The following is a 56,634-nucleotide window of genomic DNA, read 5'->3' as shown; positions in this document are numbered from 1 at the left end:
GCGCGTCTTCGGGCGCGCATTCTCATTTTGTTCCGAGGGAGGACTTTCGTCATGCGTAACCTGCTTGCCGTTCTGGCACTCATCGCCGCCCAACCCGCCTTCGCGCAGTCGGAAATCTCTGCCCAGATTAGCGCCGAGGGGCTCGAGGCAGTGCGGACGCGGCTTGCGGAAATGGCAGAGCCGTCGGATGCGGAACGCTTCGCCCTGGGAGGCGTGACCTTCCTGAGGGCGATCGAGGTCAGCCTGCAGGAACGCTGGCGCGTGGGGCTCAATACCCGCTACACGGAGATCCCGGTTCTGCGGCTGCCGGTGCCGGACAACCCCGCGCCCGATCCATTCGAACCCGCCTTCGTCCGCGACCTCTTCGCCGACGTCGCCGAGGATATGGCCGCCGCGCGCGACGCGCTGGCCGAAGTGCCAGAGGAATCGGACTTCGGGCTCGAGATCGCGCTGTCGGACCTGTGGTTCGACATCGACATGGATGGCGTGCGGGGCGAGCGCGAGGGTCTGATGGAGGTCGCGGGCCTTGCCCTGATGGGCGCGCGCGCCCTTGGCCGCGTAGAGATGCAGGACGTCGTTGTCCGGTTCGACGCCGCGGACGTGCCCTGGCTCGTGGCCTACACCCACTTCATCTCGGGCGTGTCGGAGGCCGTTCTCGCCTACGATCCGACGGACGCCGTCGCCGATGTGATTGCGGTGAAGGATGGCCTCGCCGCGCTCGACACGGAGCTTCCGCCCAGCAACGCGATGGACATGGAATTCGGCTTCTTCGTGGACCGGCTGGCGATGGTCTGGCACGCGCTGCGGAGCGAACCCGATCAGGACCACGCGGCTGCGGCGCACGCGCATTTCCTTGAAATGATCGACGAAAACCGGCGCTTCTGGCGGCTTGTCGCGGCCGAGACCGACGACGACCGCGAATGGCTTCCGAACGACATGCAGAAGGCGGCGCTCGGCTTCGAAGTGCCGGAGGGCACCGGCGCGGTCTGGCAGGGCGTTCTGGACGACGCCGAAGCCCTGCTGAATGGCGAGAAGCTCATCCCCTATTGGCGGCTCGACCGCGGCGCGGGGCTGAACCTGAAGCGGATGTTCCTGGAACCGCGGCCCGTGGACCTCGTCGACTGGATCCAGGGGGCGGGCGCCCTGCCCTACGCGGAAAAGGGCGTCCGGGTCACCGGCGACAACTGGTTCCGCTTCGAACAGATGTTCCGGGGTGACGCCCTGTTGTTCGTCGTGTTCCTGAACTGAATCGCCTGACTGCTGCCATCCACCTGGACCGCGCAGCAATCCCGGGGCTTGTGATCACACTTTTTCCCGCCGTGATCACAAATGTCGGATTTTCTGCGACCGGCTTGCGCTAACAGCGATTTACCGTTTCGCCACCCTGCATCCCTGTGAGATTAGGCGCCAAACCGTACCAGATCAGGGACAGGCCCATGAACATCCACGAATACCAGGCGAAGGCGCTGCTGCGGAGCTACGGGGCCCCGGTTTCCGATGGCCGCGTGGTGCTTCGTGCGGAAGAGGCCAAGACCGCTGCCGGGGAACTCGACGGGCCCCTTTGGGTCGTGAAGGCGCAGATCCATGCGGGCGGACGCGGCAAGGGCAAATTCAAGGAGCCGGAGGCCGGCGAAAAGGGCGGCGTCCGGATCGCGAAATCGGTTGAGGAAGCCGCGACGCTGGCCCGCCAGATGCTGGGTCGGACGCTGGTGACGCACCAGACCGGACCGGCTGGCAAGCAGGTGAACCGGATCTACATCGAAGACGGTTCCGACATCGCGCGCGAACTTTACCTCGCGCTGCTGGTGGACCGCACGACCTCGCGCGTGGCCTTCGTCTGCTCGACCGAGGGCGGCATGGACATCGAGGAAGTCGCGGCGAAGACGCCGGAAAAGATCCTGACGTTCAGCGTCGATCCGGCTTCGGGGCTTTCGGATTTCCATGGCCGTCGCGTGGCCTACGCGCTGGGTCTTCAGGGCGGGCAGGTGAAGCAGTGCGTCGCGCTGATCCGCACGCTCTACAAGCTCTTCGTTGAAAAAGACATGGAGATGCTTGAGATCAACCCGCTGATCGTCACCGCCGACGGCAACCTAAAGTGCCTCGACGCGAAGATGGGCTTCGACAACAACGCTCTCTACCGCCAGGCCGACATCCTCGCGCTGCGTGACGAGACCGAGGAGGACCCGAAGGAACTCGCCGCCTCGAAGTTCGACCTGAACTACATCGCGCTCGACGGCGAGATCGGCTGCATGGTGAACGGCGCGGGCCTCGCGATGGCCACGATGGACATCATCAAGCTCTATGGGGCGGAGCCGGCGAACTTCCTCGACGTGGGCGGAGGCGCGACGAAGGAGAAGGTGACGGAAGCCTTCAAGATCATCACGTCGGACCCGAACGTGAAGGGCATCCTCGTGAACATCTTCGGCGGCATCATGCGCTGCGACATCATCGCGGAGGGCGTGATCGCGGCCGTGAAGGAAGTCGGCCTGCAGGTTCCGCTCGTCGTCCGGCTCGAGGGAACGAACGTGGACCTCGGCAAGAAGATCATCAACGAAAGCGGCCTGAACGTCATCGCGGCGGACGACCTGTCCGACGCCGCGCAGAAGATCGTCAAGGCGGTGAAGGGGTAAGAACATGGCCGTACTCGTCAACGAAAACACCCGCGTCATCTGCCAGGGCCTTACCGGCAGCCAGGGCACGTTCCACACGGAACAGGCCATCGCCTACGGCACCAAGATGGTCGGCGGCGTCACCCCCGGCAAGGGCGGGACGGATCACTTGGGCCTTCCGGTCTTCAACTCGGTCCACGAGGCCGTCGCGCAGACCGGCGCCAATGCCTCGGTGATCTACGTTCCCCCGCCGTTCGCCGCGGACTCGATCCTCGAAGCGGTCGACGCCGAGATTCCGCTGGTCGTCTGCATCACCGAAGGCATCCCGGTCCTCGACATGATGCGCGTCAAGCGGACGCTCGAAGGCTCGAAGACCACGCTGATCGGCCCGAACTGCCCCGGCGTCATCACGCCCGGCGCCTGCAAGATCGGGATCATGCCGGGCCATATCCACAAGCGCGGCTCCGTCGGGGTGGTCAGCCGGTCCGGCACGCTTACATATGAGGCCGTGAAGCAGACGACCGACGTTGGCCTTGGCCAGTCCACCTGCGTGGGCATCGGCGGTGACCCGATCAAGGGAACCGAGCATATCGACGTACTCGAATGGTTCCTTGCGGACGACGAGACCCAGTCGATCATCATGATCGGCGAAATAGGCGGCTCGGCCGAGGAAGAGGCCGCGCAGTTCCTGAAGGACGAAGCGAAGCGCGGCCGCAAGAAGCCGGTCGCGGGCTTCATCGCGGGCCGCACGGCGCCGAAGGGCCGCCGGATGGGCCACGCCGGCGCCATCGTTGCTGGCGGCAAGGGCGGCGCCGAGGACAAGATCGAGGCGATGCGCTCGGCCGGGATCGTCGTGGCGGACAGCCCGGCGACGCTGGGCGAAGCCGTGCTGAAGGCGATCGGATAACAAATTGACGCCCCGGGGCACACGCTCCGGGGCTTCGCTCCTCAGAGGTGCTGAGATGACGGAACAATCCCCCAACAACCAGTTCAAGGCCTCCTCCTTCCTGCAAGGAGGCAATGCCGAATACGTGGAACAACTCTACGCCCGCTACGCAGCCGACCCCGCGTCGGTCGACGCAGCCTGGGCGGAGTTCTTCCGCTCGCTCGGCGACGCCGAGATGGACGTGAAGCGCGAGGCGGCGGGGCCCTCGTGGGAACGCGCCGACTGGCCGCCGACCCCGTCGGACGACCTGACCGCGGCGCTGACGGGCGAATGGCCCGTCGCGGCGAAGGAAGCCAAGGCCGCGGCCGAGAAGATCAAGGCCAAGGCCGCCGAGGCCGGGGTGACGGTTTCCGAGGACCAGGTAAAGCGTGCCGTTCTGGATTCCGTCCGGGCACTGATGATCATCCGCGCCTATCGGATCCGGGGGCACCTCGTCGCCGATCTCGACCCGCTGGGGATGCGCGACCAGACCCCGCATCCGGAGCTCGACCCCAAGTCCTACGGCTTCGCCGACGCCGACATGGACCGGCCGATCTTCCTCGACAAGGTGCTGGGCCTCGACTTCGCCTCGATGCGCGAAATCCTCGACATGATTAAGCGGACCTACTGCGGCACCTTCGCGCTGCAGTACATGCACATCTCGGACCCCGAGCAGGCCGGCTGGCTGAAGGAGCGGATCGAGGGTTACGGCAAGGAAATCACCTTCACCCGCGAAGGCCGCCGCGCGATCCTTAACAAGCTCGTCGAGGCCGAGGGCTTCGAGAAGTTCCTGCACGTCAAGTACATGGGCACCAAGCGCTTCGGCCTTGACGGCGGCGAGGCGCTGATCCCGGCGATGGAGCAGATCATCAAGCGGGGCGGCAACCTCGGCGTGAACGAGATCGTGATCGGCATGCCGCACCGCGGCCGCCTCTCGGTTCTCGCCAACGTCATGGGCAAGCCCTACCGCGCGATCTTCCACGAATTCCAGGGCGGTTCGTACAAGCCCGAGGACGTGGACGGGTCGGGCGACGTGAAATACCACCTCGGCGCCTCCTCGGACCGGACCTTCGACGACAACACCGTCCACCTGTCGCTGACCGCGAACCCCTCGCACCTCGAGGCGGTGAACCCCGTCGTGCTGGGCAAGTCGCGGGCGAAGCAGGAGCAGCGGCACGACCGCAGCCGCCGGTCCGTCCTGCCGGTCCTTCTGCACGGCGACGCGGCCTTCGCGGGCCAGGGCGTCGTCGCGGAATGTTTCGGCCTCTCGGGCCTCGTCGGCCACCGCACGGGCGGCACGATCCACATCGTGGTGAACAACCAGATCGGCTTCACCACCGCGCCGCATTTCAGCCGGTCGAGCCCCTACCCGACCGACATCGCGCTGATGGTCGAAGCGCCGATCTTCCACGTCAACGGCGACGACCCGGAGGCGGTCGTGCATGCCGCCAAGGTCGCCACCGAGTTCCGCCAGATGTTCGGCAAGGACGTGGTGATCGACATGTTCTGCTATCGCCGCTTCGGTCACAACGAAGGCGACGAGCCGATGTTCACCAACCCGGTGATGTACAAGCGGATCAAGCAGCACAAGACGACGCTGCAGCTTTACACCGAACGTCTGGTCGCCGACGGGCTCATCCCCGAGGGCGAGATCGAGGACATGAAGGCGGCCTTCCAGGCGACGCTCAACGAGGAGTTCGAAGCCGGGAAGGTCTACAAGCCGAACAAGGCTGACTGGCTCGATGGCCGCTGGTCGCACCTCGAGCGCGAGAAGGCCGTATACGATCCGGGCAAGACCGACATCTCCGCGGAAACGCTCGAGGAGATCGGCACGGCACTGACGCGCGTGCCCGAAGGATTCGACCTGCACAAGACGCTTCTGCGGCAGATCGATTCCCGCGCGCAGATGTTCGCGACCGGCAAGGGCTTCGACTGGGCCACGGCCGAGGCGCTGGCCTTCGGCTCGCTCATGACCGAGGGCTACCCGGTGCGCCTCGCCGGGCAGGACTGCACGCGCGGCACCTTCTCGCAGCGCCATTCCGGCTTCATCGACCAGACGACCGAGGAACGCTACTACCCGCTCAACCACATCAGGGCGGGCCAGGCGCGCTACGAAGTCATCGACTCGATGCTTTCGGAATACGCCGTGCTCGGCTTCGAGTACGGATACTCGCTGGCCGAACCCAACGCGCTTGTCATGTGGGAGGCGCAGTTCGGCGACTTCGCGAATGGCGCGCAGATCATGTTCGACCAGTTCATCGCCTCGGGCGAGCGGAAGTGGCTCCGCATGTCGGGCCTCGTCATGCTCCTGCCGCACGGGTTCGAGGGCCAGGGTCCGGAACACTCCTCGGCCCGTCTCGAACGCTTCCTGCAACTCAGCGCCGAGGACAACTGGATCGTCGCGAACTGCTCGACGCCCGCGAACTACTTCCACATCCTCCGGCGCCAGCTGCACCGGACGTTCCGCAAGCCTCTCGTCCTGATGACGCCGAAGTCGCTCCTGCGGCATCCGCTCTGCATCTCGGACGCGGAGGATTTCACGGCAGGGTCCAGTTTCCACCGCGTGCTGTGGGACGACGCCGAGAAGGGCAATTCGGACACGAAGCTCGTGGCCGACAAGAAGATCAAGCGGGTCGTGCTCTGCTCGGGCAAGGTCTATTTCGACCTTCTGGCCGAGCGCGACAAGCGCGGGCTCGACGACGTATACCTGCTACGTCTCGAACAGTTCTACCCGTTCCCGGCGCAATCCCTGTCCAAGGAACTCGAGCGCTTCAAGGGCGCCGAGATCGTCTGGTGCCAGGAAGAGCCGAAGAACCAAGGGGCCTGGAGCTTCATCGAGCCGAACCTCGAATGGGTGCTGACGCGGATCAAGTCGAAGCACACCCGGCCGCGTTACGCGGGCCGCGCCGCTTCCGCTTCGCCCGCGACGGGTCTGGCGAGCCGGCACAAGGCAGAGCAGGAAGCGCTGATCGACGACGCGCTCGCAGGGAAAGGATAAGGCATGACTGTTGAAGTCCGGGTCCCGACGCTGGGGGAAAGCGTTTCGGAAGCGACGGTGGCAACCTGGTTCAAGAAGCCGGGCGACAGCGTCGCCGCCGACGAGATGCTGTGCGAGCTTGAAACCGACAAGGTGACGGTGGAGGTGCCTGCCCCGGCGGCGGGCGTCCTCGCCGAGATCGTGGCGGCGGAAGGCGACACGGTGGGAGTCGATGCGCTTCTGGCGCAGATATCGGAGGCCGGTTCAGCCGGCCCGGAAGAAATGCAGATTAGAAAGGCCGCCGAGGTCACGGCAGAGCCGAAAGCGGATGAGGGCAAGATGACGGATGTGATGGTTCCGACGCTTGGGGAAAGCGTGACGGAGGCAACGGTTTCCACCTGGTTCAAGAAGGTCGGCGACACGGTCGCGCAGGACGAGATGCTCTGCGAACTCGAAACCGACAAGGTGTCGGTCGAGGTCCCGGCACCGGCGGCCGGTGTGCTTGCGGAAATCCTGGCCCCCGAGGGCTCTACGGTGGACGCCAAGGCGCGCCTGGCCGTGATCTCCGAAGGCGCCGCGGCCCCCGCACCCAAAACGGAAGCGAAGCCCGAGCCCGCGAAGGCCAAAGCCGCCGCGAAGGATGTCGAGGATGCCCCCGCCGCGAAAAAGGCCATGGCCGAGGCTGGTATCAGCCGCGACCAGGTCACTGGCACCGGCCGGGACGGCCGGATCATGAAAGAGGACGTGGCCCGCGCTGCCGCTGCCCCCGCACCTGCACCTGCCCCCGCTCCGGCTCCGGCTCCGGCGGCAGCCGCGCCCCGCGCACCGGTCCCGGCCGAGGATGCGAGCCGCGAAGAGCGGGTGAAGATGACGCGTCTTCGCGCCACGATCGCGCGCCGCCTGAAGGACGCGCAGAACACCGCCGCGATCCTGACCACCTACAACGAGGTGGACATGTCGGCGATCATGGAACTCAGGAACGCCTTCAAGGACCAGTTCGAGAAGAAGCACGGTGTGAAGATGGGCTTCATGTCCTTCTTCGTGAAAGCCTGCTGCCACGCGCTGAAGGAGGTTCCCGAGGTCAATGCCGAGATCGACGGGCAGGACATCGTCTACAAGAACTACGTCCACATGGGCGTGGCCGTGGGCACGCCGTCGGGCCTCGTCGTCCCAGTGGTGCGCGATGCCGATCAGATGGGCTTCGCCGCGATCGAGAAGAAGATCGCGGAACTCGGCCTGCGCGCCCGCGACGGGAAACTGTCGATGGCAGAGATGCAGGGCGGCAGCTTCACGATCTCGAACGGCGGCGTCTACGGGTCGCTCATGTCCTCGCCGATCCTGAACCCGCCGCAGTCGGGCATCCTCGGCATGCACAAGATTCAGGACCGGCCCGTGGTCGTCAACGGCCAGATCGTCATCCGCCCGATGATGTATCTCGCGCTGTCCTATGACCACCGGATCGTCGACGGAAAGGGTGCGGTGACCTTCCTCGTCCGGGTGAAGGAAGCGCTGGAAGACCCCCGTCGCCTGCTGATGGATCTGTGATAAGCTGAGCCCAACGAAACGGGACAGGGGATATCCGAAATGTCTAGCGAACTGAACATCCTGGCGCTTTACGGGCTTTACACCTGCCTGGTGTTGATCCTGAAGGTGACGGGCGCGCAGAGCCAGCTTGGCATGGCCTATCTCCTGTCCTCCCGCGACGAGCATCGGACGCTGACGGGCATCACCGCCCGCCTCGACCGGGCGCTGACGAACTCGATCACGGCGATGGCTCTTTTCGCCCCGGCGGTCCTGATCCTGCATGCCAAGGGTGCCTTCAGCGCCGGCTCGCTGACGGCCGCGCAGGCCTTTCTCATGGCGCGCGTGCTCTACGTTCCGGCCTACGGCTTCGGGATCACCGGGGTGCGCACGCTCCTGTGGCTCGCCGGCTTCGCCGCAACCGTATTCCTCTATCTCATGGGCCTGATGGCCGCATGACGCCTTAACCAGATCACAAGGCCCCCGCCCCCGGCAACGCGCCGCGGAGAGCCCGGACGGGCTTTGGACCAGACCCAAGGAGCTAAAGATGGCTGAGTTTGACGTGATCATAATCGGCGCCGGCCCGGGCGGCTATGTCTCGGCCATCCGCTGCGCGCAGTTGGGCCTCAAGACCGCCGTGGTGGAGGGCCGCGACACGCTCGGCGGAACCTGCCTCAACGTAGGCTGCATCCCCTCCAAGGCACTTCTGCACGCGTCGCACCTCCTGCACGAGACGCATGAGAACTTCGAGAAGATGGGCCTGATGGGGGCCTCCCCGAAGGTCGACTGGAAGAAGATGCTCTCCTACAAGGACGACGTCATCGGCCAGAACACCAAGGGGATCGAGTTCCTGTTCAAGAAGAACAAGGTGACCTGGATCAAGGGTTGGGCCTCGATCCCGGAACCCGGCAAGGTGAAGGTCGGAGACGAGGTTCACGCCGCCAAGAACATCGTGATCGCCACGGGCTCCGAAGCCTCTTCGCTCCCCCGCGTCGAGATCGACGAGAAGACCGTCGTCACCTCGACCGGCGCGCTCACCCTGCCGAAAATCCCGAAGTCGATGGTCGTCATCGGCGCCGGCGTGATCGGACTGGAAATGGGCTCGGTCTATGCCCGCCTCGGCGCTGACGTGACCGTGGTCGAATATCTCGACGCGATCACGCCCGGCATGGACGCCGAGGTGGCAAAGAACTTCCAGAAGATCCTGACCCGCCAGGGGCTGAAATTCGTCCTCGGCGCCGCAGTGCAGAAAGTCGATGTCGCCAAGGGCAAGGCCAAGGTCAGCTACAAGCTGAGAAAGGACGACAGCGAAGCCACTCTCGACGCAGACGTGGTTCTGGTTGCTACGGGACGGAAGCCCTACACGGCGGGCCTCGGCCTCGAAGCGCTCGGCGTCGAGATGGAGCCGCGCGGCCAGGTCAAGACGGACGGGCATTTCGCTACGAACGTGAAGGGGCTTTACGCGATCGGCGACGCGATCGTTGGCCCGATGCTCGCCCACAAGGCCGAGGACGAGGGCATGGCCCTGGCAGAGATCCTCGCGGGCAAGGCGGGGCACGTGAACTATGGCGTGATACCCGGCGTGGTCTACACGACGCCCGAGGTCGCGAGCGTCGGCAAGACCGAGGAGCAGCTCAAGGAGGAGGGCCGCGCCTACAAGGTCGGCAAGTTCCCCTTCATGGGCAACGCGCGTGCGAAGGCCGTGTTCCAGGGCGAGGGCTTCGTGAAGCTCCTCGCGGACGCGCAGACCGACCGTATCCTCGGTTGCCACATCATCGGCCCTTCGGCCGGCGACCTGATCCACGAGGTCTGCGTGGCGATGGAGTTCGGCGCTTCGGCGCAGGACCTCGCCCTGACCTGCCACGCCCACCCGACCTTCTCGGAAGCGGTCCGCGAGGCGGCGCTCGCCTGCGGCGACGGCGCCATCCACGCCTGAGGCTTCGGTCTCACGTCGCGAGGTGGCGGAGCCCCTGCGTGACGTCCGTTCTGACGGCGAGCCGGAGAGCCGGCTCGTCCCCGGCCTTCAGCGCCGCGATGATCATGCGGTGGTGCTGCGGCGGCTCCGTGCGACGCAGCTTCGTGTAGAGCGCGCGCATCGTCGGACCGAGCTGCAGCCAGACGGTCTCGCAGATCGCGAGCATCGCGGGGGCCTGCGCGCGCAGGTAGAGCGTCCGGTGAAACTCCAGGTTCGTCCGGATATACGCGACCGGATCCTGCTTCACCACGGCCTCGGCATTCGCCATGTTGATCGTCTTCAACCTTTCGATCAGGGCGAAATGGGCGCGCGGCAGGGCGCGGCTTGCGAGTTCCGGTTCGATCAGCGCACGTAGCGCCGCGAGCTCCTCGATCCGCTCGTTCGTGAGCTCGGGCGTCGACACCCGACCCGAAGCCGAAAGCGTGACCGCCCCTTCCGCGGCGAGCCGCCGGAGCGCCTCGCGGGCGGGCGTCATCGACACGCCATAGGCCTTGGCCAGACCGCGCAGGGTCAGCGCCTGACCGGGCAGCATCTCGCCATGAAGGATCTGCTGGCGCAGCGACCGGTAGAGCCGGTCATGTGCGGCTCCTGTGGCTTCCGAAGGGCGGAGCTGAGTCTGCATGCACTGTATGTGATCACGAACAGCGCGCGCGTCAATCTGCCCGCGTGTAGTCAGGCGCCGAAATCGTAACGGTGCAAAGCAGCGCCGTGCTGCTTCAGCCAGCGTCTGTGCTTCTGGTAGTCCGGCATCAGGCGCGACACGATCGCCCAATAGGCCGGTGAGTGGTTCATCTCGGCCAGGTGCGCCACCTCGTGAGCGGCGACATAGGACAGCACATCAGGCGGCGCCAGGATCAGTCGCCACGAATACATCAACCCGCCCTTCGCCGAGCAGGAACCCCAGCGCGAACGCGTGTCGCGCAGCGTGAGGCCCTGGAAACTTCGGCCAAGGACGCCGGCGTAGCGCTCGGATTCGGCCTGCAGCCGCTGCCGCGCGGCAAGCTTGAGATACGCGGCCACCCGTGGGCCGACCGTGTCCGCACCCTCAGGCACAAGGAGAACCGTCTCCTCCCGCCGCACAGCCCGGACGGGCCCTTGGGTCACGATCAGCTCGCGTCCCTCCACCGGCAGGACGGTGCCCGCGACGACCGGCAACTGCGGAGCGGCGCACGCCATCGCCTTGCGGATCCAGTCCGCCTTGTCCCGCGCGAAGTCCAGAGCCGCCGATTCGGACGCCCGCACCGGTAGCGAAAGCGTCACCCGCCCATCGAGCCGCGAGACGCGCAGCGAATAGACCTTGGCCCGCGCCGACCGGCGCAGCGTGATTTCTATGGGCGGATTTCCGGGCAACGTCCGGCGTGTCATGGCCAATTCCTCTCCGGCGCAGAATAGCGCCATGGCGGCGGGGGGAAAGCGGCTTTGCGCCCGCTCGGAACCAACGCCCAAAAGCCTTTGACAGTCGCCGCGCCTTATGGCAGTTGGCCTCGACTCATGCACAGCCCCGCGATGGAGGATTCCATGCCCAAAGACGAATGGGGCGTAAAGCGCCTTTGCCCGCATTGCGCCAGCCGCTTTTACGACCTGCAGCGCGATCCGATGACCTGCCCTGAGTGCGGCCACAGCTTCACCGTCGAAAGCCTGACGGCGACCCGCGGCCGCATGATCACGTCCGAGAAGGCCCCGGCCCGTGACCGCAGCATCGATGTCGATGATCTCGACAGCGAAACCGATCTCGAGGAGGATAGCAGCGACGTCGATCTCGACGACGACCTCCTCGAAGAAGACGAGGAAGACAACGTCTCGCTCGACGAGATCGCGGACGTTGGCGGGTCCGACGAAGAAACCTGAACTATGTGGCGGGCGGCCGCGTTTTTCGCTTGCGGAGCCGCCCGCCCTTACTTATACGCCACGACGCGGACGGTAACGTCCGGACCTCCGGTGGGGCCATAGCTCAGTTGGGAGAGCGCTTGAATGGCATTCAAGAGGTCAGGGGTTCGACTCCCCTTGGCTCCACCAAATTCCTTCCAAGACTTTGAATTCCTGAAGTAAACCGCGTCGTGCGGTTATGCTTTCGGATTGACTGGACGCGCGGGGCCTCGCCTCGGAAACCGGCCGAAGGCTGAATGATTTACGCTGTGTGTCTGCGCGCAACCACGGCATCGATAACGCGCGTCTGCTTTGTTCCCGCAGCTGATTCCCTCTTTTTCGGTTCTGCTGTCAGTAGCTCTCGGAAAGCCGCGCGGAGGCAATGGGAGGGCACCAGGGAGGCGTTGGCCGTGTGGCCGGCGGACACCCGTACCGGGCGCCCTCTGGCGCCTCTGAAGGCGTTCAGGCGAGGCAATCTGCGGGCAGTTCCAGACAGTCGAAGATCACGTCTCACAGGCGCTTATCCCCGCCAGCGGAGCCCCTGGTTCCCGTCAGGCGAGCGTCGTCCGGTGGCTGAGCGGCGAGATGCCGAAGTGGCTTCGGAACACCTTCGAGAAGTGCGAGGTGGAGTTGAAACCGCAGGCCATCGCGATCTGGGCGATGGATTGTTCCGTCTGGACGATCAGGTTGCGCGCGCGGTGGAGCCTCATCTCGACGACGTAACGCTTCGGCGAAGTGTTCAGGTACTTGCCGAACAGGCGTTCCAGCTGCCGCGTGGAAATCCCCAGTTCGCGCGCGATCTCGCACGGGGCGAGCGGGGTCTCGATGTTCTCCTCCATGATCGCGATCGCCCGGACGAGGTGTTCGTTGCGCGCCCCGAGGCGGGATTGCAGTGACACACGCTGCGCTGCAGTGCCCTCGCGGACGGCGTTGTAGACCATCTGGTCGGCCACCGCGGTCGCCAGGTCATGCCCATGATCACGCGCGATCAGGTGCAGCATGAGGTCGGCGGCGGCCGTGCCGCCTGACGCGGTGACGAACTTCTGGTTGGCGACGAAGACGTTGCGGACGAGTCTGACCGCCGGAAACTTCTCGGCGAAGAGATCGTGGAATTCCCAATGGATCGCGGTTTCGACATCGTCAAGAAACCCCGCCATCGCGAGCACGTAGGCACCCGAACAGATCGCGCCGATCGGGGTCCCCCGCGACCTTTCTCGGCGAAGGTAGTTCAGAAGGGCCGGTGTCGTGTGGTTCTGGACGTGGAGGCCGGAAATCAGGAACAGGCGGTCGCCGCGTTCCATGGGCTCCAGCCCGCGGTCGACGAGCGTGACGGATCGGTTCGAGCAGGTGGCGGTCTTGCCATCCTCCGAGGCGAGCGACCAACGGTAAAGAGGCTTGCCCGAGACGAGGTTGGCGATGCGCAGCGGCTCGAGAGCGCAAGAGAAGGCCAGGTGCGAGAAATTCTCGATGAGCAGAAAGACGTAGTGCGTCGTCTGGGTCATGGCCTTGCGCCGGAAAACTGGGGGCGCCACCGTGGCGCCCCCATGAAGGTCGTATCAGTTGGCCGCAGCGCGAGCGGCTTCAAGCCAGCTGTCGTATTCGGCCTGGTGCGCGGCAATCCATTCGGCGACGTGACCGTCGATGGCGTCCGAGCTGTCCTCGCCGTCGGCGATCTTCTTGTTCTGCGCCGAGATGTCGTTGATGTCGATCTTGGCGAGTTCGAACAGCTTGGCCGCCGCGGGGTTCTCCGCGAGGAAGTCGTTGCGGGCGACGACGCCGATGCTGTCGACCGCGAACCCGAGTTCCTTGCCGTCGAAGCTCGTCACGCCGGTGGCGCCATCAGGCAGCGACGAATAGGGAACCGAGAGCCACTCGACGTCCTGGCCGGGAACCATCGCGCCCGAGACCCAGTACGGGGTCCAGGTGTAGTAGAGGATCGGCTCGCCGCCCTGGTGGCGGGCGATCGTGTCGGCGATGATCGCGTTGTAGGCGCCCTGGTTGTGGGTGATCGTGTCGCGCAGGCCGAATTCCGTCAGCTGATGCTCGATCACGCGCTCGCAGCCCCAGCCCGGAGCGCAGCCGGCGAGGTCCGCCTTGCCGTCACCGTCCGCGTCGAACTTCGCGGCATTCGCCGGGTCCTTGAGGTCGCCGAGGTTCTGGATGCCAGCCTCGTAGCTCGCCTTGTCGACGAGGTAGCCCTGAAGGGCGCCGTCGATGAGGCTGCCGACCTTCGTCATCACGGCGTCACCGCCGGACTCTTGGTAGAAGGCGTCGTGGAGCGTGCGCCAGCTTACCGCGGTGAAGTCGCCGTCGCCCGCGCCGACGGCGAGGTGGATGGTCTGGTATTCGACTTCCTGCGGGTCTGCGACCGTGTAGCCGAGATCCTCGAGGGCCCGGAACAGGACGCGGTGCTGGAAGATCTCTTCCAGAGCGGGTGCCATGACGGGGCGTACGGTGACGCCTTCGCCGGGCTTTTCGTTGGCCAGGAGCGGCGTCGCGGCGAGCGACAGCGCCAGGGCCGATGCGATGGTGAAGTGCTTCATTCCCAGTTCTCCAAGTTGGACTGTGAGTTTCGGGCGCTTAAGCGCGCCCTTTGGTCAGGCGCACAACCAGTCCCACCGGACCGGCCTGCCACCAATGGCGATGACCGCGTTCCCGGCCAGAGCGGCCGAGCCCTTGCGTGATGCGGTCCAGAACGATTGCGAGGATGACGATGCCCAGGCCGCCGACGATGGCCTTCCCGGCGTCTAGCCGGCCCATCGCGCGGAGCACCTCGTTACCGAGGCCCTTGACCGAGATCATCGAGGCGATCACGACCATCGACAGCGAGAGCATGATGGTCTGGTTGAGGCCGGCGAGGATCGTCGGGGTCGCGAGCGGCAGTTCGACCTTGAACATGATCTGGTTCGGCGTGGCGCCGAAGGCACGCGCGGCCTCGACCACGCCCGGGTTCACGCCCCGGATGCCGAGCGACGTCAGGCGCACCAGCGGCGGCAGCGCGAAGATGATCGTCACGATCACGCCAGAGACGTTGCCGATCCCCACGAGCATGACGACTGGAACGAGATAGACGAAGGCCGGAATGGTCTGCATCGTATCGAGAACCGGGCGGATCGCAGCCTCGAACCGGTCGCTCTTGCCGGCGATGACGCCGAGCGGCAGGCCGATGACCACGCAGAGAATCACGGACGAGATCACGATGGCGAGCGTCGTCATCGCGAGAGACCAGGCCGCCGGGTCAAGGAAGCCAAGTGCCACGAGACAGCCCGCGACAATGAGCGCGACGCGGCGGCCGGCCGCCTGCCAGGCGATCAGGACGAGAAGGATCAGCATGATGACCGGCGGCACCGCCTGAAGCGCAGATTCGATCGCCGAGATCATGCCGTCGAAGAAGCCCTTGATCGGCTGAATGGTGTCGCGGTTGGCGATTGCCCATTGCTTGACGCCATCGGTGCGGCCATCGATGTCGAGGTCGACCGAGGTGAACGGGTTGAGCCAGTCGAAAGTCTTTTCTTCGGCCATCACGCGGCCCCCATTGCTGCGGAGGCGGTTTCTTCGCGCCCCTGGATGCCGCGCAGAAGCGCCTTCTTGGTTACGACGCCGACGTTCGCCCCATCGGCCTGGACCAGGATCGGATGATCCGTGCCGATCGCGAGGTCGACGAGCGTGTTCAGCTTGTCTTCCGGACGCGCCACCGGCCAATCCGCCGGGTCGGCGCCGCCGTTGGCCTGCTGGTACTGCGCGAAGGGCTGCATGACGCGGGCCGCGGTCACCAGATCGAGCTTCGAGATACCCGCGACGAAGTCGGCGACGTAGTCGTCGGCCGGTTCGGTCACGATCTCTTCGGGTGTGCCGATCTGCACGAGCACGCCGTCCTTCATGATCGCGATGCGGTCGCCGATGCGGATCGCCTCGTCGAGGTCATGCGTGATGAAGACCGTTGTCTTGTGAAGCTCTGCCGAGAGCTTCATGAACGTTTCCTGCAACTGCCGACGGATCAGCGGGTCGAGCGCCGAGAAGGGCTCGTCCATCAGCAGGATGGTCGGATCAGCGGCGATGGCGCGGGCGAGACCCACGCGTTGCTGCATGCCGCCCGAAAGCTCGTCGGGATACTTCTGCTCCCAGCCGGAAAGGTCGACGGCCTCGATGGCGTGCTGGGCGACGGCCCGACGCTTCTCTTCCGGAATCCCGCGGACCTCGAGCGAGAAGACGACGTTGTCGCGCACCGTCCTGTGTGGCATCAGCGCCATGCTCTGGAAGACCATCCCGATCTTCTCGGCCCGGAGCGCGCGCAGTTCCTTCGGGGACATTGCGTTCACGTTCTGGCCTTCGATGAAGACACTGCCCGCGGTCGGCTCGATGAGCCGGTTGATGTGACGGATCAGCGTCGACTTGCCCGAACCGGACAGGCCCATGATGCAGAAGATCTCGCCGCGTCCGACGCTGAAGCTCGCGTCCCTCACACCGACGACACAGTCGAACCGGTCGCGAATCTCGCTCTTGGAAAGTCCCTGGCTGCGCACGGCCTCCATGGCCTGGCGCGATTTCTCCCCAAAGATCTTCCAGATGCCATCACACCTGATGACAGCCTCTGCAGGTGCCTTTGACATACGCCCCCCTATTCTGCGCTCCTCCTGAGAGCGGGTAGGAACCATATATTGTTCTTGTAGACAACATGTATTTTATGGTAGCGCAACCATTGTAGACAATATGTATTTTTTGAGACTACAAATATCGCAGGTTACCTGATTGCGACCGTTCCGGACGGAACGGCGACAGGTTGGAGAAAAATCGTGAGCGAAAACAGCAAGAGCCGGAAGCTGCGGTGCCTTGAGGATCTGCGTCGCCGGATCCTCACGCAGGAGCTTGAGCCGGGCGAGTACCTCGACGAAACCGAGATCTCCGAAGCTTACGAGATCTCGCGCCCGCCGCTCCGCGAATTACTGCGGCAGCTCGCCGGCGAAGGCTATGTCGTGCTTCACGAAAACCGGGGCGCGCAGGTCGCGCCAATGACCCACAAGACCCTGCGGAACTTCTTCGTTGCCGCGCCAATGATTTACGCGGCGGTGACGAAGCTTGCCGCCGAACATGCCACCCCGGCGCAGATCATGCGGCTGAAGGATGCGCAACTCCTGTTCCGCGCTGCGATTCGCGACGGCGACGCGGCCGACCGCGCACTGGCGAACGAACGGTTCCATGCGATCATCGGAGAGATGGCGGACAACGAGTTCCTTTTGCCGAGCCTGCGCCGCCTGCTCATCGACCACACGCGAATCGGCATGACCTTCTACAGCCCGCGCAATCCGCGCACGGCGGAGCAGAGAGATCTGGCCGCCGACCAGCATGACCAGTTCATCGCGCTGATCGAGGCCGGCGACGCGGAAGCGGCCGCCAACCTCGCGATCGCGCATTGGGAACTTTCGCGTGCCGAGATCGAGAGTTTCGTCACGCCCGCCAGCATCGACATACCGCTGGGCCCCGCACCGGCCAGCCAAGCCACTTGAGGAGCTTCATGAAGTTCGAGGGAATCTACACCCCCGTCATCACGCCACACGGGGATGACGGCAACATCGACCACGATGGCTTCGCGGCCATGGTGGACTACCTGGTCACGTCCGGCGTCCACGGCATCATCGTGGGCGGTTCCACGGGCGAATACTACGCCCAGTCGCTTGAGGAGCGCGCGGAACTCGTCCGGGCGGCGAAGGAGGTGATCGGCGGTCGCACATCCCTCATCGTCGGCACCGGAGCGATCCGGCAGGAGGATTCGATCCGCATGGCCGAGACGGCGGCCACGATCGGCGCCGACGCGATCCTCGTGGGCTCGCCCCCCTATTCCGTGCCGACCGAACGGGAAAACGCGCTGAACGCGCTGGCGATCGACCGCGCGGCCGACCTGCCGATCATGCTCTACAACTATCCTGGCCGGATGTGCGTGAACATGGGCGAGGAGTTCCTAGACCGCGTAGGCCGGAGCCGGAATTTCTGCGCGATCAAGGAAAGCTCGGGCGACATCAACCGGGTCCACCTGCTGGCGCGCGACTATCCGCATATCCAGATGTCCTGCGGCATGGACGACCAGGCGCTGGAGTTCTTCGCCTGGGGCGCGCGGAGCTGGGTCTGCGGCGGGTCGAACTTCCTGCCCGCCGAGCACATCGCCCTTTACCGCGCCTGCGCCGTCGAGGGCAATTTCGACAAGGGCCGCCGGATCATGTCGGCCATGATGCCGCTCATGAGGGTCCTGGAACAGGGCGGCAAGTTCATCCAGTGCATCAAGCATGGCTGCGAGATGGCCGGTTTCCACGCCGGTCCGCCGCGCCCGCCGCTGAAGGCACTCAACAAGGACGACAAGAGGCAGCTTGAACAGGTCGTGCGGGTGCTGAAGCGCACCGTGGCCGAGATCGAAGCGGGGGCATGAGCATGAGCGACCTACTGACAACCGAAGAATACAAGGCCATCGCCGCCGGGCTGAACCCGCCGACACAGGCATTCGTCGACGGCAGCTTCCGTCCCGCGAAGTCGGGCAAGACCTTCGACACGATCAACCCCGCGACCGGCGAAGTGCTGGCCAAGGTCGCCGCCTGCGGCGCGGAGGATGTCGACTTCGCGGTCGAGAAGGCCCGCGACGCGTTCGAGGACGGACGCTGGTCGCGGCTCCATCCGGGCGAACGCAAGGCGGTGCTGATCCGTCTCGCGAAGCTCATCAAGCGCAATGCGCGCGAACTCGCCGTGATGGAAAGCCTCGACAGCGGCAAGACCATCTATGACTGCGAGACGGTGGACGTGCCGGAGACGATCCACTGCCTGAAGTGGCACGCCGAGCTCATCGACAAGATCTACGACCAGGTCTCGCCCGCCTCCGACAACCACATCGCGATGATCGTGCGCGAGCCCGTTGGCGTCGTCGGCCTCGTGCTGCCGTGGAACTTCCCGCTCCTCATGCTGGCCTGGAAGATCGGCCCGGCGCTGGCCGCCGGGTGTTCGCTCATCGTCAAGCCGGCGGAAGAGACTTCGCTCACCGCGCTCCGCATCGCGGAACTCGCGATGGAAGCCGGCGTCCCGGCAGGTGTCTTCAACGTTCTCCCCGGTTCTGGTCCGGACGTGGGCGAGCCGCTCGGCCGCCATATGGACGTCGACATGATCTCCTTCACCGGATCGACGGAGACGGGCCGGCGCTTCCTGCGCTACGCCTCGGAATCGAACCTGAAGGAAGTGACGCTGGAGATGGGCGGCAAGAACCCCGCCGTCGTCCTCGACGATGCCGAGAACCTCGACCGTGTCGCGGCGCATGTCGTAAACGGGGCCTTCTGGAACATGGGCGAGAACTGCTCCGCCTCGTCGCGGCTCATCGTGCAGAAGGGCGTGAAGGATGACCTGCTGAAGCGCATCCTGGCCCATGCCCGCGAATGGCCGGTCGGCGACCCGCTCGACCCCGTGAACCGGGTCGGCGCGCTCGTGTCGAAGGCGCATTACGACAAGGTCTGCTCCTACCTGGACAAGGGCCAGAAGGTGCTGATGGGCGGCAGCGCGAAGGACGGCTTCGTGGAACCGACCATACTCGATGTGACCGACCGCGACGCGGCGCAGGCGCGCGAGGAGATCTTCGGCCCGGTCCTGTCGGTCCTGACCGTCGACAGCTTCGACGAGGCCATCGCCGTCGCGAACGACACCGAATACGGGCTGGCCGCGTCGATCTTCACCTCGAACGTCAAGCGCGCCATCCGCGGGGCCCGAGCCATCCGCGCCGGCACGGTGACCGTGAACAGCTTCGGCGAGGGCGACATCTCGACCCCGTTCGGGGGCTTCAAGGCCTCGGGCTTCGGCGGGCGCGACAACGGCATCCACGCGCATGACCAGTACACGCAGATCAAGACGATCTGGGTGGACCTCAGCGACGACGCGGACGAGGCCGTGAATTGACGACCCACAAAGCGCGAAGACTGCCCGTCCATCGCGGCCCCGCCGCATGGAGCGCGATCCTGCCCGGGCAGGACGCGCCTGAGCCGCTGACGGAGAGCGTGACGGCGGACTTCGCCGTCGTGGGCGGCGGTTTCGCCGGCCTGTCCGCCGCGCGGCGGCTCATGGAGCTTCATCCGGGCAGCCGCATCGTGGTGCTCGAGGCCGGCCTGCTCGCGGAAGGTGCCGCGGGCCGGAACTCCGGGTTCATGATCGACCTACCCCACGACCTGTCCTCCGACGACTACGCCGGACAAGGGGCCGACAGCGACCGCGAGATGATCGCGCTCAACCGAAAAGCCATCGCCTTCGCAAGGGAGGCGGTGGCCGACTACGAGATCGACCCCGCCTATTTCGACCCCTGTGGCAAGGTGAACGGCGCGGCGAGCGACGCGGGGCACGCGCATAACGAAAGCTATGCGGCGCACCTGACGAGGCTCGGCGAAACGAACGAGACGCTTGACGGCCAGGCGATGCACGAGCTGACCGGCAGCCGCCACTACATGTCCGGGCTCTACACGCCGGGCACCGTGATGCTGCAACCGGCGGGTTATATCCGCGCGCTCGGTCGCGGCCTCAAGCGCGACGGCATCCGTATCTGCGAGAACTCGCCGGTGTCGGAGATCGCGGGCAGCGGGACCGATTGGGTGCTGACGACCCGGCAGGGCCGCGTCACTGCCGGCAAGGTGATCCTTGCAAACAACGGCCACCTGGAAAGCTTCGGCTTCGCAAAGCGGCGGCTGATGCACATCTTCCTCTACGCGTCGATGACGGTCGATCTGGACGCCGGCGCGCTGAAGAAGCTCGGCGGTGCGCCGCGCTGGGGCATCACGCCGTCCGACCCGATGGGCACCACCATGCGCCGGATCGGCACGGCGCAGGGCGGCAACCGGATCATCACCCGCACCTGCGCGACGTTCCTTCCCGGGATGGAACCCAGCGACTCCATGCTGGACCGGGCCGCGCGCGTCCACCGCCAGAAATTCGCCGACCGCTTCCCGGCTCTGGCCGGCGTCCGGATGGAATACAGCTGGGCCGGGCACCTCTGCCTCAGCCGCAACGGCGTGTCGGTGATGCGTGAACTGGAAAGCGGGCTCTATGCGGCCTGCTGCCAGAACGGCCTCGGCACCGCGCGCGGAACCTTGACCGGGATCGGAGCGGCGGAACTGGCGAGCGGCGTGAGCTCGGCCATCACCGCGCATTTCACCCGCGAGGCGGAGCCGACGAAGCTTCCGCCGAAGCCCTTCGCCGAGATCGGCGCAAACGCCTATCTGCGCTGGAAGGAATGGCGGGCCGGGAAGGAATGAGGAGACGCGCGGACGGCGCTCCTTGTCCCGTCCGCGCGTTTCTCTCGGCCGGGGATCGTCCGGTCTTGGGGTCTTTCCGGGACGCCTTGCGCGACGGACCGGGCATCGGTACGTCATCGGCATGCTTGTTCTCGAGAACATCATCAGTGACCGCGGATCGAAATACGCGGTTTCGGGAGGTCCCTGCGCTTCCGAGGAGGAGGCGAAGGCGTTCCTGGTCAAACTCAAGCGCAAGAAGAAGTTCGCGAAGGCCACCCACAATACCTGGGGACTTCTGACCGATCAGGGACCGTTGAAGGACGACGATGGCGAAAGCGGCGCCGGGATCGTGATCCTGCGCATGCTGGAACGCGAGAACCTGCGGAACCAGATCGTGGTCGTGACCCGCTGGTATGGCGGCAAGCACCTGGGCGGTGACCGGTTCCGCCACGTCCAGAACGCCGTGCGAATGTATATCGACCGGTTGCGGACCGATCAGGGCCAAGCCAACCCCTGACGCTTCCGCGCCGACGCTGCCGCTGCCGCAGGCAGAGGCGGGCCTCGCCGCGGGGTTCCGCAACTCCCGCAGCCGTGGTCAGACCCGTGGCCCGGGCTACGTCAATGCGTTTTTTTCTTCGCGCAGCGATTCCGCCGACCGCTGAACGTCTTCGGCAATCTGCAGGAGCTGTTCTGCCAAGGGGCTCGTCTTCCGCCAGATCATGCCAATCGTTCGCGATGGCTGGGGGTCCCTGAAATGCGCGACCGAGACGGAGGCGGACCGCGTCTCGACCGCCACGGCCATTTCCGGGATCAAGGTGACGCCGATGCCCGCCCCGACCATCTGCACCAGCGTGGACAGAGAGCTTCCGTCCAGCAATTCCCGTGGCTTCGTCGTATGCATGTTGCAGAACGAAAGCGCCTGGTCCCGGAAACAGTGCCCTTCTTCCAGAAGCAGCAACCTCATTTCCCGCAGCATTTCCCGATTGGGCACGGGTTTGCCTTCGTCCTCCCCCGGCCGGACCAGGACGAAGTTCTCCGAGAAAAGCGCGACCTCGGTCAGGGACGGCTCGGAAACCGGCAGGGCGACGATCGCGGTGTCGAGGCGGCCCTCCTCCAACTCCCGGATCAGCTTGGGCGTCACGGTTTCGCGAACGTTCAGGTCGAGACCGTCGTGGATTCGGGTCAGATCGCCGATCAACTTCGGCAAGAGATAAGGCGCGACCGTCGGAATCACACCGATCCTCAGCCGCCCGACCAGCCGATCCCGCGAGGCGCGGGCCAGGTCCTCTAGCTCGTCCACCGCGCGCAGGACATCGCGAACACGGGAGGAAAACTCTTCTCCGAAGCCGGTCAGCCGCACCTGTCTTGCGCTTCGCTCGAACAGCGCCGTGCCGAGCGATTCCTCCAACTCCTTGATCTGCATCGACAGGGCAGGCTGCGAAATCGCACAAGCATCGGCCGCGCGTCCGAAATGGCCTTGCCGGGCCAACGCCTCGAAGTAACGAAGCTGTTTGAGCGTCAGGTTTGTCATAAGAAAAATCTATCACACCGATCAGCAAATCCAACTTAAACTAATTGACCGGCTTTGCTAGACATCTCCCAGAGAAGTCGAGGAGTAACCAGTGTCGCATCCGCCCCGCGTCACGATCACCAACGGCAAACCTGTCATGAGGTTGCGGAAAGCTGGCGCGAACCGCCCGATTCTGCTTAATTGCGGACACCTTCCAGCGTGGCCAGGAAGGGCTGTGGCCATGGGGGCGTTACACTTGTCTGGCAACTCGTCACCGCGCTGGTCATAGGCCGGACCGCCTCTTGGGGCGCTCGTGGTTCTTGTCCACGCAGCAGTTCACTGAACGCATCCACGATCGGAGATAAAAATGGACGGAAACGATATGGACAAAGCCGGCAAGTGCCCGGTGATGCACGGGATTCGCCCGAATGCCATCTTCGGTGGCCGGTCGAACCGCGACTGGTGGCCGAACCAGCTCAACCTCAGGATCCTGCACCAGAACACCGCCCTGTCGAACCCGATGGGCGGGGCATTCAACTATGCCGAGGAGTTCAAGAAGCTCGACCTCAAGGCTCTGAAGAAGGACCTCTATGCGCTGATGACGGATTCGCAGGAGTGGTGGCCGGCCGATTATGGCCACTATGGTCCGCTCTTCATCCGCATGGCCTGGCACAGCGCCGGCACCTACCGCACCGGCGACGGCCGCGGCGGCGCGTCTTCGGGCACGCAGCGCTTCGCGCCGCTGAACAGCTGGCCGGACAACGTGAACCTCGACAAGGCGCGCCGGCTCCTCTGGCCTATCAAGCAGAAGTACGGCAACCAGATCTCCTGGGCCGACCTCATGATCCTCGCGGGCAACTGCGCCATCGAATCGATGGGCGGCAAGACCTTCGGCTTCGCCGGCGGCCGCGAAGACGTGTGGGAACCCGAAGATGACATCTACTGGGGTGCCGAGGACAGCTGGCTGGGTGACAAGCGCTACAGCGGCGAGCGTGACCTGGAGAACCCGCTGGCCGCAGTGCAGATGGGTCTGATCTACGTGAACCCGGAAGGCCCGAACGGCAATCCGGACCCGGTCGCATCGGGCCGCGACGTCCGCGAAACATTCGGGCGCATGGCGATGAACGACGAAGAGACCGTCGCCCTGGTCGCCGGCGGCCACACCTTCGGCAAGTGCCACGGCGCGGGCGACGCCGCGCTCGTCGGCCCGGAACCGGAAGCGGCCCCGCTTCAGGAAATGGGCTTCGGCTGGAACAGCAGCTTTGGCACCGGCAAGGGTGGCGACACGATCAGCAGCGGCATCGAAGGCGCGTGGAAGCCGAACCCGACGACTTGGGACATGGGCTACCTCAAGGTCCTGTTCAAATACGAATGGGAACTGGTGAAGAGCCCGGCGGGCGCGCACCAGTGGCTTGCCAAGGACGTGGACGATGAAGACATGGTCGTCGATGCCCATGACCCGTCCAAGAAGCACCGGCCGATGATGACCACGGCCGACCTGTCTATGCGCTTCGACCCGATCTACGGGCCGATTTCGAAGCGTTACCTCGAGAACCCCGAGGAATTCGCCGACGCCTTCGCGCGGGCCTGGTTCAAGCTGACCCACCGCGACATGGGGCCGAAGTCGCGCTACCTCGGCGCCGAGGTGCCGGCCGAAGACCTGCTCTGGCAGGACCCGATTCCGGAGGTCGATCACGCCCTGATCGACGCCGGGGACATTGCGGACCTCAAGGCGAAGATCCTCGCCTCGGGCCTGTCGATCCCGGAACTCGTCTCGACCGCCTGGGCATCGGCCTCGACCTTCCGCGGCTCGGACAAGCGCGGCGGGGCGAACGGTGCGCGCATCCGTCTCGCGCCGCAGAAGGACTGGGAAGTCAACCAGCCCGAGCAGCTGGCGAAGGTCCTCGAAACGCTCGGGGGCATCCAGACGGCATTCAACGACGCGGCGATCGGCGGCAAGAAGGTTTCGCTCGCCGACCTGATCGTCCTCGGTGGCTGCGCTGCCGTGGAGCAGGCCGCCAGGAACGCCGGCCATGACCTGGAGGTTCCGTTCACGCCCGGCCGCATGGACGCTTCGGCCGAGCAGACCGACGTCGAGGCATTCGATGTTCTCGAACCCATCGCAGACGGCTTCCGCAATTACAGGAAGGGTGACTACTCCATTTCGACGGAGGAGCTCCTCGTCGACAAGGCGCAACTCATGACGCTGACCGCGCCCGAGATGACGGTGCTCATCGGCGGCATGCGCGCGCTGAATGCGAACTTCGGCCAGGCCCAGCACGGCGTCCTCACCAAGCGTCCCGAGGCGCTGACGACCGACTTCTTCGTGAACATCCTGGACATGGGCACGGCCTGGAAGCCGGTCTCGGAAGCCGAGGACGTGTTCGAAGGGCGCGACCGGGCAACCGGCGAAGTGAAGTGGACCGGCACGCGTGTCGACCTCGTCTTCGGCTCGAACTCGCAGCTTCGGGCGCTTTCCGAAGTCTACGCGCAGGACGACTCGCAGAAGAAGTTCGTGAACGACTTCGTGGCCGCCTGGAACAAGGTGATGAACCTCGACCGGTTCGACCTGGGCTGATCGCAACCAGGGCGGACCGCAGTCGGCAACGTCTGCGGCCGCCGGCGACCAGGCAAAGCGCTAGAAAAGAAAACGGGGCCCGTCGGGCCCCGTTTCCTTTTTTGCAGCGCAGGCGACACCCCCTCAGGGCAGGCTGAGTTTCGACATCCGCCCGCCGTCGACCGTCCAGACCTGCCCGGTGACGAAACCCGCTTCGCCGGAGGCGAGCCACGCGACCAGAGCGGCGACCTCCTCCGGCCTGCCGGTGCGGCCGACGGGGTGGATGCGGCCGATCTCGCGGCGGAAAGCCACCGGGTCGGGCATGCTTTCGATGAAGTCGACGTTCAGCTCCGTGTCAATCCAGCCAGGCGCGACCGCGTTGCAGCGGATGCCTTCGGCGCCGTGATCCACGGCAACCGCGCGCGTAAGCCCGTGCAGGCCCGCCTTCGAGGCGCAATAGGCCGCATGGGTCGGGTTGGATCCCAGCCCCTCGATCGAGCCGATGTTGACGATGGAACCGCGCGTCGTGCGCAGGTGCGGCAGCGCGGCCCGGATCAGGAGGAACGGCGAGGTGAGGTTCACCCGCATCGTCTGTTCCCAATCGGCGAGGGACATGTCCTCCACCCGCGCCTCACGCATCATGCCGGCATTGTTCACCAGAACGTCGAGACGGCCGGCCTTGGAGATCACCTCGGCGACGACGCGGTCCGCGCTTTCGGGATCGGCGAAATCCGCCTCGATCCCCTCGAATGCCTCGTCGCTCCCGCGCTGCGCCGTGAAGACGCGCGCGCCCTCGCTACGGAGCCGTTCCGCGATGGCCCGGCCGATGCCGCTGCGCCCCCCGGTGACGAGCGCAACCTTGTCCTGGAACCGGCTCATGCGACGGCCTTCGCGCCGTTCACCTCGACGAGCGCGCCGCACATGTAGCGCGCCTGATCGGAGGCGAGGAAAAGCGCCACGTCGGCGATGTCTTCGGGCCGCGCGATGCGGCCCAGGGGAACGGTCTTGTCGAGGTCGGCGATCGCCGTCGCCGGATCGAAGCCGCGCACGGCGAAGCCGGTGCGAAGCATCGGGGTGTCGACCTCGTTCGGGCAGACCGCGTTGACTCGGATGCCCTGATGGGCGTGATCGCGTCCCATGCACTGCGTGAGCGAGGCGATGGCGGCCTTGGTCATGCAGTAGACCGCGTGGCCCGGGCCCGGATAGACGCCCCAGCACGAGGCGGTATTGACGATCGCGCCACCGCCCGCCGCCGCCATGATCGGGATCGCGGCGCGGGAGAGACGGAAGGGCGCCTCGACGTTGACGGCGAGAGAGATGCGGTAGTCGTCATCGCTCGTCGCGGTCACCGGCCCCCGCCGCATGATGCCCGCGTTGTTGAAGAGCATGTCGAGACCGCCCAGCGCGGCCCGCGCAGCTTCCGGCAGAGCGTCGGCGTAGGCCGCGTCCGTCAGGTCTCCGGGCAGGTGCGCCTCTGCTTCGATGCCGCTCACGTCGCGGTCGGCGGCGGCGACCTTCGCGCCTTCGGCCCGAAGCATTCGCACGATCGCTGCGCCGATGCCGCCGGCGGCGCCGGTCACGAGGGCGGTCTTTCCGGTGAATCTGTTCATGGTCTTTCCTTAAGAATAGGAGGCGAGTGGTGCACCGAGGCGCGTTTCGTCGGGGACGACGCCGAGACCCGGCCCGTCGGGGAGCTTGATGTGACCGCCTTCGATCCGGATTCCGTTCTCCGGATCGAAATGCCCATCGATGTACGGTTGGGCGAGCCAGACCCCTTCGTTGAGCCGGGGTTGGACCGTGGCGCCGATATGGGTGCAGGCCGCGGCGATGATATCGCCACCCCAGGCGTCGTCACAGGTATGGGGCATGGACCGCGCCTCGCAGATGTCGCGGAACGTGGCCATCGCATGCAAGCCGCCGATGCGGGTGACCTTCATCCCGAACCCGTCGCAGAGCCCCGCGCCCACCACGCGCAGCACGGTGGCGATATCCTCGCCATTCTCGTCGATGTATATCGCGTGCTGCAGCTGGCCGCGGATCGCCGCGATTTCCTCGATCGTGTTGCAGGGCTGTTCCATGATGAAGGGAATGTCGGGGCATTCGCGGCTAAGCCGCAATGCGTCACGGGTCGTCAGGCCGCGGTTGCAGTCAACGGCAAGGCGCATCCTGGTCCCGACCCGTTCCCAGACCTTGCGCACCACTTCGATATCGATCTCGACCGGGCGGCGGCCGCCGACCTTGACCTGCATGCGAGGATAACCCTCGGCGGCCTTTTCGGCGGCGATGCGGGCGATGTCGTCCGGCTCGCCAACGCCACTGGCATAGTAGGACGGCACCCGGTCCGTGACCGCCCCGCCGAGAAGATCGGCAACGCGCACGCCGTAATGCTTGCCCATCAGGTCATGCAGCGCGATGTCGATGGCCGCCTTCGCATATCGATGGCCGTTGAGCAGGCTGTCCATACGGCGACGCATGACAAGCGGTTGCAGCGGGTTTTCTCCGATCAGGCCCTGGGCCATCTCGGCCAGCGCCGCACGTGCGCCAGAGGCGTGGTGGGGCTGGTAGGTCGGACCGACGGGGCAAGTCTCTCCCCATCCGACAAGGCCGGTGTCGCTGACGATCTTCACCAAGGTGGTGTCGAGCGACCAGACCTCGGCATTGGCCATCTTGTAGGGGCCGTTCTTGACCGGGAGGTCATGGGAATAAACGTGGACTTCGGCGATCTTCACGGATGCCTCTGGAGAAAGGAATCTCAGTAGTCAGTGTTCAGCGCGTCGACCGCCGGGATCTCTCGCTCGCGTCGGGCGATGTAGTCGCGCAGCGCCTCGTCGATGCCTTCGTCGAGCTTCGGCTCCTCGTATTCCCGCAGGAGCTTCTTCGCGTATTGGAGGGCGCGCTCCGTGATCTCGAGCGCACCTTCGGCCTGCCACTGCTCGATGGAGTTGTTGTCGAAGAGCTTCGGCATGAAGAAGGCGCGTTCGAAGTTGGCCTGGGTGTGCGGGTGGCCCAGGTAGTGCCCCCCCGGGCCGATGTCGCGCACTGCCGCGAGCCCTTCTTCGAAGTCGTCCCAGCGGATGCCCTCGGCCATGCGGTAGCCCATCGCGCACATCTCGGCATCCACCACGAACTTCGCCACCGAGCAGTGCATCCCGGCCTCGTTCCAGCCGGCCGAGTGCCAGATGTAGTTGGCGCCCGCGTGCAGGACCGCGTTCATCGTCATGGCGCTTTCATAACCGGCTTGCGCGTCGAAGGTCTTCGCGCCGCCGAGGTTGTTCGACGTCCGCCACGGCACGCCGTAGAACCGCGCCATCTGGCCGATCATGTAGTTCATCAGGCTGATCTCGGGCGTCCCCGCCATCGGTGCGCCGGACTTCATGCTGACGGTCGAAAGGTAGTGACCGTAGATCGCCGGGCAGCCCTTGCGGATGACCTGCGTGTAGGCGAGCGCCGAAAGCGCCTCGGCGTTGAGCTGCGCGACGGCGGGCGCGACGGAGGCCGGCGTGTTCGCGCCGCCGAGAACGAAGGGCGAGCACAGGACGGGCTGGTTCCTGCGGCAGAACGCACGCATTGCCGAAAGCATCGTCTCGTCCCAGACCAGCGGCGAGTTGCCGTTGCAGTTGCCGGTGACGACCGGGGTCGCTTCCATCACGTCGCGGCCGAAGAGGATCTCGCACATGTCCATCACGTCCTCGGCGTTCTTGCCCGAGGTGGTCATGCCCATGAATGTCTTGTCGGAATATTTCATCGACGAATAGGTGATGTGCAGGTGCCGGTGGCTCACCTTCATGTCCATCGGCTCGACGATGTGGTGCGCCGTCGAGTGCAGCGCCGGCGACATGTGCGAGAGCTTGTGGAACATGTTGAGGTCGGCGACCGTGGGCCAGCGGCGCACGTCATCGAGGTCGCGCAGGAACGGCGCGCCGGTCATCGGCACGAAGATCGAGTGCTTGCCGCCGAACGGAAGGCTGCGTTCAACGTTGCGGGCGCGGTAGGTCCAGCCGGAAGGGATCGACGCGATCAGTTCCCGCACCAGCCCCCGATCCAGATGCACGGTTTCGCCGCGCACGTCGGCGCCTGCCCGCCGCCAGTCCTCAAGCGCGATCTCGTCACGGAAAACGACGCCGACATCCTCGAGGATCGCCATCGAGGCATCGTCGATCCGCGCCACCTGCTCTTCGTCCATCATCTCGCACAGCGGCAGATTCCGTTCCAGCGCGGGCAGCATCCCGAAATCGGGAGCGGCGCGCATTGCCCGCCGCGCGCCACGGCCTCCGGCTCTGACCTTGCGTTCGACGGCGTCCATGATCGCACTCCTAGACTCGGGTTTTCCTGGCACGAGAAATTCCCGTTCCCGGCCAGCCCTACAGTCATTTCTGCGAAGCGATCGCGCCAAAATGCGACCTCGCGCACGGCGCAGGGCTTGATCGGAGACTGCGGCCAGCCGGCAGGTGGCCGTCAGTCCAGCAGCCCGCGGACGCGCGAGACGCACCTGACCAGGAAATCCTCCCGGGCCGCCGGGCCCGTCCCGCGCGCGGGAACCTCGAGCGCGAGGTCGGGCGCGCCCGGCAGGGCGGCCAGCGACTCGGACAGGGGAAGCGCGCCGTCGCCGGGAACCAACCTTCCGCCGCGGGCTTCCGCGATGATGTCGCCCTCCAGCTTCGCGGTCGCGTCGCAGACCTGAACGAGATCGACGAGCCCTTCCGAAAGTGCCGCCACGTCCTCGACAGTGCCGCCAGAGCGGAAGAGGTGCAACAGGTCGATCAGGACCCGGCCATTCGCGCGACCTGCGCCTTCGACCACCTCGCGCGCATCGTGGATCGTCGCGGTGTGGCGCCATTTCATGAATTCGAGGTGCACCTTGAGCCCCCGGGCTTGGGCCATGTCGCAAACCGTCCCGAAGCGGTCCACGAGGAGGTTCCTGTCGGCGATGTCGCCGGTCACGATCATCCCGGTCGCGCCAAGGTCGGCGGCCACGTCGAGAAGCGGATCAAGCGTCGTGACGTCGAGTTCGGCCGCGAGGGGGACGAGTTCCACCTCGCTGACCGCGACACCCGTCGCGGCAATACCCTTCTTGAGGACGAAAAGTTCCGGGCTGTCCGGCGCGATCGGATAGACGGGCGTGCCGGGCGCCGCAGAGTGAAGGCGCAGGGCCACCGATGCGCAGCCGACACGCTTCGCGAGTTCCAGAAGCTTCACCGGCGGCAGGTCCAGCGCGCTCAGATGGGCGAGACCGATATTGGCTGGAATCCGGTCCATTGGGCGGCCTCAATAGGTCGCACGGCCGCCAGAGGCGTCGAAAGTGAAACCCGTGGTGAAGGAGCAGTCCGGGCCGGCGGCGAATGCGACGACGCCTGCGAGCTCCTCGATGGTCAGGAACCTCTGCATCGGGATCTTGGCCTTGCTGGCGGCTATGTGTTCCGGGGTCATTTCCTTCAAGAGGTCGGTTTCCACCATGACAGGCGCAACCGCGTTCACGGTGACCCCGGTCGTCACCAGTTCCCTCGCGAGCGACTTGGTGAACCCGATCACGCCCGCCTTGGCCGAGGCATAGGCCGCGATCCCGGGCACCCCCTCCTTGCCCGCGATGGAGGCGACGTTGACGATGCGGCCATGGCCCTCGGCCACCATTCGGGGAACGAAGGCCCGTGACACGAGGAAGACGCTGTCGAGGTTGACCGCCATGACCTTGCGCCATGTCGCGTAGTCGTAGTCGGCCACCTGCTTCACCGGACCGTTCATGCCAGCGTTGTTGACGAGGATGGACACCGCTCCGTGGGTCAGGCTCTCTTCGGTGGCGGCGGCAACGGCCGCTTCGTCGGTGACGTCGACGCGGATCATGGCGAGCGGGTCGAACCCGGCCGTGACGGGGTCGAAGGCCGCCGGCGCGATATCCCAGACGATCACGCGCGCCCCGTCATCGGCCAGCCTTCGCGCGATACCCCGGCCGAGTCCTCGCGCGCCGCCGGTGACCACTGCGATCCTGTTTTCGAGAGGACGTCTCATTCCGGTCTCCAGCATTTGCAGCGTCGGCGGCCAGATCCCGCAAATATCCTGATGGCGGCCGTTTCCATCGGGTTGCGGTCGAACTGCTTTTCGATACCGGGCGTTTTGCGTGTCAACAAGGTTGCGTTCTTGCCGGCCTGCCAGCGGCGTCTTCCATCTTCTCACCGCCCGATTGCCGTGGAATTGCTTCCCCAATAGCATCAAAGCAGCCCTGCGGGCTGATATTTGACTGGAAACGGAAGTATTGGCATGGACCGTCTCGCTTGTGACCGGATGTTCGTGGCGGTCGTGGAGACCGGCAGTTTCGCAGCCGCCGCCCAACGGCTCGGAACGAGTTCCGGGCAAGCCTCCAAGCTGGTGTCCCGCCTCGAATCCGAACTCGGCGTCAGGCTACTGAACCGCACCACACGCGCCGTCGCGACGACGGAGGTGGGCCGCGCCTATTTCAACGAGGTCCGCGCGATCCTTGAGGAATTCGACGCGCTGGACGAAAGCGTCCGCGACGCCTCGCGAACGCCGCGCGGTCGCGTCCGCCTCACCGCCCCCCTGACGTTCGGCATCCTGCAGCTGGCGGATGCGCTGAACGACTTCGCTCAGTCCTTTCCCGAGATCACGCTGGACGTCTCCTTCTCCGACCGGTTGGCGAACCTTGTCGATGAGGGTTTCGACGCGGCGATCCGGGTCGGAAGGCCTGCGGACACGAGCCTCATAGCCCGCAAGCTCTGCCCGAGCAGCATCCTCGTCGTCGCCTCCGAAGACTACCTCGCCTGGCGCGGCACGCCGTCCGTACCAGAGGATCTGGCGGAACACGACTGCATCATCGACACCAACTTCGGCACGCCGGAACAATGGAAGTTCGTCTTTCCGGAGGGGCCGCGTTCCGTCACCGTCACTGGGCGCCTTCGTTATTCCAACGCCGAGGCGTGTCTGAGGGCGGCCGAAGCGGGGCTCGGGATCGCCCATGTGCCGGATTTCGTCGCCGCGCCGAGCCTCGGCGCGGGCCGCGTCCGGTGCCTCCTCGGCGAATACCGGGACGAACCCTACGGCATCTACGCACTCTACCCACCCGGAAGGCACCTTGCCGCAAAGGTTCGCGTGCTCGTGGACTTCCTCGCGGAACGGTTCCGGAACTCCGGCAACTGGGCGTGATCCGGGCGCACTCCTTCCAAATTGGATTTAATTACCTTCCAAGAGGCCGGATTATCATTCCTTCGCTTGTGATGCAGGTTGTCCGCGTCGGCCGGGAACGGCCCCATTTCATGCAAAGGAAACGCAAGATGACAACCTACGACCAAGCCGCGGCCGGTAGCCTCGCCCCGGCCAGCAACGTCCAATACGCGGCGCTGATCCTCCGTGTCAGCATGGGCATCCTGTTCATCGCCCATGCCTGGCTCAAGATCGCCGTCTTCACGCCGTCCGGGACGGCCGGCTATTTCGCCTCGATCGGCCTGCCAGCCCTCTTCGCCTATGTTACGATTGCGGTCGAACTGCTGGGCGGCCTCGCCCTGATCGCCGGTTTCCAGACGCGTTGGGTTTCACTCGCTCTCGTGCCGGTGCTCATCGGGGCGGCGTATTTCGGCCACGGCTCGGCCGGGTTCTTCTTCTCGAACCCGAACGGCGGGTGGGAATATCCTGCCTTCTGGGCCGTGGCCCTAGTCGTGCAGTCGCTCCTCGGCGACGGCGCCTTCGCACTTCGCAACGGGTCGGTCCGCTGAAGCGGACCGCACCCACACAAGGGAAAACCGACATGCACACCAGTTCCGCCCCCATCGAGATCGGTCGCGTCGCCCTGACGGTGAACGACATCGCGAAAGTGTCGCAGTTCTATGAAACGGTCCTCGGCCTGGCCACGATCTCCGGGGACGGCGAGACCCGGACGCTCGGCGCGGGCGGGCGCGTGCTCCTGGAGCTGCGCTCCGATCCCGCCGCGCGGGCGCGTTCGCCGCGCGAGGCGGGACTCTTCCACACCGCCTTCCTCCTGCCCGGCCGAGCGGACCTCGGCGCGTGGATCCTTCACGCCGCGGAAAAGCGCGCGCCGATCCAGGGCGCGTCGGACCACATCGTCAGCGAGGCGATCTACCTCGCTGATCCGGAAGGGAACGGGATCGAGGTCTATGCCGATCGTCCGCGCGAAGGCTGGACCGGCCCTGACGGAAAGCTCCACATGGCGACCGAACCGCTCGACCTGAAAGCGTTGGCGGCGGATGCCGAAGCGCCCTGGGCGGGCGCGCCGGAGGAAACCGTCGTGGGCCATGTGCATCTGCAGGTAGGCTCTGTTCCGGAAGCCGAATCGTTCTATGCCGGGATGCTCGGCATTCCGGTCACGACGCACTATCCCGGCGCGGCGTTCTACGGCTCGGGCGGCTATCACCACCACCTTGCCACGAATATCTGGAACAGCCGGGGCGCAGGCCCGCGCAACTACCCCTCGACGGGGCTCTCCGATCTCGAGCTTCTGGCGGACGCGGCGGAACATGCCCGGATCCTGACCCGTGTCGGCGATGGCTCGATCAGCGACCCTTGGGGCACGTCGGTCACGCTGACGAAGAAGGCCGCCTGACATCCGGCCCGGCAGGGACCGCCCCTGCCGGCCGTTTCTCACGGCCAGCCGCATCGCGGCTTACGGTAATCAAGGGGTGGGATGGTAGCGGAGGAGGGATTTGAACCCCCGACACAAGGATTATGATTCCTCTGCTCTAACCAGCTGAGCTACTCCGCCAGAGCGTCGCGTAGGTATGCGACGGGGTGAGAGGCGTCAAGTGCTTTTAGCGTCAAATCTGATAGTAGTCGCGATACCACTCGACGAATGCCCGGACACCTTCCGGAAGACGCGTCTCCGGGCGGTAGCCGGTCAGGCGCTGGAGAAGCGCGTTGTCCGCCCAGGTCGCCTCCACGTCGCCTTTCTGCATCTCCATCAGGTTCCGCTGGGCCTTGCGGCCCGTCGCGGCCTCGACCGCCTCGATGAAGTCGCCCAGCGCCACCTTCTCACCATTGCCGATGTTGACGACACGCCACGGGGCGGCGGGCGACAGGCTGTCGCCCTCGGCGATGTCACCCGGTGTCGCGGGCCGTTCCGGCACCGCGTCGATCAGGAGGGCGATCGCGCGGACGAGGTCCGTCACGTAGGTGAAGTCACGGAACATCTTGCCGTGTCCGTAGACGTCGATCGGTTTCCCGGCGAGAATCGCGCGGGTGAACTTGAAGAGCGCCATGTCGGGGCGCCCCCACGGCCCGTAGACGGTGAAGAATCGGAAGGCCGTCGTCGGTATGCCGTGGAGATGCGCATAGCTGTGGCTCAGCGCCTCCCCTGCCTTCTTGGTCGCGGCGTAGAGCGAAACCTGCGTATCGGCCTTGTCGGTCTCCCGGAACGGCATCGATTCGTTCGCCCCGTAGACCGAGGATGTCGAAGCGACGAGAAGGTGCTGCACGGCCGCCTCCCGCGCGGCCTCAAGCACGTTGAAGGTTCCTTCGACGTTGGCGGAGATATAGCTGCGCGGCGCTTCGAGGCTGTAGCGCACGCCTGCCTGCGCGGCGAGGTGGATGATGACGTCCGGGCGGAACCCCGCGACGTCGGCCAGAAGCGTTTCCGCCTCCTCCAGCCGCGCCTCCGTGGCCGAAAAGCCCGGCGACTGCATCAGGATCGCGTGGCGACGGCGCTTCAGCGTGATGTCGTAGTAGTCCGTCATCCCGTCGAAGCCGTGGACCCGCCAGCCCTGGTCCAGCAGCAACCGCGCGAGGTGGAAGCCGATGAACCCCGCCGTTCCGGTGATGTAAGCCCGCCGCATCCTGCCCTCCGCTGAAATCGCGCGGATGTTTACCGCGCGGCGCGTCACTGTCCACCCCGGCGCGGCGGGTTGACCCGTCGCCAATTCCGTTCGGCCGCGCTAGGAAGGGCCGATCCGCGGAGAGCCCGATGCAGAGACCCGACATACCCCTGACGCGTGACCTCGTGATGATCGGGGGCGGGCACACGCATGCGCTGGTCCTGCGCATGTGGGGGATGAACCCCATTCCCGGCGTACGGCTGACGCTCATCAATCCCGGGCCGACCGCGGCCTATTCGGGGATGCTGCCGGGTCTCGTCGCAGGGCATTACCGGCGCGAGGAACTGGAGATCGACCTCGTCCAGCTCGCGCGTTTCGCCGGGGCGCGGCTGATCCTCGGCCGCGCGGAGGGAATCGACCGCGCGGCGAGGACGGTTACCGTGCCCGAGCGGCCTCCGGTTGCCTATGACATCCTCTCCATCGACATCGGGATCAGCTCCGACATGCCGGAGATCCCGGGCTTCGCCGAGCATGCGGTTCCCGCGAAACCTCTCGACGCCTTCGCCGACGCCTGGGGATCTTTCGCCGAGGCGGCACGTGAAGGCACCAAGCGCGTCGCGGTGATCGGTGGCGGCGTCGCGGGGGTGGAGCTTGCGCTTGCCGCCAGGCACCGGCTCGGACCGTCGTCCGAGGTCACCGTGATCGAGGCCGAGGCCGAGGCGCTGATGCTCATCGCCCAGGGCTCGCGCAGACGCCTGATCGAGCATCTCGACAAGGCGGGCGTGACGCTTCTGACCAACGCGCCCGCCGCGCGCATTCACGCGGATTCGGTGGAACTGGCTGATGGCACGCACATCGCATCCGACTTCACGCTCGGCGCGGCCGGAACGCGCCCTCAGGACTGGCTGCGCGACACCGGCCTCGATCTCACCCAAGGCTTCGTCACCGTGGACAAGACGCTCCGCTCTCTCACCGATCCGGCGATCTTCGCGGCGGGAGACATCGCGCATCTGTCCCATGCGCCGCGCCCCAAGGCCGGCGTCTACGCCGTTCGCGAGGCGCCGTTCCTTCTTCGGAACCTGACCGTCGCGCTGACCGGGAAGGGCCGGATGCGCGGCTACAGCCCCCAACGCGACTACCTCAAGCTGATCTCGACCGGCGGCAAGGGCGCGGTCGCCGACCGCCTCGGCCTGACGCTGCATGGCGCCTGGGCCTGGCGCTGGAAGGACCGGATCGACCGCCGCTTCATGCGCATGTTCCAGTCGCTGCCCGAGATGAAGCCCACACCCCTGCCCTCGCGCGTCGCCGATGGCGTGGCCGAGGAACTCGGCAAGGGAAAGCCGCTCTGCGGGGGCTGCGGCGCGAAGGTCGGACAGGCGGATCTGAAGGCGGCACTCACGGAGCTCCCGGCGCCCTCACGTCCCGACGTCCTGACCGGCGCGGGCGATGACGCAGCGGTCCTGGCGCACGGCACCGGGCAACAGGTGATGACGACGGACCATGTGCGTGCCTTCACCGAGGATCCCTGGCTTCTCGCCCGCATCACCGCCGTTCATGCGATGGGCGACGTCTGGGCGATGGGCGCGCGGCCGCAGGCGGCGCTTGCGCAGGTGATCCTTCCGCGGATGTCGCCCGCGCTTCAGGCGCGGACCCTGGCCGAGATCATGGATGCCGCGCAACGGACCTTCGCCGGGGCCGGGGCGGATATCGTCGGCGGCCACACGAGCCTCGGGGCGGAGCTTACCGTTGGCTTCACCGTGACGGGCCTGAGCGGGAAGGCAGCCATAGGTCAGTCCGGCGCACGGCCGGGGGACGCGCTGATCCTGACGAAACCCGTTGGCACGGGCGTGATCCTCGCCGCGGAAATGGCGCGCGCAGCGTCGGGCCGCGTCGTGGCCCGCGCGCTCGCTTCGATGGCGCGTCCTCAGGACCGCGCCTCGGCGATCCTCTCCCCCCACGCACGCGCCATGACCGACCTGACGGGTTTTGGACTCGCCGGACACCTGCTGGGACTTCTCGACGCCTCAGGCGTCGCCGCCACGCTCGACCTCTGCGCCCTGCCCGTCCTCGACGGCGCGGAGGCGCTCTCCGCCGCCGGCCACGGCTCGACGCTGTTACCCGCGAACCGCGCGGCGAGCGCGCGGATGTTCTACACGGAAAGCCCGCGCGCGGACCTGCTGTTCGACCCGCAGACGGCGGGGGGGCTTCTGGCCGCGGTGCCGGGGGAAGTCGCCGATGCCCTTCTCGCCGAACTCCTCGAAGCGGGGGAACAGGCCGCCATCATCGGTCATGTCGCCGAAGGCGCGCCGTTTCTGACGATTGAGGGCTAGACCGCTTCGAAGCGCGCCGTCACGCGAGCCGCGCCACGGCCTCGACCACACGGTCGGCCGCGTCTGCGAGCGCTTCGGGCGCGAGACTGTCCACGGCCACCTCCACCTCCCGATCCGGCTCGAAGCGCGCGCGGTGGCGCGAGTAGCGCGGGTCGTAGTGGCGCAGCATCAGGTCGCGGGCCAGCGTCCTGAACTGATTGGCTTCGGCAAGGCCGAGCCATTCCTCGATCACCTCGGCGGCGTGAAGAGGGCGCAGGCGCCCGATCACCTCGGCCAGCCTTTGGCGGTCCTCGCAGAGGTCGCCGTAGGCCCGTGCGAGGTAGTCGGCCCGCGCATCGAGTGGTGCCGAAACGCGGACCCTCGGCGCCGCGCACATCGCCGCCCAAAGCTGTTTCGGCACGACGACCGAACCGATCTTGCTCGATTCCGCCTCGACGATCAGGGGGCGCGTCGGGTCGAGCGAGGCAAGTTTGATCGCCAGCCGCCCCTCGAATGCCTTTTGCGAAGGCTGCCCGCCTGGCCGCCCGCCGAAGAGCGAGCCGCGATGGTTCGCCAGTCCCTCAAGGTCGATCACCTGGTGGCCACGCGCCGCCAGGAGCGTAAGGATGTCGGTCTTCGCGGTCCCGGTATTGCCGTCCAGCACCACGACCGGCGCGGCGACCGGCCGGTTCTGCACGTGGTCCACCACCAGCTGCCGCCAGGCCTTGTAGCCGCCCTGGACCGTCTCCACCCGCCAGCCGACCTGCGCGAGGATCGTCGCGAAGGATCCGGACCGCTGCCCGCCGCGCCAGCAATAGACCAGCGGACGCCAGCCGCCGGGCTTGTCCGCCAACGGCCCTTCGAGATGCGCCGCCACGTTTTTCGCCACCAGCGCCGCGCCGATCTTGCGCGCGAGGAAGGGAGATTCCTGCTTGTAGACGGTTCCGACCCGCGCACGCTCCGCGTCATCGAGGACGGGAAGGTTTATCGCCCCGGGCAGGTGGTCTTCGGCATATTCCGAGGGCGCCCGGGCATCGATGATCGTGTCGAAGCCCAGTGCGGCAAGGTCTGCGAGGGAGGAAAGCGTGATCGCCATGCCCCCTCTTACAGCGCGCTGTCGGGCACCGGAAGGGGCGCGGCGTCACACGGGCGCGATCGCCGCCCGGGCGCTTCAGGCCCGGCGCGGAAAGGCCAGGACGTGCCGGACAGGCTTCGTCGTCAAGTCAGTATACCGAAACCGGTGCCCCGAGCGCGACGCGGTTGTAGAGGTCGATCACATGTTCGTTGACCATGCGGATGCAGCCGTTCGAGACGGACTGCCCGATGGATTGCGGCTCGATCGTGCCGTGGATGCGGACGGCGGTGTCGTGGCCGTTCTGGAACAGGTAGAGTGCCCGGGCGCCCAGAGGATTGTTCGGCCCGCCGGGCATGCCTTCGGCATATCTGGCATATGCCGCCGGGTTGCGTTCGATCATCGCGGGTGTCGGCTTCCAGCTTGGCCATTCGACCTTTCTGCCGACCATGGCCTCGCCCCGGAAGACCAGTTCCCCTCGCCCCACGGCCACTCCGTAGCGGATCGCCTGGCCGGTCTTGGTGATGAAGTAGAGGTGGTAGCGCGATGATACGACGATGATCGAGCCGGGCACGAAATCACGCTTGACCCGGACAACCTGCGGCATGAGTTCCGGCGCGATCTGCGGCCCTCCGAGTTCAAGATAGGAAGGTTCCGCCGTCGTCGCAGAGGCACTGAGCCCGACACCGCTCATAGCCGTCGCGGCGGCCGCACCCGCAATGAACTTTCTACGATCGAGCATCGTGAAGATACCTTTCTTTCGCAAAAAGGTAGCAAGGCATCGGGCTCTGCGGCAAGCGCCTCCCTTTTCCTCGGCCTCGGGATCGTGAATGATATTTTGTCCGAACGGAGACGCGCCATGACTCGCCACGAACCGATGACCCCGGCCCAGGAACTTCGCGCGTGCGTAGAGGGCCCTTTCGAGTCGGCGCGCGCGATGCCGAAATCGGTCTACACGTCGCCCGCATTCCTCGCGCTGGAGGAAAAGCACATATTCGCTGCCGAATGGCTCTGTGCCGGAAGGTCCGACGCGCTTCCGGATACGGGCGACTACCTGACGATGACCATCGCGGGCGAACCGGTCATCGTGCTGCGCGACGGTTCTGGGAAGCTTCGCGCGATGTCGAACGTATGCCGGCACCGGATGTCGACGCTGCTGGAAGGCCGGGGCAACACGCGCCTCATCACCTGCCCTTACCACGCCTGGACCTACAACCTCGACGGTACTCTTCGGGGCGCGCCGGCGATGGGGCGGAACGAAGCCTTCTGCCGCGACAGGATCGCGCTGCCCGAGGTGCGTTGCGAGGAATGGCTGGGCTGGATCATGGTCTCGCTCAACCCCGAAGCGCCCTCGCCCGCAGAGCGGCTGTCGAAGGTCGAGGACCTCGTCGGCAAGTACCGGATGGAGAACTACGTCGAGGCGTTCCGCGAGGAATTCCGCTGGGCCACCAACTGGAAGGTGCTGGCCGAGAACTTCATGGAAAGCTACCACCTGCCGCAGTGTCACGAGGCGACGATCGGCGGGCATGTCGACCTGATGAAGATGACCTGCCCCGAAGGATTCCCCGAGTTCAACTATCACTACATCCTGAAGAATGACGCGCTGGACCTGACGCTCGCGCATCCGACGAACAAGACGCTGGCGGGTGACGAAAGGCGCACGACCTGGCTTCTGTCGATCTACCCCTCGCTGCTCATCACGCTGTCGCCGGGGTATTTCTGGTACCTGTCGCTGACGCCCGACGGGCCGGGGGGTGTCAACGTTCTCTTCGGCGGAGGACTCGCGCCGGAATTCGTGGAGGACCCGAAGGCGCAAGAGCATTTCGCCCGCCTCCGCGCTCTCCTCGACGAGGTGAACGCGGAGGACAAGGGCTGTACCGAACGGGTTTACCGCGGGCTTTGCGCCGGGCTCAGCGAGCCCGGGCCTTTGTCGCATCTCGAACGCCCGAACTGGGAATTCGCGCGCTACATAGCCTCGCGCATCCCCGTCTGACCGCGCGTTACTTGAAGGCGCAGCCGTTCTTCACGCCCAGCTTGCGGAAGATCGAAGCCGCCGGGCAGAGGCCGGTGATCGAGGACTGGATCAGGTTCACGCCGATGAAGACCGTGAACCAGACGAAGTAGGGCGAAACGAAAGTCGTCAGCACGACGCTGAGAAGAACCATCGCGCCAGCGAACATCAGGATGGTGCGGTCAAGGGTCATTTCTTGCTTTCCTCGATGGATGTGTTGTCGCGGCTGATATAGGCGCGAATCAATACACATTCAATATACAGAATGTGTATCACGGCGAATTTCCCGGTGCGTGCTTGAGCGGGATCAATGACGGGTGTTTCATGGCCATGCCATCTGGCCGGGAGAGGAACGCCCATGCCCGAAGCCGTCTTCTGGACGAAGGACCTGACGAAGATCTACGAAACCGGCCCGATCCAGGTGCGGGCCCTCGCCGGCATCTCGCTGGAACTTTTCGCGGGCGAGCTGACGGTCCTTCTCGGCCCCTCCGGATCGGGGAAGTCGACCTTCCTCAACATCCTCGGCGGCCTCGACCGAGCGACGAGCGGCGAAGTCTGGTTCACCGATCACCAGCTCTCGGCGATGAGCGACCGGGAACTCACGCGCTACCGGCGCGACCACGTTGGATTCGTCTTCCAGTTCTACAACCTCGTGGCCTCTCTCACGGCCCGCGAGAACGTCCAGCTCGTCACCGATGTCGCGGCCAATCCGATGCCCGCCGACCAGGCGCTGGAACTCGTCGGTCTCGGCCACCGGATGGACCATTTCCCCGCCGAGCTCTCAGGCGGCGAACAGCAGCGCGTCGCGATCGCGCGGGCCATCGCGAAGCAGCCGGACGTGCTTCTCTGCGACGAACCGACCGGCGCGCTCGACAGCAAGACCGGCGCGACCGTCCTGAAGGCGCTGAAGGATATCAACGACCGCTTCGGCACCACGACCGTGGTCATCACGCACAACGCCGCGATCCGGAAGATGGCGCATCGCGTGATCCGTTTCCATGACGGCAAGATCGGCGAGGTCGAGGTGAACGAAACCCGGCTCGATCCGGCGGAGATCGAATGGTAGGACTGCACGCCCTCGACAAGAAGCTCCTGCGGGATTTCAAGCGGCTGTGGACGCAGGCGCTCGCCATCGCGCTGGTGCTTGCCTGCGGCGTGATGATCCTCCTGACCGCCTTCGGCATGTACCGTGCGCTGGAGGAAACCCGCGCCGCCTACTACGAACGCAACCGCTTCGCGGACATCTTCGCCTCGACGCGCCGCGCGCCGCTGACGCTCATGCCGGAGATCGAGGAGATTCCGGGCATCCTCGTTGCCGAACCGCGCGTTTCGGGCCTCGTGATCCTCGACCTTCCCAACCGGGTCGAGACGGCCGTCGGCCAGGTCCTGTCGCTGCCCGCCTCGGGGGAGCCGCGGCTCAATGTGCCGCTGCTGCGCTCGGGCCGCGCCCCCGACCCGGACGCACCCGACGAGATCATGGTGAACGAACCCTTCGCCGAAGCGAACGGCTACGTTCCCGGCGATACGATCGAAGCCAACCTGAACGGCCGCAAGCGCACGCTGACAATCACAGGAACCGCGCTGTCGCCCGAGTTCATCTACACGCTCGGGCCCGGCGCGATGATGCCGGACAACGAGGGGTTCGGGATCCTGTGGATGCCCGAACGTGCCGCGGCGGCGGCCTTCGACATGACCGGCGCCTTCAACGACCTGTCGCTGACCGTCGCCGCAGGCACGGAGAAGAAGGAGGTTCTCGACAGGCTCGACGCGCTTCTCGAACCCTACGGCGGGATCGGCGCGCAGACGCGCGAAACGCAACAGTCGCACGCCTTCGTCGACGGCGAACTCAAGCAGTTGCGGACCATGTCGATGATCCTGCCGCCGATCTTCTTCGCGATTTCGGCCTTCCTCGTGAACATGGTCATCGGCCGGATCGTCACGCTCGAACGCGAGGAGATCGGGCTTCTGAAGGCCATCGGATATTCCGACATCGAAATCTGTGTCCACTACCTGATGCTCGCGGCGCTGACGGCGGTGCTCGGCATCCTCATCGGCTGGGCGGTGGGTGCCTACCTCGGCGCCGGGCTCGCGCGGCTCTATGCAAGGTTCTTCGACTTCCCCTACCTCATCTTCCGCGTGCCCGTCGCGCCCTATGCGCTCTCGGGCCTTCTGGGCCTCGCCACCGCCGCGCTCGGGGCAATAAGGGCCGCGCTGGCCGCGGCAAGGATGGAGCCTGCGGTGGCGATGCAGCCCCCGGCCCCGCCGCGCTTCTCCCGGTCGCTCTTCGACCGTCTGCTGACCGCACTTCGCCCCTCGCAGCCCGTGATGATGATCCTGCGCAGCCTCGCGCGCTGGCCAGTGCGAACGGCCCTGTCGATCCTCGGCATCGGGTTCTCTGTCTCGATCCTGGTATCGTCCTATTTCTTCGACGACGCGATGGACAAGATGATGGACACCGCCTTCTACCAGTCCAACCGGCAGGACGCCGTGCTGATCTTTCCCCACGACATCCCCGAAGCCGCGCTGGAAGACCTGCGCACGCTGCCGGGGGTGATGCAGATCGAGGGCCAGCAATTCGACGTCGCGGTCCTGCGCAACGGCCACCTGGAAAAGCGCGTTTCCATCGAGGCGCGGCGCTCCGACACCGATCTAAGCCGTGTCGTCGACGGCAAGGGCGGCGTACTGTCGGCGCCCAAGGAAGGCATCATCCTCGCCGACCGCCTGGCACGGCAGCTCAACGTCATTCCCGGCGATACGGTGCAGGTCGACTTCCTGACCGGGCGGCGCGAAAGCTTCGACATCGTCGTTTCGGACACGATCGAAACCTATATCGGGCTCGGCGCCTACATGGACGCCGAGACGCTGAACCGCATGTTCCGCCAGGCGCCCCGGACATCCGTCGCGAACGTCACCGTCGACGAGGCCGCGCTGCCTGCCTTCCACGCAGCCCTGAAGGAGATGCCGACGCTGTCCGGGACCGTCATGCTGAACGACATGCGCCAATCCTTCGAGGACACGATCAACGAGAACGTCGTGATCATGCAGACGATCTACATCACCGTCGCCGCGCTGATCACGATCGGCGTCACCTACAACGGTGCGCGCATCCACCTGTCCGAGCGTGCGCGCGAGCTTGCGAGCCTTCGCATCCTCGGTTTCACCCGCGCCGAAGTTTCCTTCATCCTCGTCGGCGAAAGCATGATCATCGCGATCCTCGCGCAGCCGGTCGGATGGCTCATCGGCATGGGCATCGCCGCCGCCCTCGCTCTGGGCTTCGAAAGCGATCTCTACGCGATACCCTTCGTCATCCAGCCTGCGACCTTCGCCAGGGCCAGTCTGATCGTCCTGGCGACGGCCCTCGCGTCTGCGCTGGTCGTCCGGCGGCGCCTCGATACACTGGACCTCGTCGCGGTGATGAAAACACGGGAGTAACCTCATGGACCTCAAACCCCGCACCGTTGGCTCCGCGATCGTCGGGATCGTCGTCCTGGGAGGACTGTTGTGGTTCGCCTTCCGCACCGAACCCGTCGCGGTCGACCTGGTCGAGGTCGTCCAGGGCCCGATGGAGGTCACCGTGAACGCGGACGGTCGCACCAGGATCCGCGAGGTCTTCGACATCTCGGCTCCGATCGCGGGGACGGCGCGCCGCTCGCCGGTCGAGGTGGGCGACGAGGTGATCGCAGGCGAGACCGTCGTCGCGGTCGTGGAACCGATCGCGCCCTCGTTGCTCGACACCCGCTCCCGCGTTCAGGCCGAGGCCGCGGTTCACGAGGCAGAGGCGGCACTTCGGCTGGCGGAAAGCCAGGTCCGGCAGGCGGAAGAGGAACTCGCCTACGCGCAGAGCCAGTACGACAGGATCAAGACGCTGGTCGAACGCGGCGTTTCCTCGCTCACGCAGCTTGAGGATGCGAGCAAGATCTTGTCGATCCGCGTTGCCACGCGCGAGGCGGCACAATCCTCGGTGGCCATGGCCAGGAGCTCGCTCGAACGCGCACGCGCGGCGTTGATCGAACCGGGCGCCGGGACCGATCCCGGCGGCGAGGCATGTTGCGTGACGCTGCGCGCGCCGATCACGGGGCGCGTGCTTTCCGTGGCGAATGTCTCCGAACACACGGTCACGCCCGGCTCGCCCCTTGTCTCCATCGGTCAGCCAGACAACCTCGAGATCGTGGCCGACCTCCTTTCGGCGGACGCGGTCCGCCTGCCGGCGAACGCCAGGGCGGCGGTCGAACGCTGGGGCGGACCCGAGGCGCTCCGCGCCGAGTTGATGCGCATCGAACCTTCGGCGGTGACGAAGGTCTCCGCCCTCGGGATCGAGGAGCAGCGGGTGGACGCGATCTTCTCCCTCCTCTCGCCGCCCGAGGAGCGGCCTGGCCTTGGAGACCAGTTCGCGGTGTTCCTGCGGATCGTCGTCTGGGAAGCCGACGACGTGGTTCAGGTCCCCCTCTCGGCGCTCTTCCGGCATGGCGGGGAATGGGCTGTTTTCGTGGCCGAGGGCGACACGGCCCGCCTTGCGGATGTGGAAGTCGGCCAAAGGAACGCGCGCACGGCACAGATACTCGCGGGTGTCGAGGCCGGCCAGTCGGTCATCACGCACCCCTCCGACCAGATCACGGACGGCGTCCCTATCACTCTCCGCGAGGAGATGTGAGGCTGCCCCGCGATTGACCTTTCCCCTCGACGCCTCCATGTCGATGGAGTCAAGGAACCGGACGATGGATCTGACATGACGCAAACCCTGCGCCTCAATGTCGAGGGCATGACCTGCGCGTCCTGCACCGCGCGGGTCGAACGCGCCCTCAGGGCCCAGCCCGGCGTTACGGCGGCCTCGGCGAACTTCGCCACGGGCGCGGTCACGGCCGACTTCGACGCCCCGGCCGACCCGGCGGTCCTCGCCGAAGCGGTCCGCTCGGCGGGATACGGCGTCACGGTGGAAACCGCCCGTCTCGACGTCGATGGCATGACCTGCGCCTCCTGCACGGGGAGGGTGGAACGCACGCTCATGGCACAGCCCGGCGTGCTCGCGGCCGAGGTCAACCTGGCGACCAAGGGCGCGACGGTCCGCTATGCGGCGGGAGTGACCTCGCCCACCGAACTCGCGATGGCTGTCGGCAAGGCCGGCTACGAGGCGCGGCCCTCGGCGGATTCCGCCCCCGAGGCGCGGCTCGACCGGGCAGCGGCCGAGATCGCGCGGCTTCGGCGGGATTTCTACCTTTCGGCCGTCCTGTCGCTGCCGGTTGTGGTGCTGGCCATGGGCCCGCACATGTATCCGCCAATGCATCACTGGATCGCCGCGACCATCGGCGAGACGACATCGTGGCTGATCCAGATGGTGCTGACCGCGCTCGTCCTGATCTTCCCTGGCCGGAGGTTCCTGACCATCGGCATCCCCGCGCTCCTCAAGGGCGTACCCGAGATGAACTCCCTCGTCGCGATCGGCGCGCTTGCCGGTTTTGCCTATTCCTCGGTCGCCACGCTCGCGCCCTCGCTACTTCCCGAACACGCGCGCGCCGTCTATTTCGAAGCGGCTGCGGTCATCGTCACGCTGATCCTCCTCGGGCGCCTCCTTGAGGCGCGCGCCAAGGGACAGGCGGGGGAGGCGATCAAGCGTCTCGTCGGGCTCCGCCCAGAGACAGCGACGGTCGAACGACCGGGTGGCTCGGTGGTCATTCCGATCACGGAACTGAGGCCGGGTGACATCGTCCTCCTCTCCCCCGGCGAGCGGGTCGCGGCGGACGGGGTCGTGACCGATGGCGAGACCTGGATCGACGAAAGCATGCTGACCGGCGAACCGGCTCCGGTCGCGAAGCGGCCCGGCGACCCGGTCACCGGCGGCACCGTGAACGGCACCTCGGCGCTGAGCTTCAGGGTCACTGCGGTTGGGGCGGATACCGTCCTTTCCCGCATCGTCCGGATGGTCGAGGACGCGCAGGGCGGCAAGCTGCCGGTCCAGGCGCTGGTGGACCGGATCACGCGCTGGTTCGTGCCGGTGGTGATGACGCTTTCGGCGATCACCTTCCTTCTCTGGCTAGCATTGGGCCCCGCACCCTCGATCACGAACGCGCTGGTCGCGGCGATCTCCGTCCTGATCATCGCCTGCCCCTGCGCGATGGGCCTTGCGACGCCCGTGTCGATCCTCGTGGGCACGGGGCGGGGCGCGGAACTCGGTCTGCTCTATCGCCGCGGCGACGCGCTCCAGCGGCTCGCAGAGACGGGGATCGTCGCGTTCGACAAGACTGGCACCCTGACCGAGGGGACGCCACGCGTCACCGCGATCGCCTGCGCGGATGGCATGGATGAGGCTCGCGTGCTGACGCTCGCTGCCTCGGTCGAGGCGCGGTCCGAACATCCGCTTGCGCGCGCGATCACCGCGGAAGCAGGTTCGCGCGGGCTGATGCTGCTGAAGCCCGCCAGGGTCGCGGCGACGCCCGGCAAGGGCCTGACCGCCGAGGTCGAGGGCACCCGCGTCGTGGTCGGCAACCGCGCGATGCTTGTAGCCGAGGGCATAGACCCCGCTGCCCTCGCTGCAAGGGCGACGGCCTTGGCCGAGGAAGCCATGACGCCCGTCTTCGTGGCGCTCGACGGCAAGGCGGTCGCCATCCTGGGCATCTCGGACCCGGTGAAGCCCGGCGCCCGCGTGGCGATCGAGGCGCTGCACGGCATGGGCCTCAAGACCGCTATGATCTCCGGCGACATGCGCGCGACGGCGGATGCGGTCGCCCGCAGCCTCGGCATCGACCGGGTCGTGGCCGAGGTCCTGCCCGAGGGCAAGGTCGCCGCGCTCGCCACGCTCCGCGAAGACGCAAGCACACTCGCCTTCGTGGGTGACGGGATAAACGATGCCCCGGCGCTGGCCTCGTCCGACGTCGGCCTCGCCATCGGGACAGGAACCGACGTCGCCATAGAATCGGCGGAGGTCGTGCTGATGACCGGCGATCCCGGCGCGGTGTCCGACGCGATCCGGCTGTCGCGCGCGACGATGCGGAACATCCGCCAGAACCTGTTCTGGGCCTTCGGCTACAATGTCGTCCTGATCCCGGTCGCGGCCGGGGTTCTCTATCCGCTGAACGGCCTGCTTCTCTCACCGATGCTCGCGGCCGGAGCGATGGCGCTTTCCTCGGTCTTCGTCGTGACGAACGCGCTCAGGCTCCGCCGCGCGGGGCCATGGCGCGGAGCGGCCTCCTAGGCGGCCGCCCCCCTGAGGTTCAGGCCGCTGCCGGCTCCGGTGGCGGCTCCTTGGCGCCGGTCATGAAGGCCACCGCGTCGGACATCGTGTATTCCTTCGGATCGACGACGCAGAGCCTGCGCCCGAGCCGATGGACATGGATCCTGTCGGCGACTTCGAAGACATGCGGCATGTTGTGGCTGATCAGTATGATCGGGATGCCGCGCGACCGCACGTCGAGGATCAGTTCCAGAACCCGGCGGCTTTCCTTGACGCCAAGGGCCGCGGTCGGTTCGTCGAGGATGATGACCTTCGACCCGAAGGCCGCGGCGCGCGCCACCGCCACGCCCTGACGCTGGCCGCCAGACAGCGTTTCCACCGCCTGATTGATGTTCTGGATCGTCATCAGGCCGAGTTCGGTAAGCTTCTCCCGCGCGAACTGCTCCATCTTCTTGCGGTCGAGCTTGCGGAACCACTTGCCCATGATGCCTTCCTGCCGGATCTCGCGGCCCATGAACATGTTGTCCGCGATGGACAGCGCCGGGCTGACCGCGAGCGTCTGGTAGACGGTCTCGATCCCTGCCTCGCGGGCGTCGATCGGCGAGGAGAAATTGACCCTCTTGCCGTCCAGATAGACCTCGCCCTCGTCCGGGGTCACGGCGCCGCAGAGCGCCTTGATGAGGGTGGACTTGCCGGCGCCGTTGTCCCCGATCACGGCGAGGATTTCGCCCGGCATCAACTCGAAGTCGCAATGGTCCAGGGCGACGACACGGCCGTAGCGCTTGACGAGGTTCTTTGCTGTCAGGATGGGCTGGGTCATGCCGACACCTTTCTGATCCACTGGTCCACGGTCACGGCGGCGATGATCAGCACGCCGATGAGGAGGAAGGTCCACTGCGCATCGGCCCCGGCCATCCTGAGGCCCATTTCGAAAACGCCCACGATCAGTGCGCCGAGGAACATGCCGATGATCGAGCCGCGCCCGCCAAAGAGCGAGATGCCCCCGATCACCACCGCGGTGATCGACTGGATGTTGCCCTGGACCCCTGTCGAGGCGCCGGGCGAGATCGCGCCGAAGCGCCCGATGGCGACCCAGGCGGCAAGACCGCAGAGCAGGCCCGCCAGCGTGTAGACCTGGATCAGGACCCTTTCCGTGTTGACCCCGGCCAGCTCGGCGGCCTCGGCATCGTCGCCCACGGCATAGACATGCCTTCCCCATGCCGTGTGGCGCAACACGTAGGCCATGATTGCGACCAGTACGAGGAAGGCAATCACGCCATATGTAACGCGCGCGTCGCCTATGCGGATGATCTCTCCCCAGAACTGGAGCGCCGGGGCCTCGGCCTCGATGTCCTGGCTGCGGATGGTTTCGTTGCGGGAGTAGATGTAGTTCGCGGCGAGAATGATCTGCCAGGTCCCGAGCGTGACGATGAAGGGCGGCAACTTGACCTTTGCCACCAGCCAGCCGTTGACGAAGCCCATGAAAGTGCCCGCCAGAAGGCCGATGACGATGGAGATCTCGGCCGGAATTCCATACCGGAAGGTGAACTGGCCCATGATCACCGTGATGAAGATCGCCATCGCCCCAACGGAGAGGTCGATGCCCGCAGTCAGGATGACGATGGCCTGAGCGGTGCCGAGGATGCCGACGATACCGATCTGCTGCAGGATGACCGAGAGCGTGTTGACGCGGTAGAAGTTCGGGTTGATCAGACCGAACACGATCACCGCGATGATGATGACGAGCAATGGCACCAGGAACGGATAGCGGTGCAGCTTCTCATGGACGAAGTCCATAAGGCCCTTTCCGTGTTCCTCGAATTCGGCGACCTGCTCCGTCGGACGCGTCTTCACAACGTCCTCGTATCTGTCTGTGTCGGCGGCCATGGGTCCCCTCCCTGGGTGGTCAAGCTTTCATTGACCGAAAAAGGGGCGGGCCGTTGCCCGCCCCTTCCTGCCTGTCATCTTGGTCTCAGGTGACCGTTCCGATCAACCCCAGCAGAGTTCGAGGCCTTCAGCCACGCTGATGGAGGGCACGCCCTCGACCGGCTTGTCAGTGATCAGGGCCACGCCGGTGTCGAAGAAATTCTTGCCGGGGGTGTTCTCCGGCAGGCTGCCGTCGGCGGCAAACTTGGCGATCGCCTCGATGCCCAAGGCGGCCATCTTCAGCGGGTACTGCTGCGAGGTGGCGTCGATCACGCCCGCCTCAACGTCGCGCACGCCGGCGCAGCCGCCGTCGACACCGACCACGATCACGTCATCGGGGTTCGCTCCCATCGCCTTCATGGCTTCCCAACCGCCGGCAGCCGCCGGCTCGTTGATCGCGTAGACCACGTTGACGTCAGGATCGATGGCAAGGAGGTTCTCCATCGCCTTGCGGCCGCCTTCGGGCGAGCCCTGCGTCGTGTCATGTCCGACGATGCGCGGATCGTCCTCGTCGCCCCAACGGTTCGGATCCTTGATGTCGATGCCGAAGCCGGTCATGAAGCCCTGGTCGCGCAGGACGCCGACCGACGGCTGGCTCGGGTCGAGGTCGAGGAAGGCGATCTTGGCGTTGGCCGCTTCGTCGCCGAGGGTGCCGGCGGCCCACTTGCCGATGAGTTCGCCGGCCAGGAAGTTGTCGGTGGCGAAGGTCGCGTCGGCGGCATCGATCGGCTCGAGCGGGGTGTCGAGAGCGATCACCAGAAGGCCCGCATCACGGGCCTGGGTGACAGCCGGAACCACGGCTGCGGACTGCGCCGGCGTGATCAGGATGCCCTTGGCGCCGTTGGCGATGCAGGTTTCGATCGCAGCCACCTGGGCTTCGACGTCCGTGTCGAACTTGCCCGAGAACGAGGAAAGCGTGACGCCGTGCTCGGCAGCGGCGGCTTCGGCGCCTTCTTTCATCTTGACGAAAAACGGGTTGGTTTCGGTCTTGGTGATGAGGCAGGCCGAAACTTCGGCCGAAGCAGCGCCAGCGACCGAGGCGAAAGCGAGTGCGGCAGTGCCGATAAGAAGCTTCTTCACGTGGTGTCCTCCCGTGGATCAATAGACGCGATGCTTGCGCGCACCGCTGTTGCCGCAGGGGCGCCCCCTGCCATGCCCAGACAGAGAAACCGATTCCCGGCTTTGCGTCAAGACTAATTAAATCACTCTGATTTATTATTGACACGAGACCCACTTGCCAGCAGTCTCGGAACCAACGCGTGCCATGGGCCAGTCGGTCCTGAGCATTGATCATGTGAGCGAGATCGTCATGCTGATCGGCATTCCATCCATCCTCGGCCCGGAGTTCCTTTTCGCGCTCCGCTCGATGGGGCATGGCGACGAAATCGCGCTCGTTGACGGGAATTACCCGGCCCAGGAACATGCAAGGCGGCTTGTCCGCGCGGACGGACACGGCATCGAGGCCATTCTCGCCGCGGTCCTCGAGGTCACGCCGCTGGATCTTTCCGTGCCTTGCGCCATCTTCCGCGCCGCGCTCAACAACGACCCCGCGCAGGCCGGCGACATCCACCGCCGCATCGACGCGCTCTGCCGCGATCTCGCACCGGATTTCCCCGTGACGCCGCTGTCTGGCGACGCCTTGTATCCCCGGATTCGCGGCGCTCACACGGTGGTTGCCACGAGCGAGCCGGAACTCTACGCAAATGTCATCCTCAGGAAAGGCGTCATCGCGGCGCGCGTCAGCGGCTGAGGGGGCCAGGACTGAACGATGCCCGATCCCACACTCGATATCCCCGGTTCCGAGGGACTCGCCACGCGAGGCTCGAACCAGGCCGGCATGCGGGCGCATAACGAACGTCTCGTCCTGTCTCTGGTGCGTCAGGGCGGCGAGCTCAGCAAGACCGATATCGCCCAGATGACCGGACTGTCGGCGCAGACCGTCTCTGTCATCATGCGCGGCCTCGAAGCAGAGGGGCTGCTGGTCAAGGGGGAGCCGATCCGGGGCCGGATCGGGCAACCCTCCGTGCCGATGTCGCTCAATGGCGACGGGGCTTTCTTCTTCGGCCTGAAGATCGGGCGCCGCAGCGTCGACCTCGCGCTGGTGGATTTCCTGGGCAACATCCGCGGCTTCCGCCGCCAGGTCTGGTCCTATCCGACACCGGATGCGGTGCTGGATTTCGTGGAGAAGGCGCTGCCAATTCTGAAGGGGGAGTTGCCGAAGAAACTCCAGTCCCGGATCGTCGGCCTCGGCGTGGCCATGCCGTTCCAGCTCTGGAGCTGGATCGAACATGTCGGCGCACCGCAGCACGAAATGGATGCCTGGCGCGTTCGTGACATCCAGTCGGAACTTGCCGCGCTGACGGGCATCGGGGTCCATGTTCAGAACGATGCGACCGCCGCCTGCGGCGCGGAACTCGTATTCGGCACCGGCGAACGGCCGAAGGACTTCCTTTATTTCTACCTCGCCTACTTCATCGGCGGCGGCCTCGTGCTCAACGGTCGGCTTTATACGGGCCGGTCAGGCAACGCCGCAGGCATGGGGCCCATGCCCGTCCCGACCAACAGCGGCGAACCGCGGCGCCTGATCGAGGTGGCAAGCATGTCCGTCCTCGCGCGCGACCTTGAGAAAGCAGGCGAGGATGCCCGGCAGCTCTGGGAGACCCCGGACTGGACAGTGAAGAACTCCGAGGTTCTTGACCGCTGGTTGACCGAGGCCGCGAACGGGCTTGCCCATGCAAGCCTTTCGGCCACGACACTCCTCGAACTCCACAGCATCCTGATAGATGGCTGGGTTCCGTCCGAGGTGCGGGCCGAGATCACGCGGCGCACGCACGATGCATTCCACAAGCTCGATCTGTCGGGCATCGAGCCGCCGGTGATCCGCGAGGGAACGGTCGGCCCCCAGGCCCGCGTTCTCGGCGCCGCGGCCATACCGCTTGCGATGCGCTACCTCACGGAAACCGGCGTCTCCTGACACGGCCTCCGTCCCCGTTGAGCGATCGGGACCGAAGTGAGGTCATTCGAAATCACATCGATTCGGGCAGGTAGATGTCCTGCTTCATGAAGACCTGCCCGGGAAGGTCGGACGGGCCGGCGCCGGCGACGCGGATCATCTGGCCGACAAGTTCCCGGCATAGCTCCGGCAATGGCGTACCGTTCACCATCGTCACGAAGCCGTCGGCAAGCCCGGCAGAGGACTCGGGCGTGAGTTCGTTCACGATCAACACGACCTCGCCCGGCTCCCGCGCTTCGCGAACGGCGGCGATTGCTCCTTCCATCCCACCGCCGGCGATGTAGATGCCACGCACCGTTGGATGACGCCGCAGCATGTCCAGCGTCGCTTCGTAAGTGAGTTGCCTCGTTTCGAGGTTCACCAATGTGTCCAGCACCTCGAACTGGGGCGCCGCCTCGCGGAAGTAGCTGCGGAAACCCGCTTCGCGCAGTTCGTGCCCATGCCAGCGGTGCCCGCCCACGAACAGGGCCACCTTGCCAGGGCCACGCGCCGCCGTCGCGATCATCCACGCCGAGACCCGGCCGACCTTCAGGTTGTTCAAGCCTATGTAGCCTTCGCGGACACCTTGAGCGAAATCCGAAAGGAGCGCGAAGCAGGGAATGCCGCGCGCCTTCAGTTCGCTGACCGCGGCAGTGATTGCCGGATGGTTGACCGCCGTAGCCGCCACGACCTCCGCCTTGTCGGCCATCGCGAGCAGGAGCTCCGCCGTCTCGCTTGGCGACTGGGAGGCGGAGAAGTCGATCTGCAGCTGCGTCCGAACGCCGGAAGCGGATTTCGCTGCCGCCGCAATCTCTCGCGCGAACGACTGATAGAACGCCTGCCGCTCCTTGTGCAGCACGAACCCCATGCGGATTTCGGGCATCTCGATCTTCAGGCGCTGTTCGATCAGCGCGGCGGCATGGTATCCGACCTCGCGCGCCGCCTCGTAGACGCGCCGCGCGGTATCCTCCCGGACACGTTCACGCCCGTTCAGAACCCGGTCCACCGTCGCGACGCTGACGCCCGCTTCTCGCGCCACATCGGCAATTGTCGGCCTTCGCGCCATCCCGCCTATTCCGATGCTTTTTCGTCATTTTCGGCCATCATTCCTGATGGTTTTTGACGAATAATGCAAGCCCGCCTGTTGGTGCGACAACAGGTCGCCGGTATGTTGCCCCATCACTTTTTTTCGGGAGGACGCGCGATGGGAAAGCGGGACTACAGTCTTTTGGGTGAGGACGCGAAGCGTGCCGTCGAAACCGGTCTCGCCGCAGCCGAATGGTACCATACGGAAGTGCCGCGAAAGGTCATGAAAGAGTTGATGCAGCGCTCCGACCGGCCGGCGATCCGCGACACGATCATCCTCTACGGCTCCATGATCGTCCTTGCCGGCATCGGCATCTGGCTCTGGCCGTCGCTGTGGTCCGCTCCCTTCTGGCTGGCTTATGGCGTTCTCTACGGCTCTGCCTCGGATTCGCGCTGGCATGAATGCAGCCACGGCACGGCATTCCGCACCCCCTGGATGAACAACGTGGTCTACGAGATCGCGTCGTTCATGATCATGCGCAACTCCGCCACCTGGCGCTGGAGCCACGCCCGCCACCACACCGACACCTACATCGTCGGCCGCGACCCCGAGATCGCCGTGATGCGCCCCCCGGTGCTCATGAAGCTGATCGGCAACTTCTTCGGTGTCTTCGACGTCTGGGCGTTCTTCAAGCGCACCTTCCACAACGCCTTCATCGGCGTGCACCCGGAGGAAAGGGCCTTCGTGCCGGAATCGGAATGGCCGAAGGTGGTGCGTGTCGCCCGGATTCACCTTGCTATCTATGCAGCCACCGTCGGCCTCGCGCTCTGGATGGGCTCGATCCTGCCGCTGATGGTCATCGGCCTGCCGCGCCTCTATGGCGCCTGGCACCATGTGATGACGGGCCTCATCCAGCACGGCGGGCTCGCCGACAACGTGGTCGACCACCGGCTGAACAGCCGCACCTGCTACATGAACCCGATCTCTCGGTTCATCTACTGGAACATGAACTACCATGTGGAGCACCACATGTTCCCGATGGTGCCCTACCACGCGCTGCCGCGGCTGCACGAGGTGATCAAGCACGACCTTCCCGTGCCCAACAAGTCGATCGCCGCTGCCTACCGCGAGATGTGGCCCGCCTGGATGCGGCAACTCAAGTACGAGGACTACTTCCTCAAGCGCCAACTGCCGGCGACCGCAAAGCCCTACCGCGAGGATTTCCACGCGAGCGCGCTTGGCGCGGCGGGCTGAAAGAACAGACAGCAAGACAAGGAGACGCGATCATGAGTGAATGGGTGGATGCCTGCTCGACCGATGACATCGACGAAGAGGATCTGATCCGCTTCGACCACGGCGGGCGGACCTTCGCGATCTATCACAGCCCGGACGGTGAATTCTTCTGCACGGACGGGGTCTGCACGCATGAAAAGGTCCACCTGTCCGGCGGGCTGGTCATGGACTACGTGATCGAATGCCCCAAGCATAACGGGCAGTTCGACTACCGCACCGGCGAGGCCGTCCGCGCGCCGGTCTGCGTGAACCTCAAGACCTATGCGACCAAGGTCCAAGGCGACCGCGTGCTTATCCAGATCTGAAGGACCGGCTCGTCGCCGGCAGCACCGGCGGTGAGCCAGCCCCTCACTCCCGCGCGCGCAGGACCTGCGCCGGCCGCGCGGCAAGCGGCCTCAGCGTGAAGAGAAGCCCCGCGACCAAGGTCGCAAGCGCTCCGCCGAGGATGATCGCCAGAGCCGAGACGGGCTCGAACCGGAACGAGGTCTCCATCACGAACGTCATCACCGCCCATCCGGCCGTAGCGCCCGCGAGGATCGCAACCATCCCCGCCGCCATTCCCATCATCGCCGAACGCGCGGCGAAGGACAGCAGCACCTGCCGCCGCGTGGCGCCGAGCGTCTTCAGGACAGCGGCCTCGCGGACCCGCGCCCTCTCGCCCGCCGCCGCCGCGCCGATGAGCACCACGAAACCGGTCAGAAGCGTCGCCCCGGCCGCCAGCGCCGTTGCCCGCGCGATGGCCGTCAGCGCCTCCGTCACCCGCGCGATCGCGTCCTTGACGCGGATCGCAGTGATGTTCGGATAGGCGCTCGCAAGGTCCCTGAGGATCGGCGCCTCTGCACTCTCCTCGGCATAGACGGTGGCGATATGCGTATGCGGCGCGCCAGACAGCGCCGAGGGGTTCATCGCCATAACGAAGCCGATCCCGGCGGTGGAGAAATCAACCTGCCGAAAACTTTCGACCTGCGCCTCGATATCGCGGCCGAGGATGTTCACTGTAAGCATGTCGCCCAGCCTCAGCCCGATCTCCTCCGCCTCCTCGGCCGAGAAACTCACCAGGGGCGGACCGTCGTAGTCCTCGGGCCACCATTCGCCGGCAGTCAGCGTCGTGTTCGCGGGAAGTCCGGCGGAATAGGTCACCCCCCGGTCTCCCCGCACCACCCAGTGCCCGCCCGCGACCTCGTGCGCCGGGCGGCCGTTGATCCGCGTGATGACGCCACGCAGCATCGGCGCGCTTTCGACCCTGGACACGGCCGGATCGGTCAGGAGACGTTCGCGGAACCCTTCGATCTGGTCGTTCTGGATATCCACGAAGAAATAGGAGGGCGCCACCTTCGGCAGGTCCTGGTCTATCGCCGCGCGCAGGTTCCAGTCGATCTGCCCGACCGTCGCCAGGACCGACAGTCCAAGGCCCAGCGACAGGATGACCGAGGTCGCCTCCTCTCTCGGCCCGCCGATCGCTGCAAACGCGGCCCGCAACGCCGGCCGACCCCGCGCCCGGCGCGAGAGCCGCCGCGCCAGCCACCGCAGCCCCGACGCGGCCAGCGCAAGCGCGGCGAGCGCCGCGATCACGCCACCCGCCGTGCTGAGCGTCAGTTCCGGAAGACCGGAAAACCAGATCGCGGCCGACACGAGCGCGCCAAGAATGAGGATCAGTGCCGCGCCGACGAAGCCCCTTGGTCTCTCCCGCCGCCCGGGCCCCAGATCGCGGAACAGAGCTGCGGCCCTGACGCCCCGCGTCCGCGAGAGAGGCCACAGCGTGAACAGCGCCGCCGTCAGCGTGCCATAAAGGGCTGCTTCGGCCAGCGCGCCGGGTGCGAGGCCGAGCGCGATGGGAAACGGCATCCGCGCCTCGATCGCGGGCGCCAGAAACAGCGGCAGTCCCGCACC

The 56,634-nt window shown here is 65.9% G+C and carries 50 protein-coding genes and 2 tRNA genes (1 of these 52 cut by a window edge); 28 read left to right on the top strand and 24 right to left on the bottom strand.

Annotated elements, in window-relative coordinates; genetic code table 11:
- Positions 1-51: 51 nt before the first annotated feature.
- The 7 genes from ABCN56_RS11435 (at position 52) to lpdA (ending at position 9,968) form a co-directional block, all read left to right on the top strand.
- Positions 52-1,248, top strand: coding sequence for a hypothetical protein (locus ABCN56_RS11435; RefSeq protein ID WP_343080918.1), 1,197 nt, complete (start codon positions 52-54; stop codon positions 1,246-1,248).
- Between the two features lie 188 nt (positions 1,249-1,436).
- Positions 1,437-2,630, top strand: a complete 1,194-nt coding sequence (gene sucC / locus ABCN56_RS11430) for an ADP-forming succinate--CoA ligase subunit beta (protein WP_343080917.1) — start codon at positions 1,437-1,439, stop codon at positions 2,628-2,630.
- Between the two features lie 4 nt (positions 2,631-2,634).
- Positions 2,635-3,516: a succinate--CoA ligase subunit alpha gene (gene sucD, locus ABCN56_RS11425; RefSeq protein ID WP_343080916.1), complete on the top strand. Its 882-nt coding sequence runs from the start codon at positions 2,635-2,637 to the stop codon at positions 3,514-3,516.
- Positions 3,517-3,571: 55 nt separating this feature from the next.
- Entirely contained in the window at positions 3,572-6,532 is a 2,961-nt protein-coding gene (locus tag ABCN56_RS11420) for a 2-oxoglutarate dehydrogenase E1 component (RefSeq protein ID WP_343080915.1), read from the top strand.
- Positions 6,533-6,535: 3 nt separating this feature from the next.
- On the top strand, positions 6,536-8,056 hold the full coding sequence (odhB, locus tag ABCN56_RS11415) for a 2-oxoglutarate dehydrogenase complex dihydrolipoyllysine-residue succinyltransferase (protein WP_343080914.1): 1,521 nt from the start codon (positions 6,536-6,538) through the stop codon (positions 8,054-8,056).
- Between the two features lie 39 nt (positions 8,057-8,095).
- Entirely contained in the window at positions 8,096-8,491 is a 396-nt protein-coding gene (locus ABCN56_RS11410) for an MAPEG family protein (RefSeq protein WP_343080913.1), read from the top strand.
- A gap of 88 nt (positions 8,492-8,579) precedes the next feature.
- Positions 8,580-9,968, top strand: a complete 1,389-nt coding sequence (gene lpdA / locus ABCN56_RS11405) for a dihydrolipoyl dehydrogenase (protein ID WP_343080912.1) — start codon at positions 8,580-8,582, stop codon at positions 9,966-9,968.
- 10 nt (positions 9,969-9,978) lie between these two features.
- Here the strand turns inward: lpdA and ABCN56_RS11400 are convergent, their stop codons facing one another.
- The gene (locus ABCN56_RS11400; RefSeq protein WP_343080911.1) at positions 9,979-10,629 is read right to left on the bottom strand and encodes a GntR family transcriptional regulator; all 651 of its coding nucleotides are present in this window, start codon (positions 10,627-10,629) and stop codon (positions 9,979-9,981) included.
- Between the two features lie 50 nt (positions 10,630-10,679).
- Entirely contained in the window at positions 10,680-11,372 is a 693-nt protein-coding gene (locus tag ABCN56_RS11395) for a M48 family metallopeptidase (RefSeq protein ID WP_343080910.1), read from the bottom strand.
- 153 nt (positions 11,373-11,525) lie between these two features.
- Between ABCN56_RS11395 and ABCN56_RS11390 the strand changes: the two genes are divergently transcribed.
- Positions 11,526-11,855, top strand: coding sequence for a TIGR02300 family protein (locus tag ABCN56_RS11390; protein ID WP_343080909.1), 330 nt, complete (start codon positions 11,526-11,528; stop codon positions 11,853-11,855).
- A 92-nt stretch (positions 11,856-11,947) separates the two neighbouring features.
- Positions 11,948-12,023 (top strand) — tRNA-Ala (locus ABCN56_RS11385).
- Positions 12,024-12,424: 401 nt separating this feature from the next.
- Here the strand turns inward: ABCN56_RS11385 and ABCN56_RS11380 are convergent.
- The 4 genes from ABCN56_RS11380 to ABCN56_RS11365 are packed head-to-tail and all read right to left on the bottom strand — an operon-like array spanning position 12,425 to position 16,483.
- Positions 12,425-13,375 (bottom strand): GlxA family transcriptional regulator, encoded by a 951-nt coding sequence (locus ABCN56_RS11380; protein ID WP_343080908.1) that lies wholly within the window; start codon positions 13,373-13,375, stop codon positions 12,425-12,427.
- Positions 13,376-13,429: 54 nt separating this feature from the next.
- Positions 13,430-14,416, bottom strand: coding sequence for a glycine betaine/L-proline ABC transporter substrate-binding protein ProX (gene proX, locus ABCN56_RS11375; RefSeq protein WP_343080907.1), 987 nt, complete (start codon positions 14,414-14,416; stop codon positions 13,430-13,432).
- A 37-nt stretch (positions 14,417-14,453) separates the two neighbouring features.
- Entirely contained in the window at positions 14,454-15,395 is a 942-nt protein-coding gene (locus ABCN56_RS11370) for an ABC transporter permease (RefSeq protein ID WP_343080906.1), read from the bottom strand.
- Positions 15,395-16,483 carry a quaternary amine ABC transporter ATP-binding protein gene (locus ABCN56_RS11365; RefSeq protein ID WP_343080905.1) on the bottom strand — a complete coding sequence of 363 codons (1,089 nt, stop codon included), beginning with the start codon at positions 16,481-16,483 and terminating at the stop codon, positions 15,395-15,397. Before ABCN56_RS11365 ends, ABCN56_RS11370 begins: the two co-directional genes overlap by 1 nt.
- A 183-nt stretch (positions 16,484-16,666) precedes the next feature.
- Here ABCN56_RS11365 and ABCN56_RS11360 point away from each other — a divergent pair, with 183 nt between their 5' ends.
- The 5 genes from ABCN56_RS11360 (at position 16,667) to ABCN56_RS11340 (ending at position 21,632) form a co-directional block, all read left to right on the top strand.
- The gene (locus tag ABCN56_RS11360) at positions 16,667-17,377 is read left to right on the top strand and encodes a GntR family transcriptional regulator (protein WP_343080904.1); all 711 of its coding nucleotides are present in this window, start codon (positions 16,667-16,669) and stop codon (positions 17,375-17,377) included.
- Positions 17,378-17,385: 8 nt separating this feature from the next.
- Complete coding sequence (locus ABCN56_RS11355; RefSeq protein ID WP_343080903.1) at positions 17,386-18,291, top strand: dihydrodipicolinate synthase family protein; 906 nt, start codon at positions 17,386-17,388, stop codon at positions 18,289-18,291.
- Between the two features lie 2 nt (positions 18,292-18,293).
- Positions 18,294-19,793, top strand: a complete 1,500-nt coding sequence (locus ABCN56_RS11350; protein ID WP_343080902.1) for an aldehyde dehydrogenase — start codon at positions 18,294-18,296, stop codon at positions 19,791-19,793.
- Positions 19,790-21,136 (top strand): NAD(P)/FAD-dependent oxidoreductase, encoded by a 1,347-nt coding sequence (locus tag ABCN56_RS11345; RefSeq protein WP_343080901.1) that lies wholly within the window; start codon positions 19,790-19,792, stop codon positions 21,134-21,136. The genes ABCN56_RS11350 and ABCN56_RS11345 overlap by 4 nt, the downstream gene beginning before the upstream one ends.
- Before the next feature lie 121 nt (positions 21,137-21,257).
- Positions 21,258-21,632: a YigZ family protein gene (locus ABCN56_RS11340; RefSeq protein WP_343080900.1), complete on the top strand. Its 375-nt coding sequence runs from the start codon at positions 21,258-21,260 to the stop codon at positions 21,630-21,632.
- A 96-nt stretch (positions 21,633-21,728) separates the two neighbouring features.
- On the opposite strand, the gene ABCN56_RS11335 is transcribed toward ABCN56_RS11340, so the two are convergent.
- A complete protein-coding gene (locus tag ABCN56_RS11335) occupies positions 21,729-22,646 on the bottom strand; it encodes a hydrogen peroxide-inducible genes activator (RefSeq protein ID WP_343080899.1) in 918 nt (305 codons plus the stop codon).
- A 346-nt stretch (positions 22,647-22,992) separates the two neighbouring features.
- Here ABCN56_RS11335 and katG point away from each other — a divergent pair, with 346 nt between their 5' ends.
- Positions 22,993-25,203, top strand: a complete 2,211-nt coding sequence (gene katG, locus ABCN56_RS11330) for a catalase/peroxidase HPI (protein WP_343080898.1) — start codon at positions 22,993-22,995, stop codon at positions 25,201-25,203.
- A 123-nt stretch (positions 25,204-25,326) separates the two neighbouring features.
- Here katG and ABCN56_RS11325 read toward each other — a convergent pair whose 3' ends face one another.
- From ABCN56_RS11325 to ABCN56_RS11300, 6 genes are all read right to left on the bottom strand, one after another.
- On the bottom strand, positions 25,327-26,061 hold the full coding sequence (locus ABCN56_RS11325) for an SDR family NAD(P)-dependent oxidoreductase (RefSeq protein ID WP_343080897.1): 735 nt from the start codon (positions 26,059-26,061) through the stop codon (positions 25,327-25,329).
- Positions 26,058-26,792: an SDR family NAD(P)-dependent oxidoreductase gene (locus ABCN56_RS11320; protein ID WP_343080896.1), complete on the bottom strand. Its 735-nt coding sequence runs from the start codon at positions 26,790-26,792 to the stop codon at positions 26,058-26,060. Before ABCN56_RS11320 ends, ABCN56_RS11325 begins: the two co-directional genes overlap by 4 nt.
- 9 nt (positions 26,793-26,801) lie before the next feature.
- Positions 26,802-27,911 carry a mandelate racemase/muconate lactonizing enzyme family protein gene (locus tag ABCN56_RS11315; protein ID WP_343080895.1) on the bottom strand — a complete coding sequence of 370 codons (1,110 nt, stop codon included), beginning with the start codon at positions 27,909-27,911 and terminating at the stop codon, positions 26,802-26,804.
- Between the two features lie 23 nt (positions 27,912-27,934).
- Positions 27,935-29,485, bottom strand: coding sequence for a trimethylamine methyltransferase family protein (locus ABCN56_RS11310; RefSeq protein WP_343080894.1), 1,551 nt, complete (start codon positions 29,483-29,485; stop codon positions 27,935-27,937).
- A 152-nt stretch (positions 29,486-29,637) separates the two neighbouring features.
- Positions 29,638-30,438 carry a sugar phosphate isomerase/epimerase family protein gene (locus ABCN56_RS11305; protein ID WP_343080893.1) on the bottom strand — a complete coding sequence of 267 codons (801 nt, stop codon included), beginning with the start codon at positions 30,436-30,438 and terminating at the stop codon, positions 29,638-29,640.
- Positions 30,439-30,447: 9 nt separating this feature from the next.
- Positions 30,448-31,185 (bottom strand): SDR family NAD(P)-dependent oxidoreductase, encoded by a 738-nt coding sequence (locus ABCN56_RS11300; protein ID WP_343080892.1) that lies wholly within the window; start codon positions 31,183-31,185, stop codon positions 30,448-30,450.
- Between the two features lie 249 nt (positions 31,186-31,434).
- Between ABCN56_RS11300 and ABCN56_RS11295 the strand changes: the two genes are divergently transcribed.
- The 3 genes from ABCN56_RS11295 (at position 31,435) to ABCN56_RS11285 (ending at position 33,745) form a co-directional block, all read left to right on the top strand.
- Complete coding sequence (locus tag ABCN56_RS11295; RefSeq protein WP_343080891.1) at positions 31,435-32,334, top strand: LysR family transcriptional regulator; 900 nt, start codon at positions 31,435-31,437, stop codon at positions 32,332-32,334.
- Positions 32,335-32,462: 128 nt separating this feature from the next.
- Entirely contained in the window at positions 32,463-32,900 is a 438-nt protein-coding gene (locus ABCN56_RS11290; RefSeq protein ID WP_343080890.1) for a DoxX family protein, read from the top strand.
- 32 nt (positions 32,901-32,932) lie between these two features.
- On the top strand, positions 32,933-33,745 hold the full coding sequence (locus ABCN56_RS11285; RefSeq protein ID WP_343080889.1) for a VOC family protein: 813 nt from the start codon (positions 32,933-32,935) through the stop codon (positions 33,743-33,745).
- 82 nt (positions 33,746-33,827) lie between these two features.
- Here the strand turns inward: ABCN56_RS11285 and ABCN56_RS11280 are convergent.
- Positions 33,828-33,904 (bottom strand) — tRNA-Met (locus ABCN56_RS11280).
- A 52-nt stretch (positions 33,905-33,956) separates the two neighbouring features.
- A complete protein-coding gene (locus ABCN56_RS11275) occupies positions 33,957-34,970 on the bottom strand; it encodes an NAD-dependent epimerase/dehydratase family protein (RefSeq protein WP_343080888.1) in 1,014 nt (337 codons plus the stop codon).
- Between the two features lie 128 nt (positions 34,971-35,098).
- On the opposite strand from ABCN56_RS11275, the gene selD reads away from it, so the two are divergent.
- Positions 35,099-37,279, top strand: coding sequence for a selenide, water dikinase SelD (selD, locus tag ABCN56_RS11270; protein WP_343080887.1), 2,181 nt, complete (start codon positions 35,099-35,101; stop codon positions 37,277-37,279).
- Positions 37,280-37,298: 19 nt separating this feature from the next.
- Here the strand turns inward: selD and mnmH are convergent, their stop codons facing one another.
- Together mnmH and ABCN56_RS11260 are read right to left on the bottom strand one after the other, a co-directional pair.
- Positions 37,299-38,354 carry a tRNA 2-selenouridine(34) synthase MnmH gene (gene mnmH / locus ABCN56_RS11265; protein WP_343080886.1) on the bottom strand — a complete coding sequence of 352 codons (1,056 nt, stop codon included), beginning with the start codon at positions 38,352-38,354 and terminating at the stop codon, positions 37,299-37,301.
- Between the two features lie 127 nt (positions 38,355-38,481).
- The gene (locus ABCN56_RS11260) at positions 38,482-39,072 is read right to left on the bottom strand and encodes a L,D-transpeptidase (RefSeq protein ID WP_343080885.1); all 591 of its coding nucleotides are present in this window, start codon (positions 39,070-39,072) and stop codon (positions 38,482-38,484) included.
- Between the two features lie 117 nt (positions 39,073-39,189).
- Here ABCN56_RS11260 and ABCN56_RS11255 point away from each other — a divergent pair, with 117 nt between their 5' ends.
- Positions 39,190-40,323 carry an aromatic ring-hydroxylating oxygenase subunit alpha gene (locus ABCN56_RS11255; protein WP_343080884.1) on the top strand — a complete coding sequence of 378 codons (1,134 nt, stop codon included), beginning with the start codon at positions 39,190-39,192 and terminating at the stop codon, positions 40,321-40,323.
- A gap of 7 nt (positions 40,324-40,330) precedes the next feature.
- Here ABCN56_RS11255 and ABCN56_RS11250 read toward each other — a convergent pair whose 3' ends face one another.
- Both ABCN56_RS11250 and ABCN56_RS11245 read right to left on the bottom strand, forming a co-directional pair.
- A complete protein-coding gene (locus ABCN56_RS11250; protein ID WP_343080883.1) occupies positions 40,331-40,534 on the bottom strand; it encodes a YgaP family membrane protein in 204 nt (67 codons plus the stop codon).
- Positions 40,531-40,701 (bottom strand): hypothetical protein, encoded by a 171-nt coding sequence (locus ABCN56_RS11245; RefSeq protein WP_343080882.1) that lies wholly within the window; start codon positions 40,699-40,701, stop codon positions 40,531-40,533. Before ABCN56_RS11245 ends, ABCN56_RS11250 begins: the two co-directional genes overlap by 4 nt.
- Between ABCN56_RS11245 and ABCN56_RS11240 the strand changes: the two genes are divergently transcribed.
- The 4 genes from ABCN56_RS11240 to ABCN56_RS11225 all read left to right on the top strand — a co-directional run bounded on the left by ABCN56_RS11240 (position 40,700) and on the right by ABCN56_RS11225 (position 47,527).
- Positions 40,700-41,407 (top strand): ABC transporter ATP-binding protein, encoded by a 708-nt coding sequence (locus ABCN56_RS11240; RefSeq protein ID WP_343080881.1) that lies wholly within the window; start codon positions 40,700-40,702, stop codon positions 41,405-41,407. The genes ABCN56_RS11245 and ABCN56_RS11240 overlap by 2 nt on opposite strands.
- Positions 41,401-43,773: an ABC transporter permease gene (locus ABCN56_RS11235; protein WP_343080880.1), complete on the top strand. Its 2,373-nt coding sequence runs from the start codon at positions 41,401-41,403 to the stop codon at positions 43,771-43,773. Before ABCN56_RS11240 ends, ABCN56_RS11235 begins: the two co-directional genes overlap by 7 nt.
- Positions 43,774-43,777: 4 nt before the next feature.
- A complete protein-coding gene (locus ABCN56_RS11230) occupies positions 43,778-44,992 on the top strand; it encodes an efflux RND transporter periplasmic adaptor subunit (protein WP_343080879.1) in 1,215 nt (404 codons plus the stop codon).
- 75 nt (positions 44,993-45,067) lie between these two features.
- The gene (locus tag ABCN56_RS11225) at positions 45,068-47,527 is read left to right on the top strand and encodes a heavy metal translocating P-type ATPase (protein WP_343080878.1); all 2,460 of its coding nucleotides are present in this window, start codon (positions 45,068-45,070) and stop codon (positions 47,525-47,527) included.
- Positions 47,528-47,546: 19 nt separating this feature from the next.
- Here ABCN56_RS11225 and ABCN56_RS11220 read toward each other — a convergent pair whose 3' ends face one another.
- From ABCN56_RS11220 to ABCN56_RS11210, 3 genes are all read right to left on the bottom strand, one after another.
- Positions 47,547-48,326, bottom strand: coding sequence for an ATP-binding cassette domain-containing protein (locus ABCN56_RS11220; RefSeq protein ID WP_343080877.1), 780 nt, complete (start codon positions 48,324-48,326; stop codon positions 47,547-47,549).
- A complete protein-coding gene (locus ABCN56_RS11215; RefSeq protein WP_343080876.1) occupies positions 48,323-49,393 on the bottom strand; it encodes an ABC transporter permease in 1,071 nt (356 codons plus the stop codon). The genes ABCN56_RS11220 and ABCN56_RS11215 overlap by 4 nt, the downstream gene beginning before the upstream one ends.
- Before the next feature lie 102 nt (positions 49,394-49,495).
- Positions 49,496-50,512 carry a substrate-binding domain-containing protein gene (locus ABCN56_RS11210; RefSeq protein ID WP_343080875.1) on the bottom strand — a complete coding sequence of 339 codons (1,017 nt, stop codon included), beginning with the start codon at positions 50,510-50,512 and terminating at the stop codon, positions 49,496-49,498.
- 214 nt (positions 50,513-50,726) lie between these two features.
- Between ABCN56_RS11210 and ABCN56_RS11205 the strand changes: the two genes are divergently transcribed.
- Both ABCN56_RS11205 and ABCN56_RS11200 read left to right on the top strand, forming a co-directional pair.
- Positions 50,727-51,182, top strand: a complete 456-nt coding sequence (locus ABCN56_RS11205) for an RbsD/FucU family protein (protein ID WP_343080874.1) — start codon at positions 50,727-50,729, stop codon at positions 51,180-51,182.
- An 18-nt stretch (positions 51,183-51,200) separates the two neighbouring features.
- Entirely contained in the window at positions 51,201-52,406 is a 1,206-nt protein-coding gene (locus ABCN56_RS11200) for an ROK family transcriptional regulator (protein ID WP_343080873.1), read from the top strand.
- 52 nt (positions 52,407-52,458) lie between these two features.
- Here the strand turns inward: ABCN56_RS11200 and ABCN56_RS11195 are convergent, their stop codons facing one another.
- Positions 52,459-53,463, bottom strand: coding sequence for a LacI family DNA-binding transcriptional regulator (locus ABCN56_RS11195; protein ID WP_343080872.1), 1,005 nt, complete (start codon positions 53,461-53,463; stop codon positions 52,459-52,461).
- Positions 53,464-53,628: 165 nt separating this feature from the next.
- Here ABCN56_RS11195 and ABCN56_RS11190 point away from each other — a divergent pair, with 165 nt between their 5' ends.
- Together ABCN56_RS11190 and ABCN56_RS11185 are read left to right on the top strand one after the other, a co-directional pair.
- A complete protein-coding gene (locus tag ABCN56_RS11190) occupies positions 53,629-54,705 on the top strand; it encodes a fatty acid desaturase family protein (protein WP_343080871.1) in 1,077 nt (358 codons plus the stop codon).
- Between the two features lie 32 nt (positions 54,706-54,737).
- Positions 54,738-55,049: a MocE family 2Fe-2S type ferredoxin gene (locus tag ABCN56_RS11185; protein WP_343080870.1), complete on the top strand. Its 312-nt coding sequence runs from the start codon at positions 54,738-54,740 to the stop codon at positions 55,047-55,049.
- Positions 55,050-55,092: 43 nt separating this feature from the next.
- Here the strand turns inward: ABCN56_RS11185 and ABCN56_RS11180 are convergent, their stop codons facing one another.
- Positions 55,093-56,634, bottom strand: the 3' portion of a protein-coding gene (locus tag ABCN56_RS11180) for an ABC transporter permease (RefSeq protein WP_343081486.1). The gene runs 969 nt beyond the window's last position; the window shows 1,542 of its 2,511 coding nt (coding positions 970-2,511); the start codon falls outside the window, past its right edge; it ends in the stop codon at positions 55,093-55,095.

It is taken from the genome of Ostreiculturibacter nitratireducens (assembly GCF_032670585.1).
GTDB classification, from domain to species: Bacteria; Pseudomonadota; Alphaproteobacteria; order Rhodobacterales; family Rhodobacteraceae; genus Ostreiculturibacter; species Ostreiculturibacter nitratireducens.
The sequence above is the reverse complement of the archived record's forward strand: the minus strand, read 5'-3'. Positions and strand labels throughout refer to the sequence as shown.

Bases quoted from the DNA above. Each gene is read 5' to 3' on its own strand.
- ABCN56_RS11435 (WP_343080918.1), top strand. From the start codon at position 52: ATGCGTAACCTGCTTGCCGTTCTGGCACTCATCGCCGCCCAACCCGCC.
- sucC (WP_343080917.1), top strand. From the start codon at position 1,437: ATGAACATCCACGAATACCAGGCGAAGGCGCTGCTGCGGAGCTACGGG.
- sucD (WP_343080916.1), top strand. From the start codon at position 2,635: ATGGCCGTACTCGTCAACGAAAACACCCGCGTCATCTGCCAGGGCCTT.
- ABCN56_RS11420 (WP_343080915.1), top strand. From the start codon at position 3,572: ATGACGGAACAATCCCCCAACAACCAGTTCAAGGCCTCCTCCTTCCTG.
- odhB (WP_343080914.1), top strand. From the start codon at position 6,536: ATGACTGTTGAAGTCCGGGTCCCGACGCTGGGGGAAAGCGTTTCGGAA.
- ABCN56_RS11410 (WP_343080913.1), top strand. From the start codon at position 8,096: ATGTCTAGCGAACTGAACATCCTGGCGCTTTACGGGCTTTACACCTGC.
- lpdA (WP_343080912.1), top strand. From the start codon at position 8,580: ATGGCTGAGTTTGACGTGATCATAATCGGCGCCGGCCCGGGCGGCTAT.
- ABCN56_RS11400 (WP_343080911.1), bottom strand. From the start codon at position 10,629: ATGCAGACTCAGCTCCGCCCTTCGGAAGCCACAGGAGCCGCACATGAC.
- ABCN56_RS11395 (WP_343080910.1), bottom strand. From the start codon at position 11,372: ATGACACGCCGGACGTTGCCCGGAAATCCGCCCATAGAAATCACGCTG.
- ABCN56_RS11390 (WP_343080909.1), top strand. From the start codon at position 11,526: ATGCCCAAAGACGAATGGGGCGTAAAGCGCCTTTGCCCGCATTGCGCC.
- ABCN56_RS11380 (WP_343080908.1), bottom strand. From the start codon at position 13,375: ATGACCCAGACGACGCACTACGTCTTTCTGCTCATCGAGAATTTCTCG.
- proX (WP_343080907.1), bottom strand. From the start codon at position 14,416: ATGAAGCACTTCACCATCGCATCGGCCCTGGCGCTGTCGCTCGCCGCG.
- ABCN56_RS11370 (WP_343080906.1), bottom strand. From the start codon at position 15,395: ATGGCCGAAGAAAAGACTTTCGACTGGCTCAACCCGTTCACCTCGGTC.
- ABCN56_RS11365 (WP_343080905.1), bottom strand. From the start codon at position 16,483: ATGTCAAAGGCACCTGCAGAGGCTGTCATCAGGTGTGATGGCATCTGG.
- ABCN56_RS11355 (WP_343080903.1), top strand. From the start codon at position 17,386: ATGAAGTTCGAGGGAATCTACACCCCCGTCATCACGCCACACGGGGAT.
- ABCN56_RS11350 (WP_343080902.1), top strand. From the start codon at position 18,294: ATGAGCGACCTACTGACAACCGAAGAATACAAGGCCATCGCCGCCGGG.
- ABCN56_RS11340 (WP_343080900.1), top strand. From the start codon at position 21,258: ATGCTTGTTCTCGAGAACATCATCAGTGACCGCGGATCGAAATACGCG.
- ABCN56_RS11335 (WP_343080899.1), bottom strand. From the start codon at position 22,646: ATGACAAACCTGACGCTCAAACAGCTTCGTTACTTCGAGGCGTTGGCC.
- katG (WP_343080898.1), top strand. From the start codon at position 22,993: ATGGACGGAAACGATATGGACAAAGCCGGCAAGTGCCCGGTGATGCAC.
- ABCN56_RS11325 (WP_343080897.1), bottom strand. From the start codon at position 26,061: ATGAGCCGGTTCCAGGACAAGGTTGCGCTCGTCACCGGGGGGCGCAGC.
- ABCN56_RS11320 (WP_343080896.1), bottom strand. From the start codon at position 26,792: ATGAACAGATTCACCGGAAAGACCGCCCTCGTGACCGGCGCCGCCGGC.
- ABCN56_RS11310 (WP_343080894.1), bottom strand. From the start codon at position 29,485: ATGGACGCCGTCGAACGCAAGGTCAGAGCCGGAGGCCGTGGCGCGCGG.
- ABCN56_RS11305 (WP_343080893.1), bottom strand. From the start codon at position 30,438: ATGGACCGGATTCCAGCCAATATCGGTCTCGCCCATCTGAGCGCGCTG.
- ABCN56_RS11300 (WP_343080892.1), bottom strand. From the start codon at position 31,185: ATGAGACGTCCTCTCGAAAACAGGATCGCAGTGGTCACCGGCGGCGCG.
- ABCN56_RS11295 (WP_343080891.1), top strand. From the start codon at position 31,435: ATGGACCGTCTCGCTTGTGACCGGATGTTCGTGGCGGTCGTGGAGACC.
- ABCN56_RS11290 (WP_343080890.1), top strand. From the start codon at position 32,463: ATGACAACCTACGACCAAGCCGCGGCCGGTAGCCTCGCCCCGGCCAGC.
- ABCN56_RS11285 (WP_343080889.1), top strand. From the start codon at position 32,933: ATGCACACCAGTTCCGCCCCCATCGAGATCGGTCGCGTCGCCCTGACG.
- ABCN56_RS11275 (WP_343080888.1), bottom strand. From the start codon at position 34,970: ATGCGGCGGGCTTACATCACCGGAACGGCGGGGTTCATCGGCTTCCAC.
- selD (WP_343080887.1), top strand. From the start codon at position 35,099: ATGCAGAGACCCGACATACCCCTGACGCGTGACCTCGTGATGATCGGG.
- mnmH (WP_343080886.1), bottom strand. From the start codon at position 38,354: ATGGCGATCACGCTTTCCTCCCTCGCAGACCTTGCCGCACTGGGCTTC.
- ABCN56_RS11260 (WP_343080885.1), bottom strand. From the start codon at position 39,072: ATGCTCGATCGTAGAAAGTTCATTGCGGGTGCGGCCGCCGCGACGGCT.
- ABCN56_RS11255 (WP_343080884.1), top strand. From the start codon at position 39,190: ATGACTCGCCACGAACCGATGACCCCGGCCCAGGAACTTCGCGCGTGC.
- ABCN56_RS11250 (WP_343080883.1), bottom strand. From the start codon at position 40,534: ATGACCCTTGACCGCACCATCCTGATGTTCGCTGGCGCGATGGTTCTT.
- ABCN56_RS11240 (WP_343080881.1), top strand. From the start codon at position 40,700: ATGCCCGAAGCCGTCTTCTGGACGAAGGACCTGACGAAGATCTACGAA.
- ABCN56_RS11245 (WP_343080882.1), bottom strand. From the start codon at position 40,701: ATGGGCGTTCCTCTCCCGGCCAGATGGCATGGCCATGAAACACCCGTC.
- ABCN56_RS11235 (WP_343080880.1), top strand. From the start codon at position 41,401: ATGGTAGGACTGCACGCCCTCGACAAGAAGCTCCTGCGGGATTTCAAG.
- ABCN56_RS11230 (WP_343080879.1), top strand. From the start codon at position 43,778: ATGGACCTCAAACCCCGCACCGTTGGCTCCGCGATCGTCGGGATCGTC.
- ABCN56_RS11225 (WP_343080878.1), top strand. From the start codon at position 45,068: ATGACGCAAACCCTGCGCCTCAATGTCGAGGGCATGACCTGCGCGTCC.
- ABCN56_RS11220 (WP_343080877.1), bottom strand. From the start codon at position 48,326: ATGACCCAGCCCATCCTGACAGCAAAGAACCTCGTCAAGCGCTACGGC.
- ABCN56_RS11215 (WP_343080876.1), bottom strand. From the start codon at position 49,393: ATGGCCGCCGACACAGACAGATACGAGGACGTTGTGAAGACGCGTCCG.
- ABCN56_RS11200 (WP_343080873.1), top strand. From the start codon at position 51,201: ATGCCCGATCCCACACTCGATATCCCCGGTTCCGAGGGACTCGCCACG.
- ABCN56_RS11190 (WP_343080871.1), top strand. From the start codon at position 53,629: ATGGGAAAGCGGGACTACAGTCTTTTGGGTGAGGACGCGAAGCGTGCC.
- ABCN56_RS11185 (WP_343080870.1), top strand. From the start codon at position 54,738: ATGAGTGAATGGGTGGATGCCTGCTCGACCGATGACATCGACGAAGAG.